Origin of the sequence: Pseudomonas sp. PvP009, assembly GCF_017832995.1 — a bacterium.
In the GTDB taxonomy this organism is placed as follows: Bacteria; Pseudomonadota; Gammaproteobacteria; order Pseudomonadales; family Pseudomonadaceae; genus Aquipseudomonas; species Aquipseudomonas syringae.
This window is the reverse complement of sequence record NZ_JAFIBG010000001.1, coordinates 5,170,687-5,226,966: the sequence shown is the minus strand read 5'-3', so window position 1 is coordinate 5,226,966 and position 56,280 is coordinate 5,170,687. Positions and strand designations below refer to the sequence as shown.

Below are 56,280 nucleotides of genomic sequence, written 5' to 3'. Positions count from 1 at the left end.
CGGCGCAACCCTGCAGGTCGATGGCGACGGGCATTCCTCGACGGTCACCCGTGGTCGTCTGGCCGGTTTTGGTGGCGCGCCGAACATGGGCCATGACCCACGCGGCCGGCGTCATGCCACGCCCGCCTGGCTCGACATGCGTCAGCAGCACGATGACGGCCCGGCTGCCTACCTGGAGCGCGGCAAGAAACTGGTGGTGCAGATGGTCGAGACGTTCCAGGAGGGTGGCAAACCGACCTTCGTCGAAACCCTGGACGCCGTCGAGGTGGCGAAGAAAAGCGGCATGCCGCTGGCACCGATCATGATCTACGGCGACGACGTGACCCACCTGCTGACCGAAGAAGGCATCGCCTACCTCTACAAGGCGCGCAGCCTTGAGGAACGCCAGGCGATGATTGCTGCAGTGGCGGGCGTGACCGTGATCGGTTTGCGCCATAACCCCAAAGACACCGCGCGCATGCGCCGTGAAGGGCTGATCGCGCTGCCTGAAGACCTCGGTATCCGGCGCACCGATGCCAGCCGTGAACTGCTGGCCGCCAAGAGCATTGCCGACCTGGTTCAGTGGTCCGGTGGCCTCTACAACCCGCCCGCCAAATTCAGGAGCTGGTAATGAGCGCACTTCAATGGACACCGCAATCGGCCTCGCTGGCCGAGCGACTGGCCGATCTGGCGGTCGATGCTTTGATCGACGAAGCCGACCTGTCGCCCAAACCGGCTCTGGTGGACCGACGTGGCAGCGGCGCGCACAGCGACCTGCACCTGGGGTTGATGCATTCTTCGGCGCTGTCGTTGTGGCCGACTTTCAAGTGGATGGCGGATGCCGCCACGCAGTTCGGTGCCGTGGGCCAGCCATTGCGTGAGGCATTGGGCAGGCTTGGCCGTGAAGGCGAAGCGACGATGCTGCGCACCACCAGTGGGGTGAATACGCATCGCGGCGCGATCTGGGCGCTGGGCCTGCTGGTAACCGCTGCCGCGCTGGATCCTCAGGAATGCGCGCCCGATGCCATCTGCGCGCGCGCTGCTGCGTTGGCCCAGATCAAGGACCGCCAGGTGCTCACGCAGAACAGCCACGGTGATCAAGTGGTTCGTCGTTACGGTGTCATGGGCGCCAGAGAGCAGGCGCAGCATGGTTTCCCGGCGGTCAGGCTGTTTGCCTTGCCGCAACTGCAACGCAGCCGTGCGGCAGGCAGCGGCGAGCAGAACGCCCGGCTGGACGCGCTGCTGGCAATCATGACTACGCTGGACGACACCTGCGTGCTGCATCGCGCCGGCATCGAAGGGCTGAACGCCATGCAGCACGGAGCACAGCGCGTGCTGGACGCCGGAGGCAGCGCCAGTCTGGCGGGCCGCCGCGCACTGAACGCGCTGGACCAGCACCTGCTGGCCCTCAATGCTTCGCCCGGTGGCGCGGCGGATCTGCTGGCTGCCTGCCTGTTCATCGATGGCCTTGAGCCTGCGCTCGGCCCTGTTTCGAGGAGTGTCTGAAATGGAAACCCTGTCTTTTGAATTTCCTGCCGGACAGCCGCCCAAGGGCCGTGCGCTGGTGGGTGTGGTGGGCTCCGGTGATCTTGAGGTGCTGTTGGAACCCGGTAAACCGGGCACCTTGGCGATTCAGGTGGTGACGTCGGTCAACGGCGCCTCGTTGCGCTGGCAACACCTGTTCGAGCGCATGTTCGAGGGTCAGACCCCGCCAGCGCTGAGCATCGATATTCATGACTTCGGCGCGACGCCCGGCGTCGTGCGTTTGCGCCTGGAGCAAGGCTTCGAGGAGATCGGTCATGACTGATAACGCACGTTTGCTGAATCAGCACAGTTTCATCGAGCTGGGTGCCCGAGCGCGCGCCCGCGCCTTGCTGGATGCTGGCAGCTTCCGCGAATTGCTCGGTCCGTTCGATCGGGTCATGTCGCCATGGCTGGCCATGCAGGGCGTGGTGCCTCAGGCGGATGATGGCGTGGTGGTCGCCAAAGGCACTGTCGATGGTCGGCCAGTGGTTATCGCCGCCATCGAAGGTTCTTTTCAGGGCGGCAGCATGGGCGAAGTCGGCGGCGCAAAGATGGCCGGCGCGCTGGAGCTGGCCGCCGAAGACAACCGCAACGGCATTCCCACCGCCGCGATCGTGCTGCTGGAAACCGGTGGCGTGCGTTTGCAGGAAGCCAATCTGGGCCTGGCGGCGATTGCCGAGATTCATGCCGCGATAGTCGACCTGCGTCAGTACCAGCCAGTGATTGGCGTGGTGGCCGGCAGCGTCGGCTGCTTTGGCGGGATGTCCATCGCCGCAGGGCTTTGCAGTTACCTGCTGGTGACTCAGGAAGCGCGTCTGGGCCTGAACGGTCCGCAGGTGATCGAGCAGGAAGCCGGCATCGAAGAATACGACTCCCGCGACCGTCCGTTCATCTGGAGCCTGACCGGTGGCGAGCAACGCTTTGCCAGCGCTCTGGTGGATGGTTTTGCTGCCGATGATGTCGCCGATGTCCGCCAGCAGGTCAGCGGCTGGCTAAAGCAGGGTATGCCCGACACGCATCGCAGCAGTCAGTACCCACTGTTCCTGCAACGCCTGGCCAGCCTCGACACTGAGCCGCAAATCGATCCGCAAAGTGTGCGCACCCTCTACCAAGGAGCCCGGTCATGAGTCTTTCACAGCGGGGTTTGAACTGGTTCAACGCCTTGAGTGCAGGCGCCCGTGAAGTTGCTGGTCTGCCTGCCTCACTCAAGGTAGCCGACGGTTTTCTCGGCGAGCAGGCGGTGCGTTTCGTTGCGGTGATTGCCGATACCGACAACCGCTTTCCCCGGGCGCGTCAGGGTGAAGTCGGTCTGCTGGAAGGCTGGGGCCTGGCCAAGGCGGTGGACGAGGCCATCGAGCAGGATCGTGACCGCGCCGCAAAGCGCGCGCTGATTGCCATCGTTGACGTACCGAGCCAGGCCTACGGGCGTCGCGAGGAAGCGCTCGGTATCCATCAGGCATTGGCCGGTGCCGTGGACAGTTACGCGCGAGCACGTCTGGCCGGGCACCCGGTGATCGGCCTGCTGGTCGGCAAAGCGATGTCCGGCGCATTCCTGGCCCACGGCTATCAAGCCAATCGATTGATCGCGCTGCGTGATCCCGGCGTGATGGTGCATGCGATGGGCAAAGCCTCGGCAGCCCGCGTAACCCTGCGCAGCGTCGAGGATCTGGAAAAGCTCGCCGCCAGCATCCCGCCGATGGCTTACGACATCGACAGCTACGCCAGTCTCGGTCTGCTCTGGGAAACCCTGGCGGTCAGCCAGATCGAACAGCCCGCTGCGGATGATCTCACCCAGGTGCTCGATGTGCTGAGCAGGGCGATCAAGGACGTGCAGGCCCGTGGCGTCGATCTGAGCAGCCGCCTGGGCGCGAGCAACCGTGCGGCGTCGACCAATGTGCGCCAGTTGCTGCGCGCGCAATGGTGATCAGCAACACTGGTGCAGTGCGGCCCCATGATTTGTTGTGGGGCATGCCGCTGACTGCGTTGCCGGATGATGCGCCCAAATGGGCGGTCGACGCCGTGCTTGCAGGGCACCCGGTGGTGGTCCGGCGTCAGGCAATGCCCGTCGGTCAGGTGGCCGTGGGCTTGCGCGGTCGTGGTCGGGAGCAGCGCTATGCCGCGAGCATGCCATTGGCCGATGTCTGCCGAAGGGTCATGCCCGAGCAGTTGATCGACGCCCCGACCGAGCGCCATCAGCATTGGCCGGCGTTGCATGCTTTGCGCCAGATCCGTCCAGTCATGGAGGCGCTGGAGCTGGACTGGGGCGTCGGCGGCAGTGCCGGATTCGAGCTGGCCAGCGGTATTGCAGCGTTGCATCAGGACAGCGATCTGGATCTGATTCTGCGCACCCCTGTGCGCCTGAATCGCCGCTGTGCCGCCGAGCTGGTCGAGGCGCTGGAAACCTCGGTCTGTCGGGTCGACGTCCAGCTGCAACTCGAACAGGGTGCCGTGGCGCTGCGTGAGTGGGCACGGCCATCGGGGCGCGTGCTGCTCAAGACCGCCACCGGCGCGCGGCTGGTTGCAGACCCATGGCACCTGGGTCAGGTGTGCGCATGAGCAGCCTGTGGGTATTTCCCGGCCAGGGCGCGCAACAGGCCGGCATGCTGCATCAGTTACCGGACGAGGCTGCGGTGCGCGACTGCCTGCAGGAAGCCGCCGATGCGCTGGGCGAAGACGTGCTTGCGCTGGACACCGCCGAGGCACTGCAAGCCACCCGTGCCGTTCAGCTTTGCCTGCTGATCGCTGGCGTCGCATGCGCGCGCGTGCTGAAGGCGCGTGATTGTGTGCCGGACTACCTGGCAGGGCTGTCCATCGGCGCTTATCCGGCAGCAGTGATTTCGGGTGCGCTGGCCTTTGACGACGCCGTGCGCCTGGTCGCGCTGCGTGGCGAGCTGATGCAAAGCGCCTGGCCGCAGGGTTACGGCATGACCGCGCTCATCGGTCTGGACCAGACGCAGCTAGAAGCGCTGATCGCGCAGGTACACAGCGCGAAGGCGCCGGTATTTCTCGCCAATATCAACGCCGACAACCAGATGGTGATCTCCGGCAGTGCCGAGGCGATGCAGCAGGTCGGTCAACTGGCCAAGGCCGCCGGCGCGGCAGCGGTCAAGCGTCTTGCGGTCAGCGTGCCGTCACATTGCGCCTTGCTGGACGCTCCCGCGCAGCAACTGGCCGAGGCCTTTTCGAGCGTTGCGCTGCAGGCACCCGCGATACGTTACCTCAGCGGCAGCACGGCGCGACCTGTGTTGAATGCCGAGAAGCTGCGTGACGACCTGGCGTTCAACATGTGCCGGGTCATCGACTGGCGCAGCACCGTGGAAACCGCCTGGGAGCGAGGCGTGCGCCTGCACATCGAATTGCCGCCCGGCAGTGTGCTGACCGGGCTGGCGCGCAAGGTATTCCAGCAAGGCACGGCGCTGGCTTTTCAGGCTGCGCGTCTGGACAGCCTGGTCGCGCTGTCGCACGAGGAGGGTCGCCGCACTCCATAGAGCCGCCGTGCAGCTGCTACGAAGGACAAAAACAACAACTTCAGCAATGCAAACAGAGGAATAACAACAATGATTATCTACGGTGTTGCACTACTGGCCATCTGCACGCTTGCGGGCGTGATTCTCGGCGACATGCTCGGCGTTCTGCTGGGCGTGAAATCCAATGTGGGCGGGGTCGGGATCGCCATGATCCTGTTGATCTGCGCACGTCTGTGGATGCAGAAACACGGCGGTATGACCAAGGACTGCGAAATGGGCGTGGGTTTCTGGGGCGCGCTATACATTCCGGTCGTCGTGGCGATGGCCGCACAACAAAACGTTGTCACCGCGCTCAAGGGCGGGCCGGTGGCGGTACTGGCCGCTGTGGGTTCGGTGGTGCTGTGTGCCTGCACCATCGCAGTGATCAGCCGCACCAATCGCGGTGAGCCGTTACCCAAGGAAGAGCCGCTGCTGACGCCTGAAATCGCCCCGGCCGGAGGTCGCTGATATGTGGGACCTCATCGAGAAGGGACTTGAACACAACGGCCTGATCACCGCTTTCGCTTTCGTCGGCATCATCATGTGGGTCTCGGTGGTGCTTTCCAGACGCCTGACGTTTGGCCGGGTGCATGGTTCGGCCATTGCGATTGTCATCGGGCTGATTCTGGCCTGGGTCGGCGGCACCTTGACCGGCGGCCAGAAAGGGCTGGCGGATATCACGCTGTTCTCGGGCATAGGCCTGATGGGCGGGGCGATGCTGCGTGACTTTGCCATCGTTGCCACTGCTTTCGAAGTGCAAGCCACCGAAGCGCGCAAGGCCGGACTGATCGGTGTGATTGCCTTGCTGTTGGGCACGATTCTGCCGTTTATCGTCGGCGCGAGCATTGCCTGGGTATTCGGTTATCGGGACGCGATAAGCATGACTACCATCGGTGCCGGGGCGGTGACCTACATTGTCGGCCCGGTGACCGGTGCTGCGCTGGGCGCCACCTCCGATGTGATGGCGCTGTCGATTGCCACCGGCCTGATCAAGGCAATTCTGGTGATGGTCGGCACGCCCATGGCGGCGCGCTGGATGGGGCTGGACAATCCGCGCTCGGCGATGGTTTTCGGCGGTCTGGCGGGTACTGTCAGCGGCGTTACCGCAGGGCTGGCGGCAACCGACCGGCGTCTGGTGCCCTATGGCGCGCTGACCGCTACGTTCCACACCGGTCTGGGCTGTCTGCTCGGGCCATCGGTGCTGTACTTCATCGTGCGCGCCATCGTCGGCTAGGTCAGGTCGTCTGTTCCAGCAGCCGGTTGGTGTACATCCGGCACTCGGCCAACAGCGCGAGCAGGTTGGGATCGCGCTGTTTGGACTTGAGAAAAACAATGCCGATGTGTTGCTGCATCCGGTAGCGGCTCTGCAACGGGATCAGGCGCACGCGGTTCTCATAGACCGCGGCGATTCTCCCCGGCAGCAGTGCGTAGCCGACGCCGGAGCTGACCATGCTAAGCAGGGTGAAGATGTCATTGACCTGCATCGCCACCTTGGGCTCGAAACCGGCCTGCTGGAACACCCGGATCCCGTCGCGGTGCGTGGCGAAGCCTTGGGTCAGGGTGATGAACGTCGCTTCGCGCAGGTCGCCCAGGTCCACTTCAGGGTGTTCGGCGAACGGTGAGTCGGTGGGGACGGCGAGAAAGATGTCATCGGAAAACAGCGCCAGATGCTCGCAGTCCGGGTCATGGGTGCTTTCATCCAGCGACACCAGCATCGCATCGACTTCCATGTTCTTGAGCTTGTAGAGCAGGTCCATGTTCGAGCCCAGAATCAGGTCGATATTCAGCTCGCTGCGGCGGATCTTCAGGCCCATGATCAACTGCGGCACCGTCTTGACCGTCAGCGAATACAACGCCCCCAGGCGAAACCGCGCCGCTGAGAAGCCTGCCGCCTGACGGGTCAGCTCTACCGTGGCGAGCACATCCTGGACCAGTTTCTGTGCACGTTCTTCCAGCACATACGCGCTTTCGAGCGGCGTCAGGTTGCGTCCCTCATGTTTGAACAACGGGCAACGCAGCGCGCTTTCCAGCGAGTGAATGGCGCGGTGTACGCTGACGTTACTGGTCTGCAACTCCTCCGCCGCCCGCGCCAGATTGCCGGTGCGCATGAAGGCCAGGAATATTTCCAGTTTCTTGAGCGTCAGTTCGTCATCGATCTGCATGTCGTGGCGCTTATGGTTGAGGTGCACTGATTGTGCACAACTCATACGTCGATAGCTGCTTAAAATATCCGTCACTGACACGGGTGTTGCGGTTTGTTTCAATAACCCGGAGTCTCTGTTTCCAGTGTTTTCGCCATTGAGAGGGGTATTGAGCGGATGTACTACGGAGAAAAATTCAACGCCTGGTCGCACCTGGTTGGCGCCGTACTGGCGGCCGTCGGTGCGATCTGGTTATTGGTCATGGCGTGTCTGCATGGTGATGTCTGGAAAGTGGTCAGCATGGCCATTTATGGAGTGTGTCTGGTGACGCTGTACAGCGTCTCGACGGTCTACCACAGCGTCAAGGGACGCTCGAAATCGATCATGCAGAAGGTCGATCATTTTTCGATCTACCTGATGATTGCCGGCAGCTACACCCCGTTTTGTCTGGTGACATTACGCGGCGCGTGGGGCTGGACCCTGTTCGGAATTGTCTGGGGGCTGGCGCTGATCGGCATCCTGCAAGAGATAAAACCGCGCTCCGAAGCGCGCATCATGTCCATCGTGATCTATGCGGTGATGGGCTGGATCGTGCTGGTGGCCGTCAAGCCACTGCTGGCTGCGCTCGGTGTATCGGGTTTCATCTGGCTGGCCGGAGGCGGCGTGCTGTACACCGTCGGCATCCTGTTCTTCGCCTACGACCAGATCCGCCACTTTCACGGCATCTGGCACCTGTTCGTCATCGGCGGCAGTTTGATGCACTTCGTGGCGATTTGTTTTTATGTGCTGTGAGGAGGGGCGGTCGAGACCTGACACCCGTTACCACGCTCCAGCGTTCTGCGTTATACGTAAGTCTGCTTCTGATTCTGGCCGAAGGCCGTAGGAGCGACCGGTGCGGCGATCCGCATTGTTCGCGAAAGGGCCAGTATATTCGTCGAAAATGCATCGCCTGAACAACTGTCTTCGCGAACAAGTTCGCTCCTACGCCCTCCGGGCAGAAGCCCATCAGGACTTGTGTATAACGATGAGCGCATGAGCGTGGGGACCATCATCAGCGATCAGAAATCGCCCCACAACTGCTGCGCCACGCTGAGCGCGACAACGGGAGCGGTTTCAGTGCGCAGCACGCGTGGGCCGAGGCGCGCGGCGTGGAAGCCGGCGTCTTGCGCCTGGGCGACTTCCGCATCGTTCAGACCGCCTTCCGGACCAATCAGAAAGGCCAGGCTGGCGGGCTTGTCATGGCTGGTCAGGGGTTCGGCCACCGGGTGCAGGACCAGTTTCAGGTCGGCCTCGGTGTGCTTGATCCACTCGGCCAGCGGCATCGGCGCATGAATCACCGGTACCACGGAGCGGCCACATTGCTCGCAGGCGCTGATCGCGATCTGCTGCCAGTGCGCCTGACGCTTCTCGGCGCGTTCGTCTTTCAGGCGCACCTCGCAGCGTTCGCTGACAATCGGCGTGATTTCGCTGACGCCCAGTTCGGTGGCCTTTTGAATGGCCCAGTCCATCCGCTCGCCCCGCGACAGGCCTTGACCGAGATGAATACGCAGGCCTGACTCTACCTGGCCCGCGAAGCTTTCAGTGAGCTGCACATGCACGCGCTTCTTGCCGACTTCCAGCAAGGTGCCGCGAAATTCCTGACCCGAACCGTCGAACAGTTGCAGCGCGTCACCTTCGGTCATGCGCAGCACGCGGCTGATGTAATGCGCCTGGGCCTCAGGCAGTTCATGCTCGCCCAGACTCAGCGGCGTTTCAGTAAAAAAGCGGGACAGTCTCATGGTGTGTCTCGGTTCCAGTGTTCGTTTTGTGATGACGCCGTCACCCGGCTCGCTCCCGCATGTGCAGCCAGGCCCCTGTAGGAGCGGACTTGTCCGCGAAGGCGTCAGTCATGACGCCGCAATTTCCAGCCTTAACCCGGATCCCTGAAATCCGGATGAAAGTTCTCGCGCACGGCAACACTGACACTGCTGCGTGTCGCGATATCAATACCTTCGCTGGCCACCTCGGCGAGGAAGTCGATCTGCTCCGGCGTAATCACATACGGCGGCAGGAAATACACCACACTGCCCAGCGGCCGCAGCAGTGCGCCACGTTCCAGCGCGTGCTGGAAGACTTTCATGCCGCGGCGTTCCTGCCACGGGTAGGCGGTCTTGGTGGCCTTGTCCTGAACCATTTCGATGGCGATGGCCATGCCGGTCTGACGCACTTCCGCGACATGCGGGTGATCGACCAGATGCGCAGTGGCCGTCGCCATGCGTTGCGCCAAAGCCTTGTTGTTTTCGATGACGTTGTCCTGCTCGAAGATATCCAGGGTCGCCAGCGCCGCCGCACAGGCCAGCGGGTTGCCGGTGTAACTGTGCGAGTGCAGGAACGCACGCAGGGTCGGGTAGTCGTCGTAGAACGCGTCGTACACATCATCGGTGGTCAGGCAGGCGGCCAGCGGCAGGTAGCCACCGGTCAACGCTTTGGACAGGCACAGGAAGTCCGGACGAATGCCGGCCTGTTCGCAGGCGAACATGGTCCCGGTACGGCCGAAACCGACAGCGATTTCATCGTGGATCAGGTGCACGCCATAGCGGTCGCAGGCGTCGCGCAGCAGCTTGAGGTAGATCGGGTGATACATGCGCATGCCACCTGCACCCTGGATCAGCGGTTCGACGATCACTGCCGCAACGCTGGCGTGGTGTTCGGCGAGGGTCTGCTCCATGGCGGCGAACATGTTGCGCGAATGCTCTTCCCAGCTCATGCCGTCCGGGCGGTGGTAGCAATCGGGGCTCGGCACCTTGATGGTGTCGAGCAGCAGCGCCTTGTAGGTTTCGGTGAACAGCGGCACGTCACCGACCGACATCGCCGCCATGGTCTCGCCGTGGTAGCTGTTGGTCAGGGTGACGAAGCGTTTCTTGTCCGGCTGGCCGCGATTGAGCCAGTAGTGAAAGCTCATTTTCAGTGCAACTTCGATGCACGAAGAGCCGTTATCGGCGTAGAAGCAGCGGGTCAGGCCGTCAGGCGTGAGTTTGACCAGCCGCTCGGACAGCTCGATCACCGGCTGATGGCTGAAACCTGCGAGGATCACGTGCTCCAGCTGGTCGACCTGATCCTTGATTCGCTGATTGATGCGCGGGTTGGCGTGTCCGAAAACGTTGACCCACCAGGAGCTGACAGCGTCCAGATAACGCTTGCCCTCGAAGTCTTCAAGCCATACGCCTTCACCACGCTTGATCGGTATCAACGGCAGATTTTCGTGGTCTTTCATCTGGGTGCAGGGGTGCCACAGGACCTTCAGGTCACGTTGCATCCACTGGTCATTGAGGCCCATTTTCAATCTCCGGGTAGCGACTCGCCTGATGCGAGGACGAACAATCGCGCAAGCCTATGCAATGCCCGCCTGCGGAACAACCTTTGATGCAGTTTTAACGGTCGATGGACATTGCTGGCGGCTATTTGATGGCTCGCGTATCCTGCGCAGCGAGTCGATGTGTCGGGCTGACTTGCCCTATCTTCCCTATGTTTTCTGGAGTTCGCCGAATGCTTTCTGGTTGGCTGCGCGCGTGTGCGCTGATAGTGGCAGGGTTGGTCAGCGTTTCGACGCTCGCCGATGAAAAACAACGAACCGCCATTGTCGTCGGTGGTGGTCTGGCAGGTTTGACTGCCGCCTATGAACTGCAGGCCAAAGGCTGGCAGGTGACGGTGCTGGAAGCCAAGCCGAGCCTGGGTGGCCGCTCCGGTCTGGCGACCAGCGAGTGGATCGGCAACACCAAGGCTCAGCCTGTGCTGAACCGCTACCTGGACAGCTTCAAGCTGTCTACCGTGCCCGCGCCTGAATTCGTGCGCACGCCCAGTTACCTGATCGACGGTGTGTACTTCACCCAAGCTGACCTGGCCGCCAAACAGCCGGCGACCGCCGAAGCCATCAAACGCTACAACGACACGCTGGATAACCTCGCGCGTTCGGTCGACGACCCGGAAAACCCGGCGTCCAACAGCACGCTGTTTGCGCTCGACCAGATCAACGTCGCCAACTGGCTGGACCGCCTGAACCTGCCTGTCACGGCGCGTCAGTTGATCAACCAGCAGATCCGTACCCGCTACGACGAGCCTTCGCGCCTGTCGCTGCTGTACCTCGCCCAGCAATCGCGGGTTTATCGTTCGGTCGACGAGCGTGACTTGCGTGCTGCACGCCTGCCCGGTGGCAGTGCGGTGCTGACCCAGGCGTTCGTCAAGCAACTCAAGACCGTCAAGACCAACTCGCCGGTGACGGCAGTCATTCAAGAGAAGGACAAGGTCACGGTCAAGGCTGGCGCCACCAGCTATACAGCAGACTATGTAGTGATGGCCGTGCCGTTGCGTTCGCTGGGCAAGATCCAGATGACGCCTGCACTGGATGCGCAGCACATGGGCGCGATCAAGAGTACCAACTACGGCTGGCGCGACCAGATCATGCTCAAGTTCAAGACTCCGGTCTGGGACAGCAAGGCGCGCATGTCCGGTGAAGTGTTCAGTAACACCGGTCTGGGCATGTTGTGGGTAGAGCCGGCGCTTAAAGGTGGCGCCAACGTGGTGATCAACCTGTCTGGCGACAACGCACGCATCATGCAGGCCTTCGGTGACAAGCAGATGGTCGATCAGGTGCTGATCCGTCTGCATGCGTTCTACCCTGAGGCACGCGGCGCCTACACCGGCTATGAAATCCGCCGTTACAGCGTCGATCCTTCCACCGGCGGTTCTTACCTGGCGTTCGGTCCCGGCCAGATCAGCAAATACTGGCGCTTGTGGGAACGGCCGATCCTGCGCGTAGCCTTTGCTGGCGAGCACACCGACACCTTGTACCCCGGCACTCTGGAAGGCGCCCTGCGCAGCGGTCAGCGTGCAGCCGGTCAGGTGCAGGATCTGGCCGCTGGCAAGTCGTTCGAGCCGGTCAAGGTTGCACCGCCGAAAGCACCGGCCCCTGCTTCGCAGAAGTCCGATGGCAATTTCTTCAGCAACCTGTTCGGCGGTTCCTCCGACAAACCGGCTGAACCTGCCAAGCCGCAGGCTGGCAAGCCAGGTTTCTTCTCGCGCATGTTCGGTGGCGGTGAAGAACCGGCCCCGGCACCTGCTCCGGTAGAGAAAGCTGTAGAGCCTGCTCCAGCGCCTGCACCGGCTGCCCCTCCGGCACCCGTGGTTGCGCCGGTTGTCCAGCCTGCCAAACCGCCGGTAAAAGCCGAGCCAGCGAAGAAACCAGCGACCAAGGCTGAGCCTGCGAAGAAAGTGCAAAGCAAGGAAGCGGCCAGGAAAGAAGCGGCTAAAAAAGAGGCTGCGAAGAAGGAAGCGGCCAAAAAAGAGGCCGCGAAAAAGGCTCAGAGCAAACCGGCGCCAGCCAAGGCCCCTGCTGAAGCAGCGCCTGCAGACGCCAATAACTGACCGTCCGATGGCTGACTGAAAGGGATGCGGTTCATACCGCATCCCTTTTTTTATGCGCGCTCGATTCGTTCTATCCCTGTGGGTAGCCCTTGTCGGGCCTGATCGTGCCGTTCATCGGTATCGAAAGGCCGATGGTCATTGCAAAGTGTTACTGACGGCAAATTATCGGGATGCTGCTGCAGCGCGGACAGCCTGACACCGCTGAACAGAGGTTCAGGTGTTGAGGGAAGCAACAGAATCGAGGTACGAACTGCCCACCAGACCTATCGTATTGTTCGATGCGTCCGAGCGAAATTTTGCGCTTTCATTCGATAGATAAAAAGCTAGTCTGGTAACACTTCTGACAAGGTACTGGTAATGCAGCTACGTAATTCATCCTCTCGCTACGGTCTGGTCAGCATAGTGCTGCACTGGGGTGTGGCAGCTGTCGTGTTTGGAATGTTTGCGCTGGGGCTGTGGATGGTTGGGCTGGATTACTACGATACGTGGCGCAAGGCGGGTCCTGATCTGCACAAGAGCATCGGCATCACGTTGTTTGCGGTCATGTTGATCCGCGTGGTCTGGCGTCTGCTCAGTCCGCCACCGCCGCCGTTGACCAGCTACAGTAAGTTGACGCGCATCGGTGCCGCATTCGGCCATCTGTTTTTGTACGTCGCACTGTTTGCCGTGATGTTCGCCGGGTATCTCATTTCCACCGCCGATGGCGTGGGGATTCCGATATTCGGCCTGTTCGATGTGCCCGCGCTGGTTTCGGGCCTTCCTGATCAGGCAGAAACGGCTGGCTGGATTCACCTGTATCTGGCCTGGGTCATCGTGATATTCGCGGGGCTCCATGGTCTTGCTGCATTGAAACACCACTTCATCGATCGCGATGTGACCCTCAAGCGTATGCTGGGTCGTAATTGATTGTTCAACCAAAACGGGAATAAACGCATGTTGAAGAAGTCTCTCGCCGCTCTGGCTCTGGGTACCGCATTGTTGTCTGCTGGCCAGGCCATGGCTGCCGACTACGTTATCGACAAGGAAGGTCAACACGCATTCGTTGACTTCAAGATCAGCCACCTGGGTTATAGCTTCATCCACGGTACCTTCAAGGACTGGGACGGCACGTTCAGCTTCGATGCTGCCAAGCCTGAAGCCAGTAAAATCAACGTCGATCTGAAAACCGCCAGCCTGTTCACCAACCACGCTGAGCGCGACAAACACATCTCCAGCAAAGACTTCTTGGACGTTGCCAAATACCCTGAGGCCAAATTCGTTTCCACCGCAGTCAAATCGACTGGCGAGAAAACGGCTGACGTCACTGGCGACCTGACCCTGCACGGCGTGACCAAGCCAATCGTCATCAAGGCAACCTTCAACGGCGAAGGCAAGGATCCATGGGGCGGCTACCGTGCCGGCTTCAACGGTACTTCGACGCTGAACCTGAACGACTTCGGCATCAAAGGCCCAGGCCCGACGTCGCAGACGCTGGATCTGGACATCAGCTTCGAAGGCGTACAGAAGAAGTAATTGCACGCTTGATCGACAGAACGCCGACCCTTGGGTCGGCGTTTTTGTGGGTGCTGCCCAGGATCGAACGCGGAGCGTCCAAGGCTGCGCTACTGCGCGGAGCGCTTATCTTCATATACAAGCCCTGAAAAGCTCGGAGGACGGCGCTTTCAGGTTTCTGCCCGCAGGGCGTGGGAGCGGACCGGGCGACGCTTCGCTTGTTCGCGAAAGGGCCTGTATATTCACCGAAAATGCATCGTCTGAGCTGAAGCCTTCGCGAACAATGCGGATCGCCGCCCCGGTCGCTCCTACGGCCTTCGGCCAGAATCAAAAACAGATTTACGTATACGCAGAGTGCGGGAGCGATCATTTCGCACGACGATCATCGATACAACAAACAAAAACGCCCCGAGCAAGTCGGGGCGTTTTTAGTGTTGCGTGGCTGTCAGCTGTCGCGATTGCGGGTCAGCAGGGCCGGTTTTTCACCGCGTGGACGGCTTGGCAACTGGTCCAGTTGCTCGGCAGAAGGGAAGCGGTCGATCTTGGATTCCTTGTGCACGATCTTCGGCTGAGGCTGGCCGTCGCGGGGTGCGCGTGCGACTGGCTCCTGACCTTCACGTGGCAAGGGTTGCTCTTCACGTGCCGGGCGACGGCCACGTGGCTGACCATCACGCGAGCGGGGTGCCGATGAACCCGAGCCGTTGCGCTTTGGCGCGCCACTGCCCGAGCCGTTGCGAGCGCCACCGGCAGGGCGACCCGGATTGGCCGGGCGAGCAGCGCCGCCAGCGGCCGGTGCGGCTGCGCCAGGCGCTGCAGCAGGGCGACGACCACGGTTCTGGCCTTTGCCCTGATAAGGACTGACGTAGTCAGCACGGTTGCCAAAGTTGTCTACTTCATCGTCACGGAACTCGTCAGGGGCACGATCGGCTGCCGGACGCGGTGTGGCGGGTTGCGATGCACGCTGTTCGCTGCGAGGCGTGCCCTCACGAGGTTTTTTTTCGCGTGGCTGCCTTGCAGGGCGTTCGCCGGTGGCGGAGGCAGCAGCAGGTTTTTCCTTGCCTTTATCCTTGCCCTTGTCGCGACGACCACCGTTGTTCTTGTCGCCATCGCCACGTGCAGGACGTGCGCCACGCGAGTTGCGAACATCCGGACGCTCACGCACTTCAGGCTTCTCAGCCTCGACTGCAGTGATGTCGAAGCCCATCAGGTCGCCGTCGGCGATCTTCTGCTTGGTCATGCGCTCGATGCTTTTGAGCAGCTTCTCTTCGTCCGGCGCAACCAGCGAAATGGCTTCGCCGGAGCGACCGGCACGGCCGGTACGACCGATACGGTGAACGTAGTCTTCGTCGACGTTGGGCAGCTCGAAGTTGACGACATGCGGCAACTGATCGATATCCAGGCCGCGTGCGGCGATATCGGTCGCGACCATGATGCGTACATCGCCTGCCTTGAAGTCGGCCAGCGCCTTGGTCCGGGCGTTCTGGCTCTTGTTGCCGTGGATCGCGACAGCCGCAAGGCCGTGCTTGTCCAGGTACTCGGCCAGACGGTTGGCGCCGTGCTTAGTGCGGGTGAAGACCAGCACCTGTTCCCAGGCACCGACGGTAATCAGGTGCGCCAGCAGCGAACGTTTGTGGTTGGCTGCCAGGCGGAAAACCCGTTGCTCGATGCGCTCGACCGTAGTGTTCGGCGGCGTGACTTCGATGCGCTCTGGGTTGTGCAGCAGCTTGCCGGCCAACGACGTGATGTCATTGGAGAAGGTAGCCGAGAACAGCAGGTTCTGACGCTTGGCCGGCAGCCGCGCGAGGACCTTCTTGACGTCATGCACGAAGCCCATGTCGAGCATCCGGTCTGCTTCATCGAGCACCAGGATTTCGACGTGGGACAGGTCGACACTGCCTTGACCGGCCAGGTCGAGCAGGCGGCCAGGGCAGGCCACCAGGACGTCCACACCACGGGACATGGCCTGAACCTGAGGGTTCATGCCGACGCCGCCGAAGATGCAGGCGCTGACGAATTTCAGGTCGCGGGCATAGAGCTTGAAGCTCTCGTGCACCTGTGCGGCCAGTTCTCGGGTCGGGGTCAGGACCAGAACGCGTGGTTGACGCGGGCCGTGACGCTGGGATTTGTCCGGAACACCATTGGGAAACAGCCGCTCCAGAATAGGGAGGGCGAAACCACCGGTTTTACCAGTACCGGTCTGTGCCGCAACCATCAGGTCGCGACCTTGCAACACGGCGGGAATGGCCCGCTGTTGCACGGGGGTAGGCTGGGTATAGCCCGCTGCCTCGATGGCGCGGACTAAAGCCTCGGAGAGACCGAGGGAAGCAAAGGACATGAGTAATCCTGTTCTGTTGGAGCTTAAGCTCAAGGGATGTCTTGCCTGGCGCGAATGGCGTGTAAAGACAACGCGATCCCGTCCGGTCCTGCCGGGTCTTCAGTGCATTCCGTGACGTCTGCGCTTGATGAAAATTGCGCTGTTGGCGTGAACGGATGACGATTGCAAGACCGGGCGTCCGGGCGTAAGCCTGGCGGGAAGGCTGGAGTATAACAGAGCGAGCGCAATACGCCGCTTTCCTGCTGCCCAACGGTGTATGAGGCCGCGATCCCCCGGAAACTGCCGGTTGGATCGCGGTGCCACAGCCGTTTTCAGCGTGGCAGTTGCAGGTTGTTCCACACCGCCAGGCTCGGTTCTGCCTGGTTCAGCGTGTAGAAGTGCAGACCGGGGGCGCCGCCTTGCAGCAGTCGTTCGCACATCTGCGTGATGACTTCTTCGCCGAACGCCTGGATGCTTTGCACGTCATCGCCGTAGGCTTCCAGCTGTTTACGGATCCAGCGCGGGATTTCCGCACCGCAGGCATCCGAGAAACGCGCCAGCTTGCTGTAATTGGTGATCGGCATGATGCCCGGCACGATCGGAATGCTGACGCCCATCTTCTCGACCCGCTCGACGAAGTTGAAATAGCTGTCGGCGTTGAAGAAGTACTGCGTGATCGCACTGTCGGCGCCGGCGTTGGCCTTGTTGACGAAGTGCTTGAGGTCGTCTTCGAAATTGCGCGCCTGCGGATGCATTTCCGGGTAGGCGGCGACTTCGATGTGGAAGTGGCTGCCGCTTTCCTGGCGAATGAAGCTCACCAGGTCATTGGCGTGACGCAACTCACCGCTGGCCATGCCCATGCCGGAAGGCAGGTCGCCGCGCAGTGCCACGATGCGTTTGATGCCCGCATCCTTGTATTGCGCCAACAGCTTGCGCAGGTCGTCCTTGCTGTCGCCCACGCAGGACAAATGCGGCGCAGCAGGGACTTTGATCTCGTTTTCCAGCTGCAGCACGGTATTGAGCGTGCGGTCGCGGGTCGAGCCACCGGCACCATAGGTGCAGGAGAAAAAATCGGGGTTGTACGTGGCCAACTGACGAGCGACGGTCAGCAGCTTTTCGTGTCCAGCGTCGGTCTTGGTAGGAAAGAACTCGAAGCTGAAGCGGCGTTCTTGAGACATGGGGGAGGAGGCCTCCAGCTTTTAGCTGCAAGCTACAAGCTGCAAGAGGGCTGTATGCCTGGCTCCGCAGCCTCATGCTTACCGCTCACGGCTGTGTAATAACGATAAAGAAACGAGCGTCAAGCTCAAGCTGCAAACAAGAGAAATGCACTTGCTTGCAGCTTGAAGCTTATCGCTTGCAGCTATCTATCAATAGCGATAAGCGTCTGGCTTGAACGGGCCTTCGACGGTCACGCCGATGTAATCGGCCTGGGTCTTGGTCAGCTTGGTCACAACGCCACCGAAGCCGCGGACCATTTCCAGGGCCACTTCTTCGTCGAGTTTCTTCGGCAGTACTTCAACGGTCAGACGTTCGGCTTTCTTGGCCGGTACCAGGTCGGCGTACTTCTGCTCGAAGAGGAAGATCTGCGCCAGAACCTGGTTGGCGAACGAGCCATCCATGATGCGGCTTGGGTGGCCAGTGGCGTTACCCAGGTTTACCAGACGGCCTTCGGCCAGCAGGATCAGGTAGTCGTCGTTCTGCGCGTCGAACGAGCCTGGGCCGGTACGATGGATCTTGTGAACCTGTGGCTTCACTTCTTCCCATGCCCAGTTCTTGCGCATGAAAGCGGTGTCGATTTCGTTGTCGAAGTGACCGATGTTGCACACCACAGCACGCTTTTTCAGCGCCTTGAGCATGTTGGAGTCGCAAACGTTGACGTTACCGGTGGTGGTAACGATCAGGTCGATCTTGCCCAGCAGCGCCTTGTCGATGCTCGCTTCGGTGCCGTCGTTTTCACCGTCGATGAACGGCGAGACCAGCTCGAAACCGTCCATGCAGGCCTGCATGGCGCAGATCGGGTCGACTTCGGTCACTTTGACGATCATGCCTTCCTGACGCAGCGACTGGGCCGAGCCCTTGCCCACGTCACCGTAGCCGATCACCAGCGCCTGCTTGCCGGACAGCAAGTGGTCGGTGCCGCGCTTGATGGCGTCGTTCAGGCTGTGACGGCAGCCGTACTTGTTGTCGTTCTTGCTCTTGGTCACCGAGTCGTTGACGTTGATGGCCGGGATTTTCAGCTCGCCCTTGGCCAGCATGTCCAGCAGGCGGTGCACGCCAGTGGTGGTTTCTTCGGTGACGCCGTGGATCTTGTCCAGCATCGCCGGGTATTTCTTGTGGATGATCTCGGTCAGGTCGCCGCCGTCGTCGAGGATCATGTTGGCGTCCCATGGCTGGCCATCCTTGAGGATGGTCTGCTCGATGCACCACTCGTATTCTTCTTCGGTTTCGCCTTTCCAGGCGAACACAGGAATGCCGGCAGCAGCGATGGCCGCAGCAGCCTGGTCCTGAGTCGAGAAGATGTTGCACGACGACCAGCGAACTTCGGCACCCAGGGCAACCAGGGTTTCGATCAGTACGGCGGTCTGAATGGTCATGTGGATGCAGCCGAGAATCTTCGCGCCTTTCAGCGGCTGATCACCGGCGTATTTGCGACGCAGACCCATCAGGGCAGGCATTTCGGATTCGGCGATGATGGTTTCGCGGCGACCCCAGGCGGCCAGGGAAATATCGGCAACCTTGTAGTCATTGAATTCTGCGGGCGTCATTACAGCACTCATTGAGAGTCTCCATTCCATAAAAATGCGAATGGGCGCCGTTGTGCGTTTAAGGTTTGCCGGTCGAGGATCGTCCTGGCAAACAACGCCCCATCCGAGCCTGACAGGGAAAACCTGCTGCAGCGCCCCTCGGACAGGTGGCGGGAACGGTATCAAGCGTAGATGACCGTTTTGAAACGTTTGGCAGTATAGCGGTGCTCGCGATTCTACCCAAGGCTTTCTGTCGGTTTAAAGGCCATCCAATTGCCATCTGTCTGTAATAGGGTCGATGCACAGTCGCTATGACGCAGGCATGGGCGCGGGTCGCCAGCTCTGCCATCATGCAGCTATCCATCGGCCAGACGCTCAGGAGTGAACATGAATTTCCACACCCGCAAATGGGTAAAGCCCGAAGACCTCAACCCCAACGGCACATTGTTCGGCGGTAGCCTGCTGCGCTGGATCGATGAAGAGGCGGCGATCTACGCGATCGTTCAACTGGGTAATCAGCGGGTGGTCACCAAGTACATCTCTGAAATCAACTTCGTCAGTGCCTCGCGTCAGGGCGACATCATCGAACTGGGCATCACCGCCACGGATTTCGGTCGCACCTCGATCACCCTCAAATGTCAGGTGCGCAACAAGATCACCCGCAAAAGCATTTTGACCGTCGACAAGATCGTCTTCGTCAACCTCGACGAAGACGGCCAGCCTGCGCCGCATGGCCGGACTGAAATCCGCTATATCAAGGACCAGTTCGACGTAGAGGACTGACGCTCAGGTCGCTGAACATCGGACGCAGAGCGTCCGACACGACCGTTACAGAATGATCGTTCCTCACGCTCTGCGTGGGGATGCCGTTCACGACGCTCCGCGTCGTCCATGCCGCGGGTTTCAGCCCCTGGCCTGCAACGCGCGCAACCACGCGAGACCCGCGCTGGTATCGCCTTTCGGGCGATATTCGCAACCGATCCAGCCGCTGTAGCCCAGTTCGTCGATGACGTTGAACAGGTGTTCGTAGTTCAGTTCGCCCAGGTCCGGCTCATGGCGATCCGGCACCCCGGCGATCTGGATATGACCAATGCCTGCAAAGTCACGACGCAGCTTGCTGGTCAGGCCACCTTCGACGATCTGGCAGTGGTAGCAGTCGAACTGCACCTTCAGGTTGTCGGCACCCACCAGCTTGCAGATGTCCTGTGCCTGATCCTGACGGTTGAGGAAGAAGCCCGGCATGTCGCGGGTGTTGATCGGCTCGATGAGGATCGTGACGCCTGCGCCCTTGGCTTGCTCAGCCGCGAACGCCAGGTTTTCCAGGTAGACCGCTTGATGACGCTCACGCAAGCTTTCATTGGGCAGTAGGCCGGCCATGACATGCACACGATCATTGCCCAGCACCTGCGCATACTCCAGTGCCCGCTCGATACCGCTGCGAAATTCCGTTTCGCGGCCCGGCAGCGTGGCAATGCCTCGCTCGCCTGCCTCCCAGTCGCCCGGCGGAGCGTTGAACAGCGCCTGCACCAGACCGTTGTCGCTCAGGCGCTGCTTGAGTTCCTGAGTGCTGTAGGCGTAAGGGAACAGGTACTCGACCGCGCCGAAACCATCGGCAGCGGCTGCGGCAAAGCGCTCAAGAAAATCATGCTGCGGGTACAGCATGCTGAGGTTGGCGGCAAAACGAGGCATGTTAACTCCAGTCTTCAAAAGGTCAGACGAATGGCCAAAGCAGCAGGGTGATCACGAAGCCCAGTGTGCCAAGCAGCGTGACCAGTACAGTCCAGGTGCGCAAGCCGTCGGCGACGTTGAGGCCCGCCAGCTTGGTGAACATCCAGTAACCGGCATCGTTGATGTGCGACATGGCCAGACCGCCACCGCCCATGGCCAGACACAGCAGGGCCAGGTGGTTGGCGCTCAGGTCCAGCGTGGCGATCAGCGGGCTGAGAATGCCTGCGGTGGTGACCAGTGCAACGGTGGTCGATCCTTGAACGGCGCGCAGCAGCAGGGTCAACAGGAAGCCCAGCGCGAGTACCGGCAGACCGGTGTTGCGCAGCGCCTCGGAGACCACGGCACCAATGCCGGTGTCGACCAGCACCTTGCCGAATACGCCACCGGCGCCGGCAATCAGGATCACCATCGCCACACCCGGCAAGGCCGAGCCGATCACATCGGACACCTGGGTACGGCTCCAGCCGCGACGTGAGCCCAGCAGCCAGGCGCACAACAGAGTATCGATCAGCAACGCAACCAGAGGCGCGCCGAGCACGGTCAGCACCGCGCGCAGCGTGGAAGTGTCCGGCAACATGGTAGTGGCCAGCGTGCCCATCAGAATCAGCACGATCGGCAGCAGGATCAGCGCGATGATCAGTCCGAAACCCGGTGCGGGCGCAGGCGGCAGCTTGCTTGCCAGGCTGCTGGCGCTCTCTTCGACGCCCATTGTTCGGGTTTCGGTCGCTTCGCGCACAGCGGAATAATCGTTGCGCGCCCAGGCTTCCAGATCTTCGTTGGTCACGTGCGGGCCATAGACTTCGGCACGGATGTCATCGGTCATCGGGTAAGTCTTGCGGGTCATGCGCCCCGCGACGAAGTAGCCGATCATGCACAGCACGGCAACGATCGGAATGCCCAGCATCAGCACCCGGCCCAGGTCCGCGCCCAACTGGCTGGCGGCGGCGACAGCGCCAGGGTGCGGCGGCAGAAACGCATGCACGGCGAGCAGTGCAGCGCACATCGGCAGCGCGAAAATCAGCAGCGGCTTGCGTGCCGCACGTGCGACACCGTAGGCCAGCGGCATGAGAATGATCACGCCGACCTCGAAGAACACCGGAATGCCGACCATGAAGCCGGCAACGGTCAGCGCCAGCGGCGTGCGCCTGTTGCCGAAGCGGTTGATCAGGGTCTTGGCCAGCGCTTCGGCCCCGCCGGACAGCTCGATGATGCGCCCGATCATTGCGCCCAGGGCGATGATGATCGCGATATGGCCGAGCGTCTTGCCCATGCCGCCTTCGATGGTGGCAACCAGGTCGGCCGGTTTAACACCGGCGACCAGAGCCACGATAATGCTGACCAGCATCAGTGCGACAAAGGGCTGGAATTTGTACTTGAGCACCAGAAACAACAGCAGTGCGATGCCCGCACCGGCCACGACCATCAACATGAGCGGCGTCATGCCCGTGCACTCCGGTCAATAGCGGTAAAGGCTGACAACGAAACAGCGGGGTAGGGGTGAGTCATGCTCTCGATTCCTGTTGTTATTGTTGTTCGACCGGGAGGCGCAATGCACTCCCCGATCACCGTGTGTTCGTTACCACCTGGCGCCGAACACCTGACGCAGCTCTTCAAGCGCCGCCGGGTCCAGCGGTGCAGGTTTGGGGTTGCTCATCAGCCACAGGCGGGCAGTCTCTTCCAGCTCTTCCAGGGCATAGCAAGCCTTGGCCACCGAGCTTTCCCAGACCACCGGACCGAGGCGCTCGAGCATCACGCCGCGCACGCTGTTGGCCAGTTCCGCCACCCGCTCGGCGACTTTCGGCGAGCCCGGACGTTCGTAAGGGATCAAGGGGATGTGCCCAACCTTCATGACCTGATACGGCGTCAGTGGCGGAAGAATGTCGTCTTCCTGCCACACCCCGGCCAAGGTCAAGGCGACCAGATGCGTCGAGTGCGTGTGCACCACGCCGCCGACCTGCGGGTTGCGGTCGTAGACTTCGCGGTGCAGGGCCAGGGTCTTGGACGGCTTGCTGCCGGACACCCATTCACCGGCCAGATTGACCTTGGCAATATCGGCCGGGTCCATGCGGCCCAGGCAGGCGTCGGTCGGGGTAATCAGCCAGCCGTCGTCGAGTCGTGCGCTGATGTTGCCGGCGCTGCCAACCGTGTAGCCACGGCCATACAGCAAACGGCCGACGTCGCAGATTTCCTGACGCAGTGCGTTTTCGTCGATCATCACGCAGCCCCCGCCAGTTGCTTGAGCGCCTTGGTGAAGAAGTCGCGCGCACCGAAGTTGCCGGATTTGAGGGCCAGGGCCAGCGGTTGTGCGCCGCTGCTCACGGTGGCCGGAACGCCCGGATCGATCTGTGCGCCGATTTGCAGCAACTGCACGCCCAGTGCCTGAACCACGGCGCCGGAGGTTTCGCCACCGGCCACCACGAAACGGCGCACGCCTGCGTCCAGCAGCCCTTTGGCGATTTCACCAAGTGCGGCTTCGACCATGGCCCCGGAGCGTTCAACGCCCAGTTCTTTCTGCACGGCTTTGACTTCGTCCGGGGTGCTGGTGGCGTAGATCAATACGGTCTGCCCGGCATCTTTGGCGAAGGCCAGCGCCTGCTCGACCACTGGCTTGCCAGCGGCCAGGTCCAGCGGATTGATGCGCAGCGCAGGCCGATCAGCTTCCAGCCAGGCCGCGACCTGACCATTGGTGGCGACCGATGCGCTACCCGCCAGTACCACTTCGCCGCCACTGATGGCGACCTGCTTGGCGGCATCGATATCGCGCAGCTTGCCCGCTTTGCGGAAGTTGCCCGGCAGGCCCAGCGCCAGACCCGAGCCACCGGTCAGCAGCGGCAAGTCGGCGCAGGCTTCGCCAAGGGTGTACAAATCCGCATCCGACAGGGCATCGGCGATCGCCATGCTCACACCTTCGGCGCGCAGCTCGGCAATTCTGTTACGCACGCCTTCGACGCCCTGGGCAATGCTGTCATAGCGCAACAGGCCGACCTTGTGGCGGGTCTGCGCTTGCAGCACACGCACCAGATTGGCATCGGTCATGGGCGTCAGCGGGTGGTTCTGCATGCCCGATTCGCTGAGCAACTGGTCCTGCACGAACAGGTGACCACGGAAGATCGTGCGGCCGTTTTCCGGGAAGGCCGGGCAGGCGAGGGTGAAATCGCTGCCCAGTTGCTCCAGCAGTGCTTCGCTGACCTGGCCGATGTTACCCGCGGCGGTGGAATCGAAGGTCGAGCAGTATTTGAAGAAGATCTGCTCGCAGCCGCGCTCGCGCAGCCATTCCAGAGCCGCCAGGGATTCAGTCACCGCGTCGGCGCTGGGCGTGGTACGCGATTTCAGCGCGATGACAATCGCGTCAGCGTCCAGACCGGCAGCCATCTCGGCGCTGGGTATGCCAATGCTTTGCACGGTGCGCATGCCGCCCCGCACCAGCATGTTGGCCAGGTCGGTGGCGCCGGTGAAGTCATCGGCAATGCAGCCCAGCAGCGGGCGAGCGTTATTCAGGCTCATCAGTCGCTCCTCAGGCTTTTTCTGGCTTGGCTTTCGGCAACTCGATGCCCGGGAAAATCTTGATCACGGCCGAGTCATCTTCACGACCGAAGCCGGCGCTGGATGCCTGCATGAACATCTGGTGCGCGGTGGCCGAGAGTGGCAGCGGGAATTTGCTGCTGCGTGCGGTATCCAGCACCAGACCCAGGTCCTTGACGAAGATGTCCACGGCCGACAGCGGCGTGTAATCGGCATTGAGGATGTGCGGCACGCGGTTTTCGAACATCCACGAGTTACCGGCACTGTTGGTGATCACTTCATACAGCGCGTCAGCGTCGACACCTTCGCGCAGGCCAAGAGCCATGGCTTCGGCACTGGCTGCGATGTGTACGCCAGCGAGCAACTGATTGATGATTTTGACTTTCGAGCCCAGACCGTGGACGTCGCCCAGGCGATAGACCTTGCCGGCCATGCCGTTGAGGATGGCTTCTGCCTTGGCGTAGGACTCGGCCGGGCCGGAGGTCATCATGGTCATTTGGCCAGCGGCAGCCTTGGCGGCACCGCCGGAGATAGGCGCATCAAGGTACAGCAGGTTCTGTGCGGCCAGACGCTCGCCCAGTTCGACGGCGAAAGTGGGCGCGACGGTGGCGCAACCGATGACCAGGCAGCCCGGACGCAGCGCGGCAATGGCGCCGTTCTCGCCAAACAGCACGGTTTCGGTCTGCTCGGCGTTGACCACAACGGTGATGATCACATCGCAGGCAGCGGCCATGCTGGCCGGAGAATCACAGGCAACCCCGCCTTCCTGGGCGAATGCTTCGGTCACGCTGGTGCGCACATCACAGGCATGCACAGTGAAGCCGCTACGCAGCAACGAGCGGGCAATGCCCAGACCCATCGCACCCAGGCCGATAACGCCAACGTTCTTGCCAGTCATGCAGTAATCCTCGAAGTCAGTGCCGATGCCTGTGAAGCCGACATTCGGACGTTATTGTTCTGATCTGTGAATCGGATAGTGAATCAATGAGTAAATAATGTGAAGTATTTTTATTTTTCACAAAATTTAACATCGATAGGCTTTTTCCATCGCGCACAAAAAAGCCCCTGTGCGGGGCTTGATTGACAATGATCATGTTCGGCGTGCTGCGCCGTCTTTCACGAATCAGAATTTCGGTACTGGTGCGCTGGTGGCGTTTCTCAGTGAGCCGCTTTCCTGACGCACGACTTCTTTGGGCTTGTACGCGCAATAACCGGGGCGCGGCCCGACTTTCGGGTGGTTGCGGCAGGTGTCCGGGCGCTTGTCATAGATCGTGCACAGGCGGCTCTTGCGGTCCAGGTACAGGCAGTCGTTGTTGCTCATGCGCTGCAAGGTGAAGATCTCGGACTTCTGGTTGTAGCGCTCGACGATGCCTTCTTTCTGCAGCCGCTTGGCGATGTTCTTCGCCGGGTCGCCGCGTTCGAACTCATCGACGATGCCGATGCGGATCAGGTCCTTGATCTTCACTTCGACCGGCAACGTGCAGCAACTGGACACGCAGCCCCCGCACATGTGGCTGGAGTATTTGGCCCAGGTGTCGATGCGATCGAGTTCTGCGGCGGCGATCAAGGTGGGTTTCATTTTATGTCAGGCTTCCGGGTGTATCGGGGCGCGCGATCATACCGGTCTGCAGCGATTTGCAGAAATCAAAAATTACCGAGGCGACTGTCGGTCAGGTGTGGGCAGGCAGTCGGCTGCAGCGTCCGCGCCTGCCGAGCGCAGTCGGTCAGCAGGCGCGGTGTCTCAGAAGGCACTCAGGACTTGAGCTTGTCGTCGGCCCTGAACATGCTGCGGATGCCACGAACGGCCTGGCGGATGCGGTCCTGATTCTCGATCAGTGCGAAGCGCACGTGATCGTCGCCGTACTCGCCGAAACCGATGCCCGGCGAGACACAGACCTTGGCTTCGGCCAGCAGCTTCTTGGCAAACCCCAGCGAACCCAGGTGCGCATAAGCCTGGGGAATCTTCGCCCAGACGTACATCGAAGCCTTGGGGGTCTCGACCATCCAGCCCAGCTCGTGCAAGCCCTTGACCAGCACATTGCGGCGCTGGCGATACTGCTCGGCAATGTCGAGCACGCATTGCTGGTCGCCTTCCAGTGCGGCAATCGCCGCCACCTGCAGTGGCGTGAAGGTACCGTAGTCGTGGTAACTCTTGATCCGCGCCAGTGCATTCACCAGCTCGGGGTTGCCGACCATGAAGCCAATCCGCCAGCCTGCCATGTTGTAGCTCTTGGACAGGGTGAAGAACTCGACGGCAATGTCCTTGGCACCCGGCACCTGCATGATCGACGGGGCTTTCCAGCCATCGTAGACGATGTCGGCGTATGCCAGGTCATGCACCACCAGCACGTCGTACTGTTTGGCCAGGGCCACCACGCGCTCGAAGAAATCCAGCTCCACGCATTGCGCGGTCGGGTTGGACGGGAAGCCCAGAATCATCATCTTCGGCTTGGGAATCGAGCCGCGGATGGCTTTTTCCAGTTCGTCGAAGAAGTCCACGCCTGGCACCAGCGGCACCGATCGCACCTGGGCGCCGGCAATCACGGCACCGTAGATGTGGATCGGGTAACTGGGGTTGGGCACCAGCACCGTGTCGCCCTGATCCAGCGTGGCGAGCATCAGGTGGGCCAGACCTTCCTTGGAACCAATGGTCACGATCGCTTCGCTTTCAGGGTCGATGTCGACCTCGTAGCGCTTCTTGTACCAGTTGGAAATCGCCCGACGCAGGCGTGGAATGCCGCGCGAGGTGGAGTAGCCGTGGGTGTCTTCGCGCTGGGCGACGGTGATCAGTTTTTCGACAATGTGCGGCGGTGTGGCCCCATCGGGGTTGCCCATGCTCAGGTCGATAATGTCCTCACCGCGACGACGAGCAGCCATTTTCAGCTCGGCGGTGATGTTGAACACGTAAGGGGGGAGTCGATCGATGCGCGCAAAGCGGCGCGGCGAACCTTGGTCTGCCATGAGTATCTCGCGTACGTAAGCGCCCGGAACCGTCCGAGCGACGTGGCCACATGAGGCGGCCTGCCGAGGAAGATAGATGGGCTGATAGCCTTTTGTCCATCGGGATTTGCAACGCCGTGCCAAGACCGATATTCGGACCCCACCAAACCACCCGGCGGTGTAGAATCGGCGCTATTCATCGCCAGTCATCCCCGGCGGGTTTATGAGCTCAGGCCGAGTACACGGTGATCCCGTGGTGTTCGGTTTCTTCGCTGCCTGCGGTCACTGCCGCTCGTCCGCGACGTCAATAGAAGCTCACTCCCTTCCTGATCAGCCTTATTTTTGCCGGAGTGCTCCAATGCCTGATTACCGCTCGAAAACCTCTACCCACGGCCGCAACATGGCCGGCGCCCGTGCCCTGTGGCGCGCCACGGGCATGAAGGACGAAGACTTCAAGAAACCGATCATCGCCATCGCCAACTCCTTCACCCAGTTCGTGCCAGGCCACGTCCACCTAAAGGACATGGGCCAGCTGGTCGCGCGTGAAGTCGAACGCGCCGGTGGCGTGGCCAAGGAATTCAACACCATTGCGGTCGACGACGGCATCGCCATGGGCCACGACGGCATGCTCTATTCGCTGCCGAGCCGCGAGATCATTGCCGACTCGGTCGAATACATGGTCAACGCGCATTGTGCCGATGCCATCGTGTGCATTTCCAACTGCGACAAGATCACCCCGGGCATGCTGATGGCGTCGTTGCGCCTGAACATTCCGGTGATCTTCGTCTCCGGTGGTCCGATGGAAGCGGGCAAGACCAAACTGGCCAGCCACGGCCTGGATCTGGTCGATGCGATGGTCATCGCCGCCGATTCTACCGCCAGTGACGAAAAAGTCGCCGAGTACGAGCGCAGCGCCTGTCCGACCTGCGGGTCGTGTTCCGGCATGTTCACCGCCAACTCGATGAACTGCCTGACCGAAGCACTGGGCCTGGCCCTGCCAGGCAACGGTTCCGCACTCGCCACCCACAGCGACCGCGAGCAACTGTTCCTGCAGGCCGGCCGCACCATCGTTGACCTGTGCCGTCAGTACTACAAGGAAAACGATGACTCGGTGTTGCCGCGCAACATCGCCAACTTCAAGGCGTTCGAGAACGCCATGACGCTGGACATCGCCATGGGCGGTTCGACCAACACCATCCTGCACTTGCTAGCGGCGGCTCAGGAAGCCGAGATCGACTTCGACCTGCGCCACATTGATCATCTGTCGCGCAAGGTGCCGCAGCTGTGCAAGGTCGCGCCGAACATCCAGAAGTACCACATGGAAGACGTGCACCGCGCGGGCGGGATCTTCAGCATCCTCGGCGAGCTGGCCCGTGGCGGTCTGCTGCACACCGACCTGCCGACCGTACACAGCAAGACCCTGGCCGAAGGCATCGCCAAATGGGACATCACCCAGACGGACGACGATGCCGTGCACACCTTCTTCAAGGCAGGCCCGGCGGGCATCCCGACGCAGACCGCGTTCAGCCAGTCGACCCGCTGGGAAAGCCTGGATGACGACCGTGAAAACGGCTGCATCCGCAGTGTCGAGCACGCCTATTCACAAGAAGGTGGCCTGGCCGTGCTGTACGGCAACATCGCACTGGACGGCTGCGTGGTGAAAACCGCTGGTGTCGACGAGTCGATCCACGTCTTCGAAGGCAACGCGAAGATCTTCGAAAGCCAGGACAGCGCGGTGCGCGGGATTCTCGCTGACGAAGTCAAAGCGGGCGACATTGTCATCATCCGCTACGAAGGCCCGAAAGGCGGTCCGGGCATGCAGGAAATGCTCTATCCGACGTCCTACTTGAAGTCCAAAGGGCTGGGCAAGGATTGTGCGCTGCTGACTGACGGCCGTTTCTCGGGCGGTACGTCCGGCCTGTCCATTGGTCACGCCTCACCGGAAGCTGCGGCAGGCGGAGCGATCGGTCTGGTGCGCGACGGTGACAAGGTGCTGATCGACATCCCCAACCGCTCGATCAACCTGCTGATTGACGATGCCGAAATGGCCGAGCGTCGCGCCGAACAGGACAAGAAAGGCTGGAAGCCTGTCGAGTCGCGCCCACGCAAAGTGACCACCGCCCTCAAGGCCTACGCCCTGCTGGCGACCAGCGCCGACAAGGGCGCGGTGCGTGACAAGGCGTTGCTGGACAAGCTGGTGCCTTGATCCGCATCGGCAACACTAAAAAGCCCGGCAGAGATGCCGGGCTTTTTGCTGTGTTTGAAAAGCTGCACTCACTTGCGGTCGGCAATCACCCCGATCAGCACCAGCACCACCAGCAGCACTGGCGCCAGGCTGTAGTTGTTGAACTGGCTGAGGCCGCGTACCACCCACGGCGTGGCGTAGATCAGCGCTGCGCCACTGCCGACTGCGCACAGCAGGGCGATGAGCGGGATGCGCAGGGCGCCGGTAATGCCGCTGATTCGCTGTTCCAGCCAGCCTTTGATGTCCGAGCCGAACAGCACAAGCAGGCAGCCCACCAGCGCGAGCGCGATTTCCGAGAGATTGCTGCGGCTCCAGCGCGAGACGGTGGCGAGCAAATCGAGTACGAAATCCATGCAGGGTCCTTAGATCAGAAAGTATTGCAGCAGGTCGTTGAGGAACAGCTGGCCTTGTGGCGTGGCGATCAGGCGTGTCGGGTCCTGGTGCAGCAACCCCTTTTGTTCAGCCTGTCGACGCGCCTCGGCCAGCGAATCGAGGCTTAGACCGGTTCTTTCGCGAAATAACGCAGCGTCCACACCATTTGTCAGTCGCAGTGCGTTCATCAGGAATTCGAACGGCAATTCGTCCAGCGGCAACAGCTTGGAACCGGCCTGAAACGGCTTGTCCGGGTTCAGGTAATCCTTGGGCAGCCGGGTTTTCCAGGTGCGCATGATGCGCCCGTCCGGGTGGCTCAGCTTGCCGTGTGCGCCTGCGCCGATGCCGATGAAATCACCGAACGCCCAATAGTTGAGGTTATGCCGCGCCGGTTTCCCGGGCTGTGCATAAGCTGACACTTCGTATTGCGCGTAGCCATGAGTGGCCAGCAACTGCTGTCCGGTTTCCTGAATGTCCCAGAGAATGTCGTCTTCGGGCAGCACCGGTGGCTGATTCCAGAATACCGTGTTGGGCTCCAGGGTCAGTTGATACCAGGACAGGTGGGTCGGTGCGAGGGCAATGGCCTGGCGCAGATCCGCCAGCGCTTCGTCCTGGGATTGATCCGGCAGGCCGTGCATCAGGTCCAGATTGAAGTTGTCGAAACCGGCCTGGCGCGCCATGTCGGCGGCACGAATCGCTTCGTCGCCGTTGTGAATGCGGCCCAGCGCCTTGAGTTTGGACTCTTCGAAGCTCTGGATGCCGATCGACAGTCGATTGATGCCCAAGCCGCGATAGGCGCTGAACTTGGCCTGTTCGAAGGTGCCGGGGTTGGCTTCCAGGGTGATCTCGATGTCGCTGGCAAAGCGGATGCGCTGTTCGACGCCTTTTAGCAGGCGCCCCAGCGCATCGGCGCTGAACAGGCTTGGCGTACCGCCACCAAAGAAGATCGATTGCAGCTCGCGGCCATAGACGTGCGGCAGGTCAAGGTCAAGGTCGGCGAGCAGGGCGTCGACGTATTCCTGTTCCGGCAGCACCGGGCTGGCGGTGTGCGAGTTGAAGTCGCAGTACGGGCATTTGCGCACGCACCACGGAATATGGATGTACAGCGACAGCGGCGGCAGGTGCGGCAGTGCAGGGCGCGGGCTCTCTGACGAGAAGCCGCTCTCGCCGAGAAACAGCGGCTGCGCAGGCGAATCGTGGGTCATTGCAGACCCAGGCGTTGCCGCAACAGGACCATCGCGCGGGCGCGGTGGCTGAGCTGGTTTTTCTCGGTCGGGCCCAGTTCGGCGCTCGAGCAGTTGCGCTCCGGCACCCAGAACAGCGGGTCATAGCCGAAGCCGTGTTCACCGCTGGCGGCATGCAGAATGCGCCCATGCCACAGCCCTTCACAGAGGATCGGCAATGGGTCGTCGGCGTGGCGTACCAGCGCCAACACGCACACGAACTGCGCACCACGCTGGTCGTCCGGCACGTCTTTCAGCGCCTCCAGCAGCTTGGCGTTGTTGGCAGCATCGCCCTGGCCGTCGGCGTAGCGGGCGGAATAGATACCCGGCGCGCCGCCGAGAAAGTCCACTGCAAGCCCCGAGTCGTCGGCCAGCGCAGGCAGGCCGGACAGGCGCGCGGCGTTACGTGCCTTGAGGATTGCATTCTCGACGAATGACAGGCCGGTTTCTTCCGGCTCAATCAGGCTGAATTCGCTGACCGAGCGCAGCGTTACGCTGCCGCCGAGCATGGCCTGGAGTTCCTTGAGTTTGCCGCCATTGTGGCTGGCCAGTACGAGTTGTGTGAGGTTCATGGTTGGCCTGTCGTGGTGCATGAAAACGGTCGATTAAACGGCAATCCTGTGGTCCGTCAACCCGGGGCTGGTGACGCGGTAGATACCGATCTCGCCGAGCAGATTGGGCCAGAGCTTGCTGGCCCAGCCATGACGGTGCTGCTGATCGACCGCCAGCCTGTCGAGCACCTGCGCATCGCGCTCGCGGCACAGCTCTTCGAAGTCGCCGAAGGTGCAGAAGTGAATGTTCGGCGTGTTGTACCAGGTATACGGCAGAAATTCGGATACCGGCATGCGGCCTTTGCTGGCCAGGTACCAGCGGCAGCGCCAGTGGCCGAAATTCGGGAAGGTGATGATGCACTGGCGACCGACGCGCAGCATCTCGTCGAGGATTCGGTCAGGATAATGCACCGCTTGCAGAGCCTGGGTCATGACCACGACGTCGAAGCTGTTGCTGGCGAAGTTGCCCAGCCCCTTGTCGAGGTCCTGCTCGATGACGTTGATGCCCTTGGCGACGCACTCGGCAATGTTGGCCGCGTCGTTTTCCAGTCCGTAGCCAGTGACCTGCTTGTGGTCACGCAGCCAGGTCAGCAATTCGCCGTCACCGCAGCCCAGGTCGAGCACGCGGCTGCCCGCGGGAATCCATTCCTGAATGATTTCCAGATCGGCTCTCATGGCGTCCTCACAACGAAATTCGGTTCATGTAATTACCGAAAGCCTGCAAGTAGCGCGGAATCGGGATCAGAAAAGCGTCGTGGCCCTGCGGTGCGTCGATTTCCAGGTAGCAGACGTCCTTGCGCGCGGCCATCAGCGCGTCCACCAGTTCCCGCGAGCGGGCCGGCGAGAAGCGCCAGTCGGTGGTGAACGACATCACGCAGAATTTGGCGGTGGCGTTGGCGAAGGTCTTGGCCAGGTCGTCGTTGAAGTTTGCCGCAGGGTCGAAGTAATCCAGTGCCTTGGTCATCAATAGGTAGGTATTGGCGTCGAAACGCCCGGAAAACTCCTCACCCTGATAGCGCAGATAGCTTTCGACCTGGAACTCGACACTGTGGAAGTCGTAGTTGAGTTTTTCGCTCTTCAGGCCACGGCCGAATTTCTCGCCCATCGAGTCATCCGACAGGTAGGTGATGTGCCCAACCATCCGCGCCAGCATCAGGCCGCGCTTGGGAATCACACCGCGCTCCTGGAACGAGCCACCGTGAAATTCCGGGTCGGTGAGAATGGCCTGGCGGGCCACCTCGTTGAACGCGATGTTCTGCGCCGACAGCTTGGGCGCCGAGGCGATTGCCAGGCAGTGGCGCACGCGGTGCGGATAGCTGATGGTCCATTGCAGCGCCTGCATACCGCCCAGGCTGCCGCCAATCACCGCAGCCCAGGTGTCGATACCGAGCAGATCGGCCAGCCGGGCCTGGCTGTTGACCCAGTCTTCGACCGTCACCACCGGGAAGTTGGCGCCGAACGGCTTGCCGGTGTCCGGGTCAATGCTGCTCGGCCCGGTGGAGCCATTGCAACCGCCCAGGTTGTTGAGGCTGACGACGAAGAATTTTTGGGTGTCGATAGGCTTGCCGGGACCGATACAGCTGTCCCACCAACCGGGTTTGCGGTCATCGGCGCTGTGGAAACCTGCGGCATGGTGATGCCCGGACAGCGCATGACAGATCAGCACGGCATTGCTGCGTGCGGCGTTGAGTTGACCGTAGGTTTCGTAAATCAGGTCATAGGCTGGTAACGAACGACCGCAGGCCAGCGCCAGAGGCTCGCTGAAATGCGCCGTTTGCGGTGTGACCAGTCCGACAGAATCGTGGGGGAATACCGTGGGCATCGACCCTGCTCTCGCGTGAATGAGGCGTAAGTCTAAAGACCGCGGGGTGCAGCGGCAATAAGGGATATTGTGAGACGTAAATCAACGGCACGATAGTTAAGGCTGTTGTAGGAGCGAACTTGTTCGCGAAGGCGTTGCTTGGGTCGATATATCCTCTTTGGATGTACCTACCCCTTCGCGAACAAGTTCGCTCCTACGGCCTACGGCCAGAATCAAAAGCGGACTTGTGTGTAACGTCGAGCATTGGAACGTGGGAACAAGAGTGCTTACATCAACAGCCGCAGCACATCCGGCATGCCGCTCATGGCGGCGAGGTTGTTGATGACCAGCATGTCCAGCAGCTTGAGTACCAGGAATGCGAGGATCGGCGAGATGTCCAGGCCGCCCAGGTTCGGGACGATCTTGCGGAACGGTGCCAGCGCCGGTTCGCAGATCTGGTTGACCAGTTCCGCGCCAGGGTTATGGCTGCCCGGTGCGACCCACGACAGAATCACGCTGATGATCAGGGCAAAGAAGAAGATCTTCAGGAACAGCGCGGTGACGCTGATGATCGACCACAGCAGCAGGTGCAGCGGGTCGCCCGTGGTGCCGAACATCAGCAGCAGGGTCAGGGCCATCAGGATCATCTGCACGATGATCGCCAGCACCAGCGACGACATGTCCAGCCCGAACAGGCTGGGGATGATGCGCCGCAGCGGCTTGAGCAGCGGTTGGGTGGCGCGCACGATGAACTGGCACAGCGGGTTGTAGAAGTTGGCCCGTACCAGTTGCAGGACAAAGCGCAACAGCACGATCAGCAGGTAAAGACTGCCAAGCGTCTGCAGGACGTAAATTGCAGCGGTGTTCAATCCGATCATCGATCTGCTCCAGAAAACCCGAAAATTATTTGCCCAGTTGTTCAGCCAGCTCGGCTGCACGATGGTCTGCGGCGGTCAGTGCCGTTTCCACCAGTGCCTCGAAACCGCCCGCCTGGAATGCCTTGATGGCGGCCTCGGTGGTCCCGCCCGGTGAGGCGACACGCCGCCGCAGTTCGCCTGCGTCCACATCACTGCCGGTCGCGATCAAGGCCGAGCCCAGCGCTGTTTGCAGGGTCAGCTTTTTAGCGATGTCCTCCGGCAGCCCCAGTTTCACGCCTGCCGCGGTCATCGCCTCCATCATCAAAAAGAAATACGCCGGACCGCTGCCGGACACTGCCGTGACAGCGTCCATGTGTTTTTCCTGCTCGACCCAGACCGCAACGCCGACCGCGGCCAACAATGTCTCGGCCTGTTCACGCTGCTCGGACGTGACGTTGTCGGTCGCGTACAGCCCACTGGCCCCCTGACGCAGCAGCGAGGGCGTGTTGGGCATGCAACGCACCACCGGCTGCTCGCCCAGCCATTGCGTCATGCTGGCGCAGGTGATGCCGGCCGCGACCGAAACAATCAGCTGGTGAGGTTCGAGACTGGACTTCAAGCCCTGGCAGACGTCTTTCATCATCTGCGGCTTGACCGCCAGCACCACCACGTCGGCGCCTTGGATCGCCTCGGCGTTGTCAGCGAATACCTTGATACCGTGGTCGTTGGCGATGCGCTCGCGGGTTTCGGCACCCGGCGCACTGGCACTGATCAGTGCCGCCTCCACGCCCTGGGCGCGCAGGCCGCCGATCAGGCTGGCGGCCATGTTTCCGGCACCGACGAAGGCAATACGGGTCTTGCTCATGAAGGGGTCCTTATGAAGAGGTTATGGCTGGCCATAGTCGCGGGCACCAAAAAGAGCGGTGCCGATGCGTACCCAGGTCGCGCCTTGTGCAATGGCGGCTTCCAGGTCGTGGCTCATGCCCATGGAAAGTGTGTCGAGCGGCAGGTTCAACTGCTCCTGCAGCGTGCGCACTGCGGCGAAAGATGCATCCTGCGCCGCAGGATCGTCTGTGGGCTCGGGGATGGCCATCAGGCCGCGCAACCTGAGTCGCGGCAGGGCGATGATGGCAGCGGCCAGTGCAGGCAGGTCCTGAGGCGTGCAGCCCGACTTGCTGGCTTCGCCACTGACGTTCACCTGAATGCAGATGTTCAGCGGTTCAAGCGCTTCGGTGCGTTGCTCGGACAGGCGTTGAGCGATTTTCAGGCGGTCCACGGAATGTACCCAGTCGAAGTTCTCTGCGATAGCTCGCGTCTTGTTCGATTGAATGGGGCCAATGAAGTGCCAGCACAAGGGCAGGTCGCTCAGTTCGAGCTGTTTGCCCAGTGCTTCCTGTAGATAATTTTCGCCAAAATCGCGCAAACCTGCGGTGTAAGCTTCACGCAGGTCACTGGCGGGCTTGGTTTTGCTCACCGCCAGCAGGCCGACGGACGCCGGATCGCGCTCAGCGGCAAGCGCTGCGTCGCGAATTCGCTGTTCGAGCGTTGAAATGTTCGCTGCTATCGTAGACATTGATTTGCGCCAGCAGGGCTAAAGTCTGCGGCATTCTATGTGATTGAGGAGCTGTATGGATATTACCGAGCTGCTGGCCTTCAGTGCCAAACAGGGCGCGTCGGACTTGCACCTCTCTGCAGGTCTGCCGCCGATGATCCGCGTCGACGGCGATGTACGGCGTATCAATCTGCCCCCGCTGGACGCGAAGGAGGTCAAGGCGCTGATCTACGACATCATGAACGACAAGCAACGGCAAGACTTCGAAGAGCGTCTGGAAACCGACTTTTCCTTTGAAGTGCCGGGCGTGGCGCGGTTTCGGGTCAACGCCTTCAACCAGAATCGCGGTGCCGGCGCGGTATTCCGGACCATTCCCTCGAAAATCCTGAGTATGGAAGACTTGGGCATGGGCAATGTGTTTCGCAAGATTACCGACGTGGCGCGAGGCCTGATTCTGGTCACCGGGCCGACCGGTTCAGGCAAGTCGACCACCCTTGCGGCGATGATCGACTACCTCAATTGCAACAAGCATCACCATATCCTGACCATCGAGGACCCGATCGAATTCGTCCACGAGTCGAAGAAGTGCCTGGTCAACCAGCGCGAGGTGCACCGCGACACGCTGGGCTTCTCAGAGGCGCTGCGCTCGGCGTTGCGTGAAGACCCGGACGTGATTCTGGTCGGTGAAATGCGTGACCTGGAGACCATCCGCCTGGCGCTGACCGCTGCTGAGACCGGCCATCTGGTATTCGGCACGCTGCACACCACGTCAGCGGCCAAGACCATCGACCGGATCGTCGACGTGTTTCCGGCTCAGGAAAAATCGATGATTCGCTCGATGCTCTCCGAATCGCTGCACGCCGTGGTCTCGCAGGCGTTGCTCAAGAAGGTCGGCGGTGGACGCGTGGCGGCGCACGAAATCATGATGGGCACCCCGGCGATCCGTAACCTGATCCGTGAGGACAAGGTGGCGCAGATGTATTCGTCGATCCAGACGGGCGGCTCGATGGGCATGCAGACGCTGGACATGTGTCTGGCCGATCTGGTGAAGAAGGGGCTGATCACCCGCGAAAGCGCACGCGAACGCGCCAAGGTGCCGGATAACTTCTGATCACGGGGATGCTGCAGGAACGAAAAAGGGGTCTTGAACGCGTTCAAGACCCCTTTTTCAGATGCAGCTTGCAGACCGTAGATTCTGGCCAGGATCAGCGCTGAACGACACGCATCTGCCCTGTCTGCTTGGGCAACACACGCTTGGCAATCTTGTAGTGGCTGTTCCAATACGGTTTGTTCAGCGTATCGACAGTTACGGCCTTGCCACGGCGCGGCGCATGAACGAACTTGTTGTCGCCCAGGTAAATGGCGACGTGGTTGATGTTGCGGCTCTTGATGTTGAAGAACAGCAGATCACCGGGTTTCAGGTCCTTGCGATCCACCGTTTGACCATGACCCTGGGCCATGGCATTGGAGGTGCGTGGCAGGTCGACCTCACGGACATCCGTGTAGGCGTATTTGACCAGTCCGCTGCAATCCAGGCCTTTACCGGGCGTGTTGCCACCCCAGCGATAAGGCGTGCCCACAGCCTGCAAGGCGCGCTTTACAACGGCGTTGCCTTGCTTGGCAGGGGCAGAAGCCTGCAAGGCCGCGACTTTCTTGGCGTTCTTGCGTGAAAGCGGCTTCTGGACGGCGTGGGTACCAGTGCCGTACTGAGTTCGGGTGGTGGTGGCTTCCTGGGGTGCATTGCGAGTCGCGAGTGCCGATGAAGAGTGGCTTTTGGCTGTGTAGCCCGAGAAGCTCGCAGGAAGTTGTTGCTCACGATTGGTGGCGTGGGCGGCCAGAGGCATAAATAGGCAAATGGTTAGCCATGTCTTGAAAAAAGGACGCATTCGGCAGGGCTCATGGTGGTCAGCGCGCAACTTTATAACAGCTTTTTGAAAAAAACTGACCCCATTTGTCGAGCGCATCACAGTGGCATCATTGCGTTTTATGCGACAGACTCTTTCTTTTTTTGGCCCAATCCCTTTAGCGACAAGGGCTTGGCGGCATTAAACCGCCTCATGTGCCATACGTCGGAATAGGGAAACCAAGTCACAATTTTGTTATGTATTTTTTTCTATCAGCACAAAGAGGGCAAAAATGAACGCCTATCGTTCAGACACACACAGCAAGGTCATGGGCTACCTGATGTGGATTTTCGGGTTCTTGGGAGCGCATCGCTTCTACTACGGCAAGCCGGTCACCGGGACCATCTGGTTCTTCACATTCGGTCTGTTTGGCATCGGCTGGCTGATCGACCTGTTCCTGATCCCGTCGATGGACCGTGACGCCGACCTGCGCTTTACACCTGGCTCCACCGACTACAGCGTGGCGTGGGTGCTGTTGACCTTCCTCGGTCTCTTCGGTGTACACCGCATGTACCAGGGCAAGTGGATCACCGGGATCATCTACCTGTTTACCGGCGGGTTGTTTCTGGTCGGCATCCTCTATGACTTCTGGACATTGAATGACCAGATCTCGATGAAGAACGCCCGACGCGGGTAAGGCTGGGACGAAGGGCTGACGCAGAGCGCGGCCCGGACACCTATCGTTCCTCACGCTCTGCGTGGGAATGCCTGTCGTGACGCTCCGCGTCACAAATCTGCGCCGCGCCGCATGCTCAAGACCGGACGCAGAGCGTCCAGAACGGCATGCCGACGCGGAGCGTCGCACGATAGTCGAAACCCTTCGCGAACAAGTTCGCTCCTACGGCCTTCGGCCAGAATCAAAAGCGGACTTGTGTATAACGATGAGCGCTCTGTGCGGGAGCGAGAGCCCGGAGCGGGCTCAACGGCTGTAGCTGATCCGTCCATCCACCAGTGTGTAGCGTACCGAGCCGGGCAGGCAGTGGCCGATGAAGGGGCAGTTTTCGCCTTTTGACAGCCAGGTCTCGCCGGCAACCGTCGAGGCGGCAGGGTCGAACAGGACGATGTCTGCCGGCGCTCCTGCACTCAGTTTGCCGGCTGGCAGGCGCAGCGCGGCGGCAGGGCCGCTGCTCAGGCGGGCGATCAGGGTCGGCAGGTCCAGCAGACCGTCATCCACCAGCGTCATGGCCAGCGGCAGCAGCAGTTCGACGCTGCTGATGCCTGGCTCCGTAGCGCCAAACGGTGCCAGCTTGGCATCGCGTTCGTGCGGCTGGTGATGGCTGGAAATCGCCTGGATGACACCGCTCTTCACCGCTTCACGCAGGCCATCGCGGTCAGCGCGGGTGCGCAGTGGCGGCTGCACGTGATAGAGGCTGGAGAAGTCGATCAGCGCCTCGTCAGTCAGAATCAACTGATACAGCGCGACATCCGCCGTCACCGGCAGACCGCGCGCCTGCGCCTGGGCAATCAGCGCCGCACCACGTGCACTGGTCAGCTGGCTGAAGTGCGCGCGTACACCGCTCTGTTCGACCAGCAACAGGTCGCGAGCCAGCGCCACGGTCTCGGCCGTCTCGGGAATGCCCGCCAGGCCCAGGAAGCTGGCCGTCGGACCGTCGTGCGCCAGACCGCCTTCGGCCAGATCACGATCCTGCGAGTTGAAAATCACCGTCAGGTCAAAGGTCGCCGCATATTCCAGCGCCCGGCACAGCGTGCGGGTGTTGCTGAAGCTGCTCAGGCCGTTGCCGAAGGCCACGCAGCCTGCGTCGCGCAGGGCGATCAGTTCTGCCAGCTGTTCGCCTTCCAGGCCCTTGCTCAGCGCCCCGATGGGGAACACCTTGCTGAACCCGGCCTCACGGGCGCGATCCAGAATCAGCTCGGCCACCGCCGAGGTGTCGAGCACCGGTTTGGTACGTGGCGGGCAGCACAGGCTGGTCACGCCGCCTGCCACCGCCGCGCGGGTTTCGCTGGCAATGCTGCCCTTGCGACTGTAGCCCGGCTCGCGCAGTGATACGTTGAGGTCGACCAGGCCCGGTGCTGCAACCAGCCCGGTAGCGTCGATGGTCTGGGTGGGCTCGAAACCCGCCGGTGCCGAACCGATGGCGCTGAGTTTGCCTGCTTCGAGGTGCAGGTCAGTGATTTGATCCAGCCCGCTGACCGGGTCGATGACGCGAGCGCCGAGGATGCTGAGCTTCACTGGGCGTTCTCCTGTTCGAATTGGCGTTGTGCGTTCTGTCCGCTCATGGCCATGGACAGCACCGCCATGCGGATCGCGATACCGTAAGTCACTTGATTGAGAATCACCGAATGCGCGCCGTCGGCCACTGCCGATTCGATCTCCACGCCGCGGTTGATCGGGCCGGGGTGCATGACTATCGCATCCGGCTTCGCGGCTTCCAGACGCGCAGTGGTCAGGCCGAACAGGCGATAGAACTCGCCTTCGCTGGGCAGCAGGCCACCGGTCATGCGTTCGCGCTGCAGACGCAGCATGATGACCACGTCCACGTCCTTCAAACCTTCGTTGAGGTCGGTGTAGACCTTGACCCCGTATTGTTCGACGCCCACCGGCAGCAGGGTTTTCGGCCCGATCACGCGGATATCCGGGCAGCCCAGCGCCTTGAGCGCGAGCATATTGGAGCGTGCCACCCGTGAATGCAGGATGTCACCGACGATGGCCACCGACAGGTTCTCGAAACCGCCCTTGTGGCGGCGGATGGTCAGCATATCGAGCATGCCCTGGGTCGGGTGAGCATGGCGGCCGTCGCCGCCGTTGATGATCGCGACGTCCGGGCATACGTGCTCGGCAATGAAGTGCGCCGCACCTGAATCCGCGTGGCGCACGACGAACATGTCGGCGGCCATCGCTTCGAGGTTGCGCAGGGTGTCGAACAGCGTTTCACCCTTGCTGGTGGACGAGGTCGAGACGTTCAGCGTGATCACGTCGGCTGACAGGCGCTGGGCCGCCAGCTCAAAAGTGGTCCGGGTGCGCGTGGAGTTCTCGAAGAACACGTTGCACACCGTCTTGCCGCGCAACAACGGGACTTTCTTGACCGCCCGGGCGCCGACTTCGAGGAACGAGTCGGCCGTGTCGAGAATTTCGGTGAGCAGCTCGCGGGGCAAGCCGTCCAGAGACAGGAAATGGCGCAGCTGGCCCAGGTGGTTGAGCTGCAGCGGGCGCTTGGCGTCGAGAGGCGTCATCGCAATGGACTCTTAAAGGGCGGTGGAGAGGTCTTGAAGTTCGAGCGCCAGCGGCTCGGGGCCGGACAGCTTGATGCGTTCATTCGGTGCCAGCGCCAGGGTGGCGCCGACCACGTTCGGACGTACCGGCAGTTCACCGGCGTCCAGGTCCAGCAGGCAGACCAGCGTGACACTGGCCGGGCGGCCGTAATCGAACAGTTCGTTGAGTGCGGCACGGACAGTACGGCCGCTCATCAGCACGTCATCGATCAGCACCAGGTGCTGGCCTTCGATCTCGAACGGCAGTTCAGAAGGGCGCACTTGAGGGTGCAGGCCGTTCTGGCTGAAATCATCGCGATAGAACGAAACGTCCAGCGTGCCCAGCGGAGCGGGGTTGTTCAGTGCCTTGAGCAGCGCCTGGGCAACCCAGACACCGCCGGTGCGGATGCCGATGAAACGAGGGTCGCTGATGCCGCGCTTGCTCAGGTGAGCGTTCAGGTCAGTGGCCATCTGACGAATCAGTTCGGCGGGATCGGGCAGGCTCATGGTTGCTCCTTTGAGGCTCGGGCAGCGTCCTTCCCAGACTGTGTAAAAACTACTGCGCTTGGCAATACTGCGTTAAAAACAGGCGAAAAATGCTCATTTAGAACACCTAGACTCCGCTTTTTCGCCTGTTTTTGCCTTGTCTTGCCTTCGCTCGTGACGTTTTTACACAGTCTGGTCCGTGGCGCGATGCTCAAGCGATAACGTGGAATCCGGGTATCTCGAAGCGATAAAGGCAGAAAAAGTCACACATTCAATAGTTCGGGGTGCTCATCCAGCCAGCCTTGCAGCAACAGCGCAGCGGCAATGGCGTCCACCGGATTGTCGCGATAGCTGCCTTTCTGGCCGCCGCGCGCCATGCGCTCGCCCTTGGCTTCGAAGGTGGTCAGGCGTTCATCATGGGTGTAGACCGTTACACCAAAGCGTCCGTTGAGCTTGCGCGAAAACTTTTCCGCGCGCGCGCTCATGTCGCTGGGCGTGCCGTCCATGTTCAACGGCAGGCCCACCACGATCGCATCAGGTTTCCATTCGTTGATCAGCGCCTGGACCTTGTCCCAGTCCGGCACGCCATTCTGCGCCTTGAGCGTACAGAGTTCACGTGCCTGGCCGGTAATCGCCTGGCCGACCGCAACGCCGATCTGTTTGGTGCCGTAATCAATGCCCAGCAGCAGCCGTAAGGCGGCCATCAAGCGTGCCCCGCCTGGGTCGAGATCAGGTTGAGGTTGATGCCCAGGCGTCTGGCGGCAGCATCCAGACGCTGCTCGCTGTCGACATCGAACAGGATGGCCGGGTCGAACGAACAGGTCAGCCAGGCATTGTCGGCCATTTCAGCGTCCAGTTGACCGGCGTCCCAGCCCGCGTAACCCAGGGTGATCACATTTTGATCAGGCCCGTAGCCATCGGCGATGGAGAACAGCACATCCTGAGAGGTCGACAAGGAAATCCCGCCCGGAAGATTGACCGTGGCCTGAAAGGTCTGGCCGCTGGGATGCAGGACAAAGCCGCGATCGGTCTGCACCGGCCCGCCGGTATGAATGACGATGTCCTGGCAGTGTCTCGGCGCCGGAAGCTCCGGTCGCAGTTGTTCGAGCACATCGGCCAGGGTCAGGCTTTGCGGGCGGTTGATCACCAGCCCCATGGCGCCATTGGCGTTGTGCTCGACAATGTAGGTCAAGGTCTGAGCAAAGTTCTCATCGTGCATATGAGGCATGGCGATGAGGAAATGATGCTTGAGATAACTCGGAGAGACTTTTTTCATGAGCCCTAGTTTGGCGTTGCCTTGCCCGGCTGACAACTGACACGTGTGTGTGTCGGGCGTCAGCTGGCAAAAAGTTCAGTTGCTTGACAGCTTGTCTCCGCGTGCAAATTTCCAGGTGCGAATGATCTCCAGTCGATCGATATCCGCCAGATCGCCGGTGAACGGCGCAAAAGGCGCCGCCAGACGCACGATCCGCTGTGCGGCCTGATCCAGCAAAGGCTGTCCTGAAGATTCGAGCACCAGCACTTCATACAACGAGCCGTCCCGATTGATTGACACAAGAAGTCGCAAATTACCGTAGATCTGCTTGCGTCGTGCTTCCTCAGGATAGTTCAGGTTTCCGACCCGCTCGACCTTCTTGCGCCAGTCATCCTTGTACCAGGCACCTTTGTCGCGCATGGTCGATGCCGCATTGAGGCGGTGGATCTTCGGGCGCTTGGCGTAAAGCTGCTGTTCGGTCGACAGTTCGGCTTCGAGGCTGGCAATTTCGTTGCTCAGTTCCGAGCTGTCGAAGGTCGGTGCGGCCTTGGTGGTGGGCTCGGGCTTGACCTCATCGCGCTTGGCAACGGTTTTCTGCTGACTGGGCGCGGTGGTCGCGACGGCAGTCTTAGGTGCTTCCTGTTTGACCACCGGCTTGCTGGCCGGGGGCGGCGTGACCTTGTTGACCTTGGTGTCCTGATAGGGCGCCAGCTCAGTGGTCTTGAGCGTTTCGGCCTTGTCCAGAGTGCCGCTGCCCTGCTGATCGTCTTGCGCCAGAAAGTCAGCCTGTTTGGGCTTTTCTTCGCTTTTGAAGCTGGCCAGGGTGATTTCCAGCGTCTGCGAGATCTGCTCCGGCTTTACATAGGTGAAGCCCACGCCAAGGATCACCGCGAGGTGAATCAGCGCCGCGATCATCATGGTAAAACCCAGGCGATCGGCAGGGCGCACACCGGCGTTGGCGAGTTCCAGGGGGAGGTCGTTGTTGGCCATGGATGTCATTGGCGGTTCAGCATCTCGTCAGCCTGCATGTCAAAATCCGTGTCGTGTTACAGGTGGCGCATGATAACGCAATGTGCCGCGCCACTCTGCTGCGGATCGGACCAAGGGAATCGATCTGGCGCCGTGGCGCACGGTGTTGCCCGTGGCCAGCGGCGTCAGCGGCTGATCAGCCCTTGCGCGCTTGCAGCTTCTTCTCGATCGCGTCCATCAGCAGGCCACCAATGTTGGTGCCGAAGGCGTTGTCGATCTCGCGGATGCAGGTCGGGCTGGTGACGTTGATTTCGGTCAGGTGCTCACCAATCACGTCGAGGCCGACGAACAGCAGGCCTTTTTCACGCAGGGTCGGGCCGATCTGTTCGGCGATCCAGCGGTCCTTGTCGCTCAACGGACGGGCCTCGCCACGTCCACCTGCCGCCAGGTTGCCACGCGTCTCGCCGGCTGCCGGGATGCGCGCCAGGCAATACGGGACCGGTTCGCCATCGACCATCAGAATGCGTTTGTCGCCGTCCTTGATGGCCGGCAGGTAACCCTGCGCCATGATTTGCTGCGTGCCGTGGGCGGTCAGGGTTTCGAGGATCACTGACAGGTTCGGATCGCCCGCACGGTGGCGGAAGATCGACGCGCCGCCCATGCCGTCCAGCGGCTTGAGGATCACGTCGCCGTGCTGTTCGGCGAATTCACGGATGATGTCCGCGCGGCGGCTGACCAGCGTCGGCGGTGTGCACTGCGGAAACAGTGTGGCGAACAGCTTCTCGTTGCAGTCGCGCAGGCTCTGCGGCTTGTTGACCACCAGTACCCCGGCACGCTCGGCCTGCTCCAGCAGGTAAGTGGCGTAGACGAATTCCATATCGAACGGCGGATCCTTGCGCATCAGGATCACGTCCATGTCGTCGAGACCTGCGTCGACTTCGGCTTCGAACTCGAACCACTTGGCCGGATCGGCAAATACCTTGAGCGGCTTCATGCGTGCGCGGGCCTGACCAGCGTTCTGATACAGGTCTTTCTGTTCCATATAGAACAGTGACCAGCCGCGTTCCTGGGCGGCAAGCAGCATGGCCAGCGAGCTGTCCTTTTTATAGGAAATGCGCTCAATGGGGTCCATGACAATCCCTAGGCGAACGCTCATGGGCAATATCCTCTGATCGGTAAGGGCCGCAACGGCCGTAAAATTGGCATCAGGGTGGCGCTCCGATTGCTCCCGGTCAAGGGGCAGGCCTGCCGCGATGCGCCAAGGTGCACTTTATGGATTGCGTCTGGAGAGTGTGCTAAAAAGGCTCGGCATCCGGTCTTCGGTCCCAGTCGATCAACGAAGCGATACCGTCAGGCTCCCAGTGCCTCGCAGAATGCGCAAAAATTCGCTGCGGCGATGGAAGAGCAGCTATGGAACAACACGCCTCCGCCCTGAAAGTCATGGTCATCGATGATTCGAAGACCATCCGCCGCACCGCCGAAACACTGCTCAAGAACGCAGGTTGTGAAGTCATCACTGCGATAGACGGTTTCGACGCGCTGGCCAAGATTGCCGATAACCACCCGCGAATCATATTCGTCGATATCATGATGCCGCGTCTGGACGGTTATCAGACCTGCGCGCTGATCAAGAACAACCGGGCATTCAAGTCGACGCCGGTCATCATGCTGTCCTCCAAGGATGGCCTGTTCGACAAGGCCAAGGGGCGGATTGTCGGTTCCGATCAGTTTTTGACCAAGCCTTTCAGCAAGGAAGAACTGCTCAGCGCGATCAAGGCTCATGTGCCGGGCTTCGTTGCAGCAGAACAACACATATCATGACGCCCGCGCCTGATGTAGCGCGCTCGTAATCTGACGGGGAACACCCATGGCTCGAATATTGATCGTCGATGACTCGCCGACTGAAATGTACAAACTCACCGGCATGCTGGAAAAGCACGGTCATGAAGTGCTCAAGGCCGAAAACGGTGCTGATGGCGTGGCCCTGGCCCGTCAGGAAAAGCCCGATGCCGTGCTGATGGATATCGTCATGCCGGGGCTCAACGGTTTTCAGGCCACGCGCCAGCTGACCAAGGATGCCGACACCAGCATGATCCCGGTGATCATGATCACCACCAAGGATCAGGAGACCGACAAGGTCTGGGGCAAACGCCAGGGCGCGCGGGATTACCTGACCAAGCCGGTGGACGAAGAAACCCTGATGAAAACCCTGAATGCGGTGCTGGCCGGCTGATTGCCGGAATCGCCATGGCCGAGCCGCGCACCGCTTTTGAACTGCTTCTGGATATGGATCGACGCTGTCGTTCGCTGGCGGCGGGCCTGCCGCTGCAGGAAGCCCATCAGCAGGACTGGGTCGGCATCGGCTTTCGCATGGGCGAGCAACGCTTTGTCGCGCCGATTGGCGAGATCGCCGAAATCCTTCACGAACCCCATCATGCGGTAATGCCCGGTGTGAAGTTCTGGGTGGCGGGTATCGCCAATCTGCGCGGTCGGTTGCTGCCACTCATGGATCTGTGCGGGTTTTTCGGCCACGAACTGGCGCCGGTGCGCAAACAGCGCCGGGTGCTGGTGGTCGAGCATCATGACGTATTTGCCGGTCTGCTGGTCGATGAAGTGTTCGGCATGCAACGTTTCAGTCAGTTGAGCCTCATACCCCAGACCCCGCAGGACATGGATCAGCGTATGGTGCCGTTCCTGCGCGGGCAATTTATCCGCGAGCAGGCGTGGCAGATATTCAGCCCGTGGGCGCTGGTGCAGTCTGCGGATTTCATGGACCTGGCGTCCTAGCATGTCGGGCCTGGTGTGTTTCACAATTGATCCAGGCGGGGGCCTGATTAATGAGTAGTACAGACCGGTCAAGGGAAGGCGCAAGAAGCCGGACGCAGATTATTCTGCTGTTCGTGGCGCTTATCGTTTTCATCATGTTGCTGTTCGCCAACTTCGCCTACCTCAACACTCAGTCCAACTACGACAAACAGTACATCGGGCATGCCGGTGAGCTGCGCGTCCTGTCGCAACGCATCGCGAAAAACGCCACCGAAGCGGCTGCCGGCAAAACCCAGGCGTTCAAGTTGCTGGCCGATGCGCGCAATGATTTCGACGTGCGCTGGGGCTACCTGAGAAAAGGCGACCCGGCCACCGGCCTGCCTGCGGCTCCTGATCTGATACGCGACGAATTGCGCACCGTGCAACGTGACTGGGAAGGGCTGCGCAAGAGCACCGACGTGATTCTGGCCAGCGAACAAACCGTTCTGTCGCTGCATCAGGTGGCGGCGACGCTGGCCGAAACCATTCCGCAATTGCAGGCCGAATACGAAAAAGTCGTCGAGAACCTCCTGCAAAGCCGTGCCCCTGCCGCACAGGTGGTGGTTGCGCAACGCCAGGCATTACTCGCAGAACGGATTCTCGGCTCGGTCAACACCGTGCTGGCTGGCGATGAAACGGCTGTGCAGGCCGCCGATGCCTTTGGCCGCGATGCCAGCCAGTTCGGGCGTGTGCTTAACGGCATGCTGGAGGGCAACGCCACGCTGCGCATCTCCCAGGTCGAGGACCGCGATGCGCGGGCGCGGCTGGCGGAGATCGCCGAACTGTTCGAATTCGTCTCAGGCTCCGTGGACGAGATTCTCGAAACCTCGCCCGAGCTGTATCAGGTGCGCGAGGCCTCGGGCAACATCTTCAACACCTCACAAACCCTGCTGGATGAAACCTCGGTACTCGCCAACAGCCTGGAAAACCTCGCCAAGCGCCGCACCGTGAACACCGTCGGCGGCTATGTGCTGGGCTTGCTGGCACTGGCCTCGATCATCCTCATCGGTCTGGTCATGGTGCGCGAGACCAATCGCCAGTTGCGCGAAACCGCGCAGAAGAGCGAGCGCAACCAGACGGCGATCATGCGCCTGCTGGACGAGATCGAGAACCTCGCCGACGGCGACCTGACGGTCACGGCCTCGGTGACCGAGGACTTCACCGGGGCGATTGCCGACTCCATCAATTACTCCATCGACCAGTTGCGCGAGCTGGTGGTGACCATCAACCTGACCGCCGAGCAGGTGGCGGCAGCGGTGACCGAAACCCAGGCGACGGCCATGCAATTGTCGGCTGCCTCAGAGCATCAGGCGTTGCAGATCAGTGCGGCGTCGACAGCGATCAACGACATGGCGGCGTCCATCGATCAGGTTTCGACCAACGCCTCGGAGTCCTCGGCCGTGGCGGAGCGTTCCGTGACAATTGCCAATAAAGGCAACGAGGTCGTGCAAAACACCATTCACGGCATGGACAACATTCGCGAGCAGATTCAGGACACCTCCAAGCGCATCAAACGTCTGGGCGAGTCATCCCAGGAGATTGGCGACATCGTCAGCCTGATCGACGACATTGCCGACCAGACCAACATCCTGGCCTTGAACGCCGCTATTCAGGCGTCGATGGCGGGCGATGCCGGACGGGGGTTTGCCGTGGTAGCCGACGAAGTGCAGCGGCTGGCCGAGCGTTCGTCGTCTGCGACCAAGCAGATCGAAACGCTGGTCCGGGCCATCCAGAACGACACCAACGAGGCGGTTATCTCCATGGAGCAGACCACCAGCGAAGTGGTGCGTGGCGCACGCCTGGCGCAGGACGCCGGGGTGGCGCTGGGGGAAATCGAAGGGGTGTCCAGGGTGCTGGCCGAGCTGATCGAAAGTATCACCGACGCCGCCCACCAACAGGCCGAGTCTGCCGGGCAGATTTCGCAGATCATGACCGTCATTCAGCAGACCACTTCGCAGACCACCTCGGGCACATCGGCCACCGCTGAAAGCATCGGCAACCTGGCGAAAATGGCCAGCGAAATGCGGCGCTCGGTATCGGGCTTTGCCCTGCCGTCATCGAAGAAAGCCGGATGATGTGCCGCTCATGAACAACCTTGATTGGGTAACGGACGGTACTCGTCATGGCTGATCGTCACGATTACGTTGCTCTTGAGTGGCTGAAGGGCGAGATCGCCGAAACGCTGCGCCAGGCCCGTCAGGCGCTGGACCTGTTCATCGAAGACCCGGCCAATGCTGCGGCGATGGCCGAGTGCCTGAACCTGGTGCATCAGGTTCACGGCAGTCTGCAGATGATCGAGTTCTATGGCGCCGCGTTGCTGGCCGAGGAAATCGAGCAACTGGCGCTGGCGGTCCAGCAGAACCGTGTCAGCCATCCGATCGAGTCCGAGCAACTGCTGATCCAGGCCATGAGTCAGTTGCCGGTTTACCTGGAGCGCATTCATTCCGCGCGCCGCGACCTGCCGCTGGTGGTCTTGCCACTGCTCAATGACCTGCGCAGCGCGCGGGGCGAAAGTCTGCTCTCGGAAACCAGCCTGTTCGCCCCGCAGCTGGTCGTCGTGCCGGCGCTTGATGACGAAGAGCTGGCGCGGCGCAATACCCCGGAATTGCCCAACCTGCTGCGCAAGCTGCGCCAGACCCTGCAGGCGGCGCTGGCCGGCCTGATGCGCGAGCAGGGCGTGCAGACCCAGCTCGGTTACATGGCCAAGGTGTTTGCCCGGCTTGAGCAGTTGTGCGAAGACGCGCCGCTCGGTGCGCTCTGGCGGATCGCCTCGGCCCTGGTTGAAACCATGCTCAACGGCAACTTCACCAACAGCCCGGCGCTGCGCAGCCTGTTGAAGGACGCCGACAAGGAACTCAAGCGGCTGGCCGAGCAGGGCGTCACCGGCATCAATCAGCCCGCCCCCGAAGAGCTGTTGAAAAGCCTGCTGTTCTATATCGCCAAGTCCGACAGCCTGGCGCCGAAGATGCTCGACCTCAAGGACCAGTACGCGCTGGCCGATGCCTTGCCCGGCAACGACGTGGTCAACGAGGAGCGCGCCCGCATGGCCGGTCCGGACCGTGACGCCATGCGTTCGGTGATCGTGGCCTTGTGCGAAGGGCTGGTCAGGGTCAAGGAACGGCTCGACGTGTTCGTGCGCGGCGACCGTCAGCATGTCAGCGAGCTGAACGCGTTGCTGCCGCCGTTGCGGCAGATTGCCGATACCCTGGCGGTGCTGGGTTTCGGCCAGCCGCGCAAGGTGATCATCGATCAGTTGTCTGTGGTCCTCGGTCTGGCCCAGGGGCAGCGCGAGCCCAGCGACGCTGCGCTGATGGATGTGGCGGGTGCCTTGCTCTACGTCGAATCGACCCTTGCCGGCATGGCCGGGAGCCACGAGCAGGTCAGCCGCGAAGAAAGCCGCCTGCCGACCACCGACCTGACGCAGATTCATCAACTGGTGATTCGCGAAGCCCGCACCGTGTTGCAGCAGGCCAAGGATGTGATCCTCGATTACATCGACGGCGAGTGGGACCGGCAGCGGCTCGATCCGCTGTGCGCGCTGATCGTGCAGGTTCGTGGTGCGCTGGCCATGATCCCGCTGGCCCGTGCGGCCAGCCTGCTGGCCGCCTGCAACGAATACATTCAGGAACACCTGCTGGTGGACGAAACCCGTCCCACCTGGGTTCAGCTCGATTGCCTGGCCGACACCATCACTGGCATCGAGTATTACCTGGAGCGCATGCTCGAAGATCATCAGGCGCCGGGCGACCAGGTGCTCGACATGGCCCAGCAAAGCCTGGCACGGCTGGGCTATACGCCTGCTGCGGACACCCTCGAAGTGCCGTTGCTCGAAGAAATCATCACTCAGGACGAGTTGCTGGAACTGGATGACCGCAAGGCGCTGGTCAGCCCCACGCAAACCATTGCCCAGGTCCTCGCCAGCCCGGTCTCGGCCGTTAACCCGCCCGCCCGTAACGTCCCCACCAGCCTGTTGCCGCCCTCGGCCGGGGAAGAGGCGGTGGACGACGAGTTGCGCGATGTGTTTCTCGAAGAGGCCGACGAGGTGCTCGACGCGCTGCGCGAGTACCTGCCGCGCTGGTTCGCCTCGCTCGGCCGCGACGGCCATTGGGACAGTACGGCGCTGACCGAAGTGCGTCGTGCGTTTCATACCCTCAAGGGCAGCGGCCGGATGGTGCGTGCGCTGATCCTCAGCGAACTGGCCTGGTCGGTGGAAAACCTGCTCAACCGGGTGCTGGAAGGCGATGTGCTGCCGGGCCTGGAAGTGCAGCAACTGATGAGTGAAGTGCAGACGCTGCTGCCGTCGGTTATCCGCGATTTTGCCGAAGATGCGCAGTGCCAGCGCGACGATGTCGACCTGTTGGCGGCTCGCGCCCATGCGTTGGCCAATGGGCGCGAGCCACCGACGCTGCCGGCCGTGGATGATCCTGCGCCAGGCAAACCTGTTGCCGACGAACCGCTCGATCCACAGTTGCTGGAGATTTTCCGTCAGGAAGCGCTCGGCCATCTGAATACCCTCGGCCGCTTCCTCGACAATGCCGAACAATCAGCGTCGCCGGCGATCAGCGACGCGGTGCTGCGTGCGTTGCATACGCTCAAGGGCAGCGCGCACATGGCCGGGGTGCTGCCGATTGCCGAACTGGCCAGCCCGCTCGACCAGTTAGTGCGTGAATACAAGGCCAACCTGATCGATATCGGTTCACCGGAGCTCGTCCTGCTGCGCAGCGCCGAACCGTTGCTGCACAAGGGCCTCGAACAACTGGACAGCACGCCGCTGGCCGATATTCCGGGCGCCGCGCCGCTGATCGAGGCTGCCCTGGCGATGCTCAACGACCGCCTCACCGTGGTGCTGCGCGAGTCGGACAGCGGCCTGCGTATCAAGCGCAACCCCACGCTGCTCGCCGGTTTTCTGGCCGAAGGCATGGACATCGTGCTGGATGCGGAAAACCTGCTGCGGGGCTGGCGGCAGCACCCCGGCGAACGCCAGGAACTGAGCGCGCTGCTCGACGAGCTGACCACCCTCGGTCATGGCGCGCATCTGGCCGACCTGCCGCAGGTCGATGAGCTGTGCGAAGCCTTGCTCGACCTCTACGGCGCGGTCGAGGAAAGCAGTCTGGCAGTCAGCGAGCGCTTTTTCGATGTGGCAGAAAATGCTCACGAAGCGCTGATCAACATGCTTGATCAGGTGGCCGCTGGTCAGGATGTCGAGCCACGTCCCGAATGCGTGCGTGCCTTGAACCAGTTGCTGGATCAGGCGCTTGACCCTTCGGCGACCGGGCTGGTCAAGAGCGACGGCCACCGCACCTTGAGCGTTACCGAGCTCAACGCCGCCACCGCGCAGCTGGCCAGCGAGGCCGGGCACACTGAGACTGAAGTTGCCGGGCCGGACGACGAAATCGTCGAGATATTTCTGGAAGAGGCCGTCGATATCCTCGACAGCGCCGGCCAAGCCTTGCAGCGTTGGCTGGCCGATCCGGAAAACCCTGCGCCGCTGGCCTCCTTGCAGCGCGACCTGCACACCCTCAAGGGCGGTGCGCGGATGGCTGAGGTGGCCGAGGTGGGCGACCTGGCCCACGAACTGGAAAACCTCTACGAGGGATTGATCGACCGGCGCTTCAACCATTCGCCGACGCTGGCCGAGCTGCTGCACGAGAGCCACGACCATCTGGCCATTCTGCTTGAGCAGCTGTATCGGCAGGAAGCGCTCAGCGACCCTTCGGCCTTGATCGAGGCGCTGCGCAGCTGCCGCACGCTCGAGAACGCCGGGCCTGAGGCGCAGGACTCGCCTGCCGCCAGTGAAGATCCTCCAGAGCATGACACCGAGCTGCGTGAAGTCTTCCTCGAGGAAGGTTTCGACATCATGGAAAGCTCGGGCGCGGCATTGGCGCGCTGGCAGGCCGATCCGCACAACATGCTGGAAGTTGAAAACCTGCTGCGCGACCTGCACACCCTCAAGGGCGGCGCGCGGATGGTGGAAATTGCTCCGATAGGCGACCTCGCCCACGAGCTGGAGACGCTTTACGAGGGGCTTTCCGCCGGCAGCCTGCAGCCTGCGCCGTTGATGATGGGGCTGTTGCAGAGCGGCCAGGATGTGCTGGCCGACATGCTCGATGCCGTGCGCAGTGACAAGCCGCTGCCTGACGCGACCTTGCTGATTGAGAGCATTCGCAGACTGGCCACCGACGAGCCGTCGGGCGCAGTGCTGGCTGCGCAGGGCCTGGAGGTCCATCCGGAGTCGGTGGTCGCCGTGGCCCCGGTCGCCGAGGGCGAGGTCGAGCGCAGTGGTCCGGAAATGGTCAAGGTGCCTGCCGAGCAACTGGAAGACCTGGTCAACCTGGCCGGCGAAACCTCCATCTTCCGTGGACGTATTGAACAGCAGATTATTGATTCACAGATCGCCCTGGTAGAGATGGAAACCACCATCGAGCGGATGCGCGATCAGTTGCGTCGTCTTGATATGGAAACCCAGGGGCGCATTCTCAGCCGTGAGCAGGTTCAGGCCGAGCGGCTGGGCTATGAAGAGTTCGACCCGCTGGAAATGGACCGCCATTCCCAGTTGCAGCAGTTGTCGCGCGCTTTGTTCGAATCGGCGTCCGACCTGATGGACCTCAAGGAAACCCTCGGCGCGCGTGCACGCGACGCGGAAACGCTGCTGTCGCAACAGGCCAGGGTCAACACCCAGCTTCAGGAAGGCCTGATGCGTACGCGCATGGTGCCGTTCGAACGATTGGTGCCGCGCCTGCGTCGCGTGGTGCGCCAGGTGGCCTCGGAACTGCACAAGAAAGTCCATTTCGAAGTGGGCAACGCCGACGGTGAAATGGACCGCAACGTGCTGGAACGAATGGTCGCGCCACTGGAGCACATGCTGCGCAATGCCGTCGATCACGGGCTTGAAAGCACCGAAAAACGCATCGCTGCCGGCAAGCCGGAACAGGGCCATATCAGTCTTGAGCTGATGTACGAAGGCGGCGATATGGTCATCGAACTGAGCGATGACGGCTCGGGCGTTGACCTCGCAGCGGTACGCCGCAAAGCCATCAAGCGCGGCATGATCCATCCGGATGCCGATCTGTCCGACCATGAAGTGCTGCCGTTCATCCTGCAGGCGGGTTTTTCCACCAGCGAGATCATCACCCAGATTTCCGGCCGTGGCGTGGGCATGGATGTGGTGCACGCCGAGGTCAAGCAACTGGGCGGTTCGATGGTCATCGACTCGGTACCGGGCCAGGGCACGCGCTTCCGTATTCGACTGCCGATTTCGGTGTCGGTCAACCGGGCGTTGATGGTGACGTGCGGCGAAGAACAGTATGCGGTGCCGCTCAATACCGTCGATGGCATCGTGCGCGTCATGGCCAATGAACTGGACGGCTATTACCAGACCACCCCGCCGCGCTATCAATATGGTGGGCGCAGTTACGAGTTGCGCTATCTGGGCGAGTTGCTGGGCAGCAGTCCGCCCCGGCTGGCCGGGCAATTGCAGCCGCTGCCGGTGTTGCTGGTGCATCTGCAGGATCAGTGGGTGGCGGTGCAGGTCGATGCGCTGGCAGGCTCGCGCGAGATCGTGGTCAAGAGCCTCGGCCCGCAGTTCTCCAGGGTGCAGGGCATTTCCGGTGCGACCATCCTGGGTGACGGGCAAGTGGTGCTGATTCTTGATCTGATGGCGAAGATTCGTACCTTGCAGGGCTTGCCTTTCAGAGGAGGCATGGCGCCTGCCTACCACGAAGCCGAGCACGCCAGACCGCTGTTGGTGATGGTAGTGGACGATTCGGTGACGGTGCGCAAAGTTACCAGCCGCTTGCTGGAACGCCACGGCATGCACGTGCTGACCGCCAAGGACGGTGTCGATGCCATGACCCTGTTGCAGGAGCACACGCCTGACATCATGCTGCTCGATATCGAAATGCCGCGCATGGACGGCTTTGAAGTCGCCAGCCAGATCCGCCAGGACGAACAGCTCAAGGAATTGCCTATCATCATGATCACCTCCCGCTCGGGCCAGAAGCATCGCGATCGGGCGATGGCGGTGGGCGTCAACGAGTACCTGAGCAAGCCGTATCAGGAAACCATATTGCTGGAGAGCATCGCTTACTGGAGCCAGGCACATGTCTGAAGGCACGTTTCAGACAAGCCGTCTGACCAGCCTGACCGGCTTGCTGGTGCCGTTGAGTGACCGGCATCTGCTGCTGCCCAATGTCGCGGTCGCCGAGTTGATCGATTATCAGGATTGCAGCGCAGAGCCGGATGCCCCTGAGTGGTACCTCGGGCCGATCAGCTGGCGCGAACTGACCTTGCCACTGCTCAGCTTCGAAGCTGCCTGCGGAGGCCGCACCCGCGTTGGCGGTCGAGCCCGGATCGTGGTGCTCAACGCGCTGGGCGGACGCAACGATGTCAGATTCATCGCCCTGCTGACTCAGGGCATCCCGCGCTCGTGCAAGGTCGACAGCCAGTTGAGCTACGTCGACGTCCCGCTGGCCGAACTGGAACTGGCCGCCGTACAGATCGGCGAAACCGTAGCCCGCATTCCCGACCTCGAAGGGCTGGAACAATGGTTGGTGGATGCAGGGCTGTCATAGTTAAAGAGGACGCGGAGCGTCCAGAACGGCATGCGACGCGTAGCGCCGCACGATAGGGTGATGATCGTTCCTCACGCACAGCGTGGGAATGCCGTGCGTGACGCTCCGCGTCACAGATCTGCGCCGCGCCGCACACTCAAGGCAGGACGCGGAGCACGCTGAGCATGGGCACGATAGGGAATCAAAGCCTCACGACGAACAGCTGATTTCCAGGTGCTTGCCCCAGTCCGGCGGGCGTTGGGCGTAGCCTTGCATGCCGGGCTGTTCGGTGAAGGGGGTGCAGAGCACCTGATGCAGGCGGCGGACTTCTTCGTAGTCGCCTTTTTCCGCAGCAGCGATGGCGTTCTGCGCCAGGTAGTTGCGCAGGATGTACAGCGGATTGACTGCATGCATGCGGGTCTGACGCTCCTGCTCGGTGCCGTTGTCCTCAAGGGCAATACGCGCTTGATACGCTTGCGCCCAGCCATCGAAGCCCTTGATATCGACAAAGTCGTCACGCAACGTGCGCAACGCCTCGGCGGCTGGCTGATCACCCAGGCGGCGGAAGAACAGGGTGTAATCCACGCCGCTGTTCTGCATCAATTTCAGCAACTGGCTGACCAGTTGTTCATCCTGCTCCTGAGCAACGGTCAGGCCCAGTCGGCGGCGCATCAGGTCCAGGTAGTGGGCCTGATACAGCGGCAGGAACAAACCGATGGCCTCACGCAACGCTTCCACGCTGATGAACGGGGTCAGCGCCTGTGCCAGCGCGCTGAGGTTCCATTGCGCGATAGGCACCTGATTGCTGAAGGAGTAGCGACCTTCATGATCGGAATGGTTGCAGATGAAATGCTCATCGAAATCGTCCAGAAACGCGAACGGTCCGAAATCGAAGGTAATGCCCAGAATCGACATGTTGTCGGTGTTCATCACACCATGGCAGAAGCCGTAGGCCTGCCACTTGGCAATCAGCTCGGCGTTGCGCTCGACGATTTCCCGGAACATCGCCAGATACCGCTCCGGCTGCTCCTGACAGTGCGGGTAATGCATCGTCAGCACATGCTCGGCGAGGGTCTTCAACTGCTCTGGCTGCTTGGTGTAGAAGAAGTATTCCAGACTGCCGAAGCGCACATGACTTTGCGCCAGACGCAGCACCATGGCGGCATGTTCCTGGGTTTCGCGCCATACCGGCGTGCTGGAGCTGACCACGCA

At 61.4% G+C, this 56,280-nt stretch carries 53 protein-coding genes and 1 riboswitch (2 of these 54 cut by a window edge); of the genes, 23 read left to right on the top strand and 30 right to left on the bottom strand.

Going from position 1 to position 56,280, the window contains the following annotated elements; all coding sequences use genetic code 11:
- The 9 genes from mdcA to madM all read left to right on the top strand — a co-directional run.
- Positions 1–610 carry the 3' portion of a malonate decarboxylase subunit alpha gene (gene mdcA / locus JOE29_RS22420; RefSeq protein ID WP_003402963.1) on the top strand. The gene continues 1,067 nt to the left of window position 1, outside the view, so the window shows 610 of its 1,677 coding nt (coding positions 1,068–1,677); the start codon falls outside the window, past its left edge; its stop codon occupies positions 608–610.
- Positions 610–1,485, top strand: coding sequence for a triphosphoribosyl-dephospho-CoA synthase (locus JOE29_RS22415; RefSeq protein WP_210079874.1), 876 nt, complete (start codon positions 610–612; stop codon positions 1,483–1,485). The genes mdcA and JOE29_RS22415 overlap by 1 nt, the downstream gene beginning before the upstream one ends.
- Position 1,486: 1 nt before the next feature.
- Complete coding sequence (locus JOE29_RS22410) at positions 1,487–1,786, top strand: malonate decarboxylase subunit delta (RefSeq protein ID WP_024662408.1); 300 nt, start codon at positions 1,487–1,489, stop codon at positions 1,784–1,786.
- Positions 1,779–2,630, top strand: a complete 852-nt coding sequence (locus tag JOE29_RS22405; protein ID WP_032663025.1) for a biotin-independent malonate decarboxylase subunit beta — start codon at positions 1,779–1,781, stop codon at positions 2,628–2,630. Before JOE29_RS22410 ends, JOE29_RS22405 begins: the two co-directional genes overlap by 8 nt.
- The gene (gene mdcE / locus JOE29_RS22400) at positions 2,627–3,427 is read left to right on the top strand and encodes a biotin-independent malonate decarboxylase subunit gamma (RefSeq protein WP_044312601.1); all 801 of its coding nucleotides are present in this window, start codon (positions 2,627–2,629) and stop codon (positions 3,425–3,427) included. The genes JOE29_RS22405 and mdcE overlap by 4 nt, the downstream gene beginning before the upstream one ends.
- Entirely contained in the window at positions 3,421–4,059 is a 639-nt protein-coding gene (locus tag JOE29_RS22395) for a malonate decarboxylase holo-ACP synthase (RefSeq protein ID WP_044312600.1), read from the top strand. Before mdcE ends, JOE29_RS22395 begins: the two co-directional genes overlap by 7 nt.
- Entirely contained in the window at positions 4,056–4,991 is a 936-nt protein-coding gene (gene mdcH / locus JOE29_RS22390) for a malonate decarboxylase subunit epsilon (RefSeq protein WP_210079873.1), read from the top strand. The genes JOE29_RS22395 and mdcH overlap by 4 nt, the downstream gene beginning before the upstream one ends.
- Positions 4,992–5,060: 69 nt before the next feature.
- A complete protein-coding gene (madL, locus tag JOE29_RS22385; RefSeq protein WP_003316699.1) occupies positions 5,061–5,477 on the top strand; it encodes a malonate transporter subunit MadL in 417 nt (138 codons plus the stop codon).
- Between the two features lies 1 nt (position 5,478).
- The gene (gene madM / locus JOE29_RS22380) at positions 5,479–6,243 is read left to right on the top strand and encodes a malonate transporter subunit MadM (protein WP_003316700.1); all 765 of its coding nucleotides are present in this window, start codon (positions 5,479–5,481) and stop codon (positions 6,241–6,243) included.
- A gap of 1 nt (position 6,244) precedes the next feature.
- On the opposite strand, the gene JOE29_RS22375 is transcribed toward madM, so the two are convergent.
- On the bottom strand, positions 6,245–7,171 hold the full coding sequence (locus JOE29_RS22375; RefSeq protein ID WP_024649800.1) for a LysR substrate-binding domain-containing protein: 927 nt from the start codon (positions 7,169–7,171) through the stop codon (positions 6,245–6,247).
- A 156-nt stretch (positions 7,172–7,327) separates the two neighbouring features.
- On the opposite strand from JOE29_RS22375, the gene JOE29_RS22370 reads away from it, so the two are divergent.
- A complete protein-coding gene (locus JOE29_RS22370) occupies positions 7,328–7,942 on the top strand; it encodes a hemolysin III family protein (RefSeq protein ID WP_003414317.1) in 615 nt (204 codons plus the stop codon).
- Positions 7,943–8,208: 266 nt separating this feature from the next.
- On the opposite strand, the gene JOE29_RS22365 is transcribed toward JOE29_RS22370, so the two are convergent.
- Positions 8,209–8,928: a 16S rRNA (uracil(1498)-N(3))-methyltransferase gene (locus JOE29_RS22365; protein ID WP_003346339.1), complete on the bottom strand. Its 720-nt coding sequence runs from the start codon at positions 8,926–8,928 to the stop codon at positions 8,209–8,211.
- Positions 8,929–9,059: 131 nt separating this feature from the next.
- Positions 9,060–10,466, bottom strand: a complete 1,407-nt coding sequence (locus JOE29_RS22360; RefSeq protein WP_003402943.1) for an adenosylmethionine--8-amino-7-oxononanoate transaminase — start codon at positions 10,464–10,466, stop codon at positions 9,060–9,062.
- Between the two features lie 209 nt (positions 10,467–10,675).
- Between JOE29_RS22360 and JOE29_RS22355 the strand changes: the two genes are divergently transcribed.
- The 3 genes from JOE29_RS22355 to JOE29_RS22345 all read left to right on the top strand — a co-directional run bounded on the left by JOE29_RS22355 (position 10,676) and on the right by JOE29_RS22345 (position 14,062).
- On the top strand, positions 10,676–12,550 hold the full coding sequence (locus JOE29_RS22355; protein ID WP_057407086.1) for a flavin monoamine oxidase family protein: 1,875 nt from the start codon (positions 10,676–10,678) through the stop codon (positions 12,548–12,550).
- Positions 12,551–12,907: 357 nt separating this feature from the next.
- Positions 12,908–13,456 (top strand): cytochrome b, encoded by a 549-nt coding sequence (locus JOE29_RS22350; RefSeq protein WP_003316708.1) that lies wholly within the window; start codon positions 12,908–12,910, stop codon positions 13,454–13,456.
- Positions 13,457–13,483: 27 nt separating this feature from the next.
- Positions 13,484–14,062, top strand: coding sequence for a YceI family protein (locus tag JOE29_RS22345; protein ID WP_003346342.1), 579 nt, complete (start codon positions 13,484–13,486; stop codon positions 14,060–14,062).
- Between the two features lie 424 nt (positions 14,063–14,486).
- Here the strand turns inward: JOE29_RS22345 and JOE29_RS22340 are convergent, their stop codons facing one another.
- From JOE29_RS22340 to ahcY, 3 genes are all read right to left on the bottom strand, one after another.
- Positions 14,487–16,376 carry a DEAD/DEAH box helicase gene (locus JOE29_RS22340; protein WP_003316710.1) on the bottom strand — a complete coding sequence of 630 codons (1,890 nt, stop codon included), beginning with the start codon at positions 16,374–16,376 and terminating at the stop codon, positions 14,487–14,489.
- Between the two features lie 311 nt (positions 16,377–16,687).
- Positions 16,688–17,533: a methylenetetrahydrofolate reductase [NAD(P)H] gene (gene metF, locus JOE29_RS22335; protein WP_024665827.1), complete on the bottom strand. Its 846-nt coding sequence runs from the start codon at positions 17,531–17,533 to the stop codon at positions 16,688–16,690.
- 189 nt (positions 17,534–17,722) lie between these two features.
- Positions 17,723–19,132 (bottom strand): adenosylhomocysteinase, encoded by a 1,410-nt coding sequence (gene ahcY, locus JOE29_RS22330; protein WP_210079872.1) that lies wholly within the window; start codon positions 19,130–19,132, stop codon positions 17,723–17,725.
- A gap of 23 nt (positions 19,133–19,155) precedes the next feature.
- Positions 19,156–19,266: riboswitch (S-adenosyl-L-homocysteine riboswitch) on the bottom strand.
- 220 nt (positions 19,267–19,486) lie between these two features.
- On the opposite strand from ahcY, the gene JOE29_RS22325 reads away from it, so the two are divergent.
- Positions 19,487–19,882, top strand: coding sequence for a hotdog domain-containing protein (locus tag JOE29_RS22325; protein ID WP_003316713.1), 396 nt, complete (start codon positions 19,487–19,489; stop codon positions 19,880–19,882).
- A gap of 120 nt (positions 19,883–20,002) precedes the next feature.
- On the opposite strand, the gene otnI is transcribed toward JOE29_RS22325, so the two are convergent.
- From otnI to alaC, 7 genes are all read right to left on the bottom strand, one after another.
- On the bottom strand, positions 20,003–20,788 hold the full coding sequence (gene otnI, locus JOE29_RS22320) for a 2-oxo-tetronate isomerase (RefSeq protein WP_210079871.1): 786 nt from the start codon (positions 20,786–20,788) through the stop codon (positions 20,003–20,005).
- A gap of 22 nt (positions 20,789–20,810) precedes the next feature.
- Entirely contained in the window at positions 20,811–22,268 is a 1,458-nt protein-coding gene (locus tag JOE29_RS22315; protein WP_003414329.1) for a GntP family transporter, read from the bottom strand.
- A 135-nt stretch (positions 22,269–22,403) separates the two neighbouring features.
- Positions 22,404–23,042, bottom strand: a complete 639-nt coding sequence (locus JOE29_RS22310; protein ID WP_003392253.1) for an aldolase — start codon at positions 23,040–23,042, stop codon at positions 22,404–22,406.
- On the bottom strand, positions 23,042–24,331 hold the full coding sequence (gene otnK / locus JOE29_RS22305) for a 3-oxo-tetronate kinase (RefSeq protein WP_074953991.1): 1,290 nt from the start codon (positions 24,329–24,331) through the stop codon (positions 23,042–23,044). Before otnK ends, JOE29_RS22310 begins: the two co-directional genes overlap by 1 nt.
- Before the next feature lie 10 nt (positions 24,332–24,341).
- Positions 24,342–25,247, bottom strand: coding sequence for an L-threonate dehydrogenase (gene ltnD / locus JOE29_RS22300; RefSeq protein WP_003316718.1), 906 nt, complete (start codon positions 25,245–25,247; stop codon positions 24,342–24,344).
- 225 nt (positions 25,248–25,472) lie between these two features.
- Entirely contained in the window at positions 25,473–25,928 is a 456-nt protein-coding gene (locus JOE29_RS22295) for a YkgJ family cysteine cluster protein (protein WP_002551717.1), read from the bottom strand.
- A gap of 173 nt (positions 25,929–26,101) precedes the next feature.
- Positions 26,102–27,310, bottom strand: a complete 1,209-nt coding sequence (gene alaC, locus JOE29_RS22290) for an alanine transaminase (protein ID WP_210079870.1) — start codon at positions 27,308–27,310, stop codon at positions 26,102–26,104.
- Between the two features lie 337 nt (positions 27,311–27,647).
- Here alaC and ilvD point away from each other — a divergent pair, with 337 nt between their 5' ends.
- Complete coding sequence (gene ilvD, locus JOE29_RS22285; protein WP_046236028.1) at positions 27,648–29,495, top strand: dihydroxy-acid dehydratase; 1,848 nt, start codon at positions 27,648–27,650, stop codon at positions 29,493–29,495.
- Between the two features lie 68 nt (positions 29,496–29,563).
- Here the strand turns inward: ilvD and JOE29_RS22280 are convergent, their stop codons facing one another.
- The 8 genes from JOE29_RS22280 to JOE29_RS22245 form a co-directional block, all read right to left on the bottom strand.
- Complete coding sequence (locus JOE29_RS22280) at positions 29,564–29,887, bottom strand: DUF3392 domain-containing protein (protein WP_002551720.1); 324 nt, start codon at positions 29,885–29,887, stop codon at positions 29,564–29,566.
- Between the two features lie 9 nt (positions 29,888–29,896).
- The gene (gene hemW, locus JOE29_RS22275; protein WP_003316722.1) at positions 29,897–31,111 is read right to left on the bottom strand and encodes a radical SAM family heme chaperone HemW; all 1,215 of its coding nucleotides are present in this window, start codon (positions 31,109–31,111) and stop codon (positions 29,897–29,899) included.
- Positions 31,108–31,701 (bottom strand): RdgB/HAM1 family non-canonical purine NTP pyrophosphatase, encoded by a 594-nt coding sequence (gene rdgB, locus JOE29_RS22270; protein ID WP_003422453.1) that lies wholly within the window; start codon positions 31,699–31,701, stop codon positions 31,108–31,110. The genes hemW and rdgB overlap by 4 nt, the downstream gene beginning before the upstream one ends.
- A gap of 33 nt (positions 31,702–31,734) precedes the next feature.
- Positions 31,735–32,355 carry a methionine biosynthesis protein MetW gene (gene metW, locus JOE29_RS22265; RefSeq protein WP_003316724.1) on the bottom strand — a complete coding sequence of 207 codons (621 nt, stop codon included), beginning with the start codon at positions 32,353–32,355 and terminating at the stop codon, positions 31,735–31,737.
- A 7-nt stretch (positions 32,356–32,362) separates the two neighbouring features.
- Positions 32,363–33,502, bottom strand: coding sequence for a homoserine O-acetyltransferase (locus tag JOE29_RS22260; protein ID WP_003316725.1), 1,140 nt, complete (start codon positions 33,500–33,502; stop codon positions 32,363–32,365).
- A 266-nt stretch (positions 33,503–33,768) separates the two neighbouring features.
- On the bottom strand, positions 33,769–34,359 hold the full coding sequence (locus JOE29_RS22255) for a YggT family protein (RefSeq protein WP_003345162.1): 591 nt from the start codon (positions 34,357–34,359) through the stop codon (positions 33,769–33,771).
- A 25-nt stretch (positions 34,360–34,384) separates the two neighbouring features.
- Positions 34,385–35,203 (bottom strand): pyrroline-5-carboxylate reductase, encoded by an 819-nt coding sequence (gene proC, locus JOE29_RS22250; protein WP_024683364.1) that lies wholly within the window; start codon positions 35,201–35,203, stop codon positions 34,385–34,387.
- Positions 35,204–35,224: 21 nt separating this feature from the next.
- Positions 35,225–35,911: a YggS family pyridoxal phosphate-dependent enzyme gene (locus tag JOE29_RS22245; protein WP_103362847.1), complete on the bottom strand. Its 687-nt coding sequence runs from the start codon at positions 35,909–35,911 to the stop codon at positions 35,225–35,227.
- Positions 35,912–35,966: 55 nt separating this feature from the next.
- Between JOE29_RS22245 and JOE29_RS22240 the strand changes: the two genes are divergently transcribed.
- Complete coding sequence (locus JOE29_RS22240; protein WP_003345166.1) at positions 35,967–37,001, top strand: type IV pilus twitching motility protein PilT; 1,035 nt, start codon at positions 35,967–35,969, stop codon at positions 36,999–37,001.
- A gap of 94 nt (positions 37,002–37,095) precedes the next feature.
- On the opposite strand, the gene JOE29_RS22235 is transcribed toward JOE29_RS22240, so the two are convergent.
- Entirely contained in the window at positions 37,096–37,776 is a 681-nt protein-coding gene (locus JOE29_RS22235) for a C40 family peptidase (RefSeq protein WP_016567009.1), read from the bottom strand.
- Between the two features lie 250 nt (positions 37,777–38,026).
- Between JOE29_RS22235 and JOE29_RS22230 the strand changes: the two genes are divergently transcribed.
- Positions 38,027–38,431 carry a TM2 domain-containing protein gene (locus JOE29_RS22230; protein WP_003345171.1) on the top strand — a complete coding sequence of 135 codons (405 nt, stop codon included), beginning with the start codon at positions 38,027–38,029 and terminating at the stop codon, positions 38,429–38,431.
- 282 nt (positions 38,432–38,713) lie between these two features.
- Here the strand turns inward: JOE29_RS22230 and JOE29_RS22225 are convergent, their stop codons facing one another.
- The 7 genes from JOE29_RS22225 to gshB form a co-directional block, all read right to left on the bottom strand.
- Positions 38,714–39,985: a dihydroorotase gene (locus tag JOE29_RS22225; RefSeq protein WP_003366140.1), complete on the bottom strand. Its 1,272-nt coding sequence runs from the start codon at positions 39,983–39,985 to the stop codon at positions 38,714–38,716.
- Positions 39,982–40,986, bottom strand: coding sequence for an aspartate carbamoyltransferase catalytic subunit (locus tag JOE29_RS22220; RefSeq protein ID WP_003316734.1), 1,005 nt, complete (start codon positions 40,984–40,986; stop codon positions 39,982–39,984). The genes JOE29_RS22225 and JOE29_RS22220 overlap by 4 nt, the downstream gene beginning before the upstream one ends.
- 12 nt (positions 40,987–40,998) lie before the next feature.
- Complete coding sequence (gene pyrR, locus JOE29_RS22215; RefSeq protein WP_003316735.1) at positions 40,999–41,511, bottom strand: bifunctional pyr operon transcriptional regulator/uracil phosphoribosyltransferase PyrR; 513 nt, start codon at positions 41,509–41,511, stop codon at positions 40,999–41,001.
- A 242-nt stretch (positions 41,512–41,753) separates the two neighbouring features.
- Complete coding sequence (gene ruvX, locus JOE29_RS22210) at positions 41,754–42,194, bottom strand: Holliday junction resolvase RuvX (RefSeq protein WP_002551734.1); 441 nt, start codon at positions 42,192–42,194, stop codon at positions 41,754–41,756.
- Complete coding sequence (locus JOE29_RS22205; RefSeq protein ID WP_003392236.1) at positions 42,194–42,766, bottom strand: YqgE/AlgH family protein; 573 nt, start codon at positions 42,764–42,766, stop codon at positions 42,194–42,196. The genes ruvX and JOE29_RS22205 overlap by 1 nt, the downstream gene beginning before the upstream one ends.
- A gap of 75 nt (positions 42,767–42,841) precedes the next feature.
- The gene (locus JOE29_RS22200) at positions 42,842–43,744 is read right to left on the bottom strand and encodes an energy transducer TonB (protein WP_003316738.1); all 903 of its coding nucleotides are present in this window, start codon (positions 43,742–43,744) and stop codon (positions 42,842–42,844) included.
- Between the two features lie 166 nt (positions 43,745–43,910).
- Positions 43,911–44,870, bottom strand: coding sequence for a glutathione synthase (gene gshB, locus JOE29_RS22195; protein WP_103362850.1), 960 nt, complete (start codon positions 44,868–44,870; stop codon positions 43,911–43,913).
- Positions 44,871–45,124: 254 nt separating this feature from the next.
- Between gshB and pilG the strand changes: the two genes are divergently transcribed.
- From pilG to JOE29_RS22165, 6 genes are read left to right on the top strand one after another with little or no spacing between them, the layout of a single operon-like run.
- On the top strand, positions 45,125–45,535 hold the full coding sequence (pilG, locus tag JOE29_RS22190) for a twitching motility response regulator PilG (RefSeq protein WP_002551738.1): 411 nt from the start codon (positions 45,125–45,127) through the stop codon (positions 45,533–45,535).
- 46 nt (positions 45,536–45,581) lie between these two features.
- Positions 45,582–45,947, top strand: a complete 366-nt coding sequence (pilH, locus tag JOE29_RS22185; RefSeq protein ID WP_003316741.1) for a twitching motility response regulator PilH — start codon at positions 45,582–45,584, stop codon at positions 45,945–45,947.
- Between the two features lie 14 nt (positions 45,948–45,961).
- Positions 45,962–46,501: a chemotaxis protein CheW gene (locus tag JOE29_RS22180; protein WP_003316742.1), complete on the top strand. Its 540-nt coding sequence runs from the start codon at positions 45,962–45,964 to the stop codon at positions 46,499–46,501.
- A 50-nt stretch (positions 46,502–46,551) separates the two neighbouring features.
- Positions 46,552–48,594 (top strand): methyl-accepting chemotaxis protein, encoded by a 2,043-nt coding sequence (locus JOE29_RS22175; protein ID WP_003414357.1) that lies wholly within the window; start codon positions 46,552–46,554, stop codon positions 48,592–48,594.
- Positions 48,595–48,641: 47 nt separating this feature from the next.
- Complete coding sequence (locus JOE29_RS22170) at positions 48,642–54,626, top strand: Hpt domain-containing protein (RefSeq protein WP_210079869.1); 5,985 nt, start codon at positions 48,642–48,644, stop codon at positions 54,624–54,626.
- Entirely contained in the window at positions 54,619–55,089 is a 471-nt protein-coding gene (locus JOE29_RS22165; protein WP_003392217.1) for a chemotaxis protein CheW, read from the top strand. Before JOE29_RS22170 ends, JOE29_RS22165 begins: the two co-directional genes overlap by 8 nt.
- A gap of 189 nt (positions 55,090–55,278) precedes the next feature.
- On the opposite strand, the gene selO is transcribed toward JOE29_RS22165, so the two are convergent.
- A protein-coding gene (selO, locus tag JOE29_RS22160) for a protein adenylyltransferase SelO (protein ID WP_210079868.1) crosses the window boundary here: on the bottom strand, positions 55,279–56,280 show its 3' portion. It continues 462 nt past the right edge of the window; the window shows 1,002 of its 1,464 coding nt (coding positions 463–1,464); its start codon lies off the right edge, out of view; its stop codon occupies positions 55,279–55,281.

Excerpts from the sequence above, each read along its gene's own strand:
- JOE29_RS22415 (WP_210079874.1), top strand. The coding sequence starts at position 610 with ATGAGCGCACTTCAATGGACACCGCAATCGGCCTCGCTGGCCGAGCGA.
- JOE29_RS22410 (WP_024662408.1), top strand. The coding sequence starts at position 1,487 with ATGGAAACCCTGTCTTTTGAATTTCCTGCCGGACAGCCGCCCAAGGGC.
- JOE29_RS22405 (WP_032663025.1), top strand. The coding sequence starts at position 1,779 with ATGACTGATAACGCACGTTTGCTGAATCAGCACAGTTTCATCGAGCTG.
- mdcE (WP_044312601.1), top strand. The coding sequence starts at position 2,627 with ATGAGTCTTTCACAGCGGGGTTTGAACTGGTTCAACGCCTTGAGTGCA.
- JOE29_RS22395 (WP_044312600.1), top strand. The coding sequence starts at position 3,421 with ATGGTGATCAGCAACACTGGTGCAGTGCGGCCCCATGATTTGTTGTGG.
- mdcH (WP_210079873.1), top strand. The coding sequence starts at position 4,056 with ATGAGCAGCCTGTGGGTATTTCCCGGCCAGGGCGCGCAACAGGCCGGC.
- madL (WP_003316699.1), top strand. The coding sequence starts at position 5,061 with ATGATTATCTACGGTGTTGCACTACTGGCCATCTGCACGCTTGCGGGC.
- madM (WP_003316700.1), top strand. The coding sequence starts at position 5,479 with ATGTGGGACCTCATCGAGAAGGGACTTGAACACAACGGCCTGATCACC.
- JOE29_RS22375 (WP_024649800.1), bottom strand. The coding sequence starts at position 7,171 with ATGCAGATCGATGACGAACTGACGCTCAAGAAACTGGAAATATTCCTG.
- JOE29_RS22370 (WP_003414317.1), top strand. The coding sequence starts at position 7,328 with ATGTACTACGGAGAAAAATTCAACGCCTGGTCGCACCTGGTTGGCGCC.
- JOE29_RS22365 (WP_003346339.1), bottom strand. The coding sequence starts at position 8,928 with ATGAGACTGTCCCGCTTTTTTACTGAAACGCCGCTGAGTCTGGGCGAG.
- JOE29_RS22360 (WP_003402943.1), bottom strand. The coding sequence starts at position 10,466 with ATGGGCCTCAATGACCAGTGGATGCAACGTGACCTGAAGGTCCTGTGG.
- JOE29_RS22355 (WP_057407086.1), top strand. The coding sequence starts at position 10,676 with ATGCTTTCTGGTTGGCTGCGCGCGTGTGCGCTGATAGTGGCAGGGTTG.
- JOE29_RS22350 (WP_003316708.1), top strand. The coding sequence starts at position 12,908 with ATGCAGCTACGTAATTCATCCTCTCGCTACGGTCTGGTCAGCATAGTG.
- JOE29_RS22345 (WP_003346342.1), top strand. The coding sequence starts at position 13,484 with ATGTTGAAGAAGTCTCTCGCCGCTCTGGCTCTGGGTACCGCATTGTTG.
- JOE29_RS22340 (WP_003316710.1), bottom strand. The coding sequence starts at position 16,376 with ATGTCCTTTGCTTCCCTCGGTCTCTCCGAGGCTTTAGTCCGCGCCATC.
- metF (WP_024665827.1), bottom strand. The coding sequence starts at position 17,533 with ATGTCTCAAGAACGCCGCTTCAGCTTCGAGTTCTTTCCTACCAAGACC.
- ahcY (WP_210079872.1), bottom strand. The coding sequence starts at position 19,132 with ATGAGTGCTGTAATGACGCCCGCAGAATTCAATGACTACAAGGTTGCC.
- JOE29_RS22325 (WP_003316713.1), top strand. The coding sequence starts at position 19,487 with ATGAATTTCCACACCCGCAAATGGGTAAAGCCCGAAGACCTCAACCCC.
- otnI (WP_210079871.1), bottom strand. The coding sequence starts at position 20,788 with ATGCCTCGTTTTGCCGCCAACCTCAGCATGCTGTACCCGCAGCATGAT.
- JOE29_RS22315 (WP_003414329.1), bottom strand. The coding sequence starts at position 22,268 with ATGACGCCGCTCATGTTGATGGTCGTGGCCGGTGCGGGCATCGCACTG.
- JOE29_RS22310 (WP_003392253.1), bottom strand. The coding sequence starts at position 23,042 with ATGATCGACGAAAACGCACTGCGTCAGGAAATCTGCGACGTCGGCCGT.
- otnK (WP_074953991.1), bottom strand. The coding sequence starts at position 24,331 with ATGAGCCTGAATAACGCTCGCCCGCTGCTGGGCTGCATTGCCGATGAC.
- ltnD (WP_003316718.1), bottom strand. The coding sequence starts at position 25,247 with ATGACTGGCAAGAACGTTGGCGTTATCGGCCTGGGTGCGATGGGTCTG.
- JOE29_RS22295 (WP_002551717.1), bottom strand. The coding sequence starts at position 25,928 with ATGAAACCCACCTTGATCGCCGCCGCAGAACTCGATCGCATCGACACC.
- alaC (WP_210079870.1), bottom strand. The coding sequence starts at position 27,310 with ATGGCAGACCAAGGTTCGCCGCGCCGCTTTGCGCGCATCGATCGACTC.
- ilvD (WP_046236028.1), top strand. The coding sequence starts at position 27,648 with ATGCCTGATTACCGCTCGAAAACCTCTACCCACGGCCGCAACATGGCC.
- JOE29_RS22280 (WP_002551720.1), bottom strand. The coding sequence starts at position 29,887 with ATGGATTTCGTACTCGATTTGCTCGCCACCGTCTCGCGCTGGAGCCGC.
- hemW (WP_003316722.1), bottom strand. The coding sequence starts at position 31,111 with ATGACCCACGATTCGCCTGCGCAGCCGCTGTTTCTCGGCGAGAGCGGC.
- rdgB (WP_003422453.1), bottom strand. The coding sequence starts at position 31,701 with ATGAACCTCACACAACTCGTACTGGCCAGCCACAATGGCGGCAAACTC.
- metW (WP_003316724.1), bottom strand. The coding sequence starts at position 32,355 with ATGAGAGCCGATCTGGAAATCATTCAGGAATGGATTCCCGCGGGCAGC.
- JOE29_RS22260 (WP_003316725.1), bottom strand. The coding sequence starts at position 33,502 with ATGCCCACGGTATTCCCCCACGATTCTGTCGGACTGGTCACACCGCAA.
- JOE29_RS22255 (WP_003345162.1), bottom strand. The coding sequence starts at position 34,359 with ATGATCGGATTGAACACCGCTGCAATTTACGTCCTGCAGACGCTTGGC.
- proC (WP_024683364.1), bottom strand. The coding sequence starts at position 35,203 with ATGAGCAAGACCCGTATTGCCTTCGTCGGTGCCGGAAACATGGCCGCC.
- JOE29_RS22245 (WP_103362847.1), bottom strand. The coding sequence starts at position 35,911 with ATGTCTACGATAGCAGCGAACATTTCAACGCTCGAACAGCGAATTCGC.
- JOE29_RS22240 (WP_003345166.1), top strand. The coding sequence starts at position 35,967 with ATGGATATTACCGAGCTGCTGGCCTTCAGTGCCAAACAGGGCGCGTCG.
- JOE29_RS22235 (WP_016567009.1), bottom strand. The coding sequence starts at position 37,776 with ATGCGTCCTTTTTTCAAGACATGGCTAACCATTTGCCTATTTATGCCT.
- JOE29_RS22230 (WP_003345171.1), top strand. The coding sequence starts at position 38,027 with ATGAACGCCTATCGTTCAGACACACACAGCAAGGTCATGGGCTACCTG.
- JOE29_RS22220 (WP_003316734.1), bottom strand. The coding sequence starts at position 40,986 with ATGACGCCTCTCGACGCCAAGCGCCCGCTGCAGCTCAACCACCTGGGC.
- pyrR (WP_003316735.1), bottom strand. The coding sequence starts at position 41,511 with ATGAGCCTGCCCGATCCCGCCGAACTGATTCGTCAGATGGCCACTGAC.
- ruvX (WP_002551734.1), bottom strand. The coding sequence starts at position 42,194 with ATGGCCGCCTTACGGCTGCTGCTGGGCATTGATTACGGCACCAAACAG.
- JOE29_RS22205 (WP_003392236.1), bottom strand. The coding sequence starts at position 42,766 with ATGAAAAAAGTCTCTCCGAGTTATCTCAAGCATCATTTCCTCATCGCC.
- JOE29_RS22200 (WP_003316738.1), bottom strand. The coding sequence starts at position 43,744 with ATGACATCCATGGCCAACAACGACCTCCCCCTGGAACTCGCCAACGCC.
- gshB (WP_103362850.1), bottom strand. The coding sequence starts at position 44,870 with ATGAGCGTTCGCCTAGGGATTGTCATGGACCCCATTGAGCGCATTTCC.
- pilG (WP_002551738.1), top strand. The coding sequence starts at position 45,125 with ATGGAACAACACGCCTCCGCCCTGAAAGTCATGGTCATCGATGATTCG.
- pilH (WP_003316741.1), top strand. The coding sequence starts at position 45,582 with ATGGCTCGAATATTGATCGTCGATGACTCGCCGACTGAAATGTACAAA.
- JOE29_RS22180 (WP_003316742.1), top strand. The coding sequence starts at position 45,962 with ATGGCCGAGCCGCGCACCGCTTTTGAACTGCTTCTGGATATGGATCGA.
- JOE29_RS22175 (WP_003414357.1), top strand. The coding sequence starts at position 46,552 with ATGAGTAGTACAGACCGGTCAAGGGAAGGCGCAAGAAGCCGGACGCAG.
- JOE29_RS22170 (WP_210079869.1), top strand. The coding sequence starts at position 48,642 with ATGGCTGATCGTCACGATTACGTTGCTCTTGAGTGGCTGAAGGGCGAG.
- JOE29_RS22165 (WP_003392217.1), top strand. The coding sequence starts at position 54,619 with ATGTCTGAAGGCACGTTTCAGACAAGCCGTCTGACCAGCCTGACCGGC.